Origin of the sequence: Streptomyces sp. NPDC090442 (genome assembly GCF_044769405.1) — a bacterium.
Lineage (GTDB): Bacteria > Actinomycetota > Actinomycetes > Streptomycetales > Streptomycetaceae > Streptomyces.
The window spans coordinates 1-57,078 of record NZ_JBIVXW010000061.1; the positions used below are offsets into that span (position 1 = coordinate 1).

The following is a 57,078-nucleotide window of genomic DNA, read 5'->3' on the forward strand; positions in this document are numbered from 1 at the left end:
TACGCCTCCGCCAAGGGGGCGGTGAACACGTTCAGCAAGGGCCTGGCCGAGGAGTACGGACCCCAGGGGGTGCGGGTCAACACGCTTTCTCCCGGTGCCGTTCTCACCGAGCAGTGGGCCGGACCTGACGGCTTCGGCACCAAGCTCGCCGCCACCCGCGGGATCCCCCTGGAGCAGTTGCTGCGTGAGGTCCCCGTCGAAATGGGGGCGACCACCGGCGAGTTCGTCGACCCCGGCCACGTCGGCGCGCTCGTGGCCTACCTGGCCTCACCCCTGGCGGCCGCCATCCACGGCGCCGACTACGCCATCAACGCCGGCGCCATCAAAACCGTGTGACCCACACAGCCGCCAGGCGGTTCACGCTGCGAGCCTCCCGGGCCGCTCCACGAGATGGCCGTGTTCGAAGTGGGCTCCTGCCCTGACGAGAGCAACGAGGTGAAGCGCGTTCACGGCCCGCCAGCGGGCCTGGGCGGATTCGACGAGCTTGAAGACCATCGCGAGTGCCGCCGCGCGGCTGCCTGCTCCCTTGGTGACCTTCGTCCGCAGGCGGACAGTCGCGAAGGTCGACTCGATGGGGTTGGTGGTCCGCAGATGGATCCAGTGCTCCGCCGGGAAGTCGTAGAAGGCCAGCAGTTCGTCTTGGTCGTCGGTGATCTTCTTGACGGCTTTGGGGAACTTCGCGCCGTAAAGCCTTTCGAACGCCTTGACCGCTTTCACAGCGTGGTCGCGGTCCTCGGCGTTGTAGATGTCCTGGATAGCCTTCTTTGCTGCGGGCTGGGCCGACTTCGAAAGTGGGTCGAGCACGTTGGCGGTTTTGTGAACCCAGCACCTCTGGGCGCGGGTTTCCGGAAAGACCTCCGCCAGCGCCTTCCAGAAGCCCAGGGCGCCACCACCGACGGCGAGTACGGGGGCACCGCATGCCCCGTCGGGCCAGGTCACGCAACAGGTCCGCCCACGACTCGCCGGACTCCCGGAAGCCGTCCGCCATCGCGACCAGTTCTTTGGAGCCGTCCGCCCACACGCCCATCAGGACCAGAACACAAGCCCGGGCCTCCTCAAGGCGGATCTTCAAGTGGATGCCGTCGGCCCACACGTAGACGTAGTCCGCCCCGGACAGGTCACGCCCGGCGAATGCGGCATGGTCGGCCTGCCACTGCTGAGTGAGGCGGGTGACCGTGGCCGGTGACAGGCCGGCGGCCGAGCCAAGGAACTGCTCCAGGGCGGGGATGAAGTCGCCGAAGGACAGGCCGTGCAGGTAGAGCAGGGGCAGGACCTCGCTGATCTTCGGGGACCTACGGCACCACGGCGGCAGGATCGCCGACGAGAACCTTCTGCGCGCACCGGTCTGCGGGTCGGTGCGCTTGTCGTTCACCCGCGGGGCCTTCACCTCCACCACACCCGCCGAGGTCGTGACCCTTCGCGGCTGGTGGTATCCGTTGCGCACCACCAGCCGGTGGCCGAGCTCGTCACGCTGACCAGCCAACTCGGCAATGTAGGCGTTGACTTCGGCTTCCAACGCGGCGGCGAGCATCCGCCTGGCGCCCTCGCGGACGACCTCGTCGATCAGGGAGCCGGTCGTGGTGGTGCCGTTGGCATTGACTACGCTGAGCGCGGGCGTACCTTCCCGACCCGCGCTGCAACGCGGGCCTACTCGATGACCATCACGGGATCACCTTGGGAAGGTACGCCTTCCGCACGCCTCCCCGAGGCTGATCCACAGGTCATGAGCATTGCTCGACGTACCGTGGCGGTGCGGCGACCCCGGAACGAGATCGCGGTGCTCATTGCGCCGCCTCGCGGATGGCGTGGGCGTAGTCAGCCACGAGTTGCGCGGCGCCGTTGAGACCGACGCGGGCCGCGGCGCGCATCAGGGGTGAGCCGATGATGACGGCGTCGACCTCGGCGCGACGAACGGCGGTGGCGGCCAGGGTCGGGGTGGACAATCCAACGCCGGTCGCGATGGGAAGGTCGGGGGCGGCCTTGCGGGCCTGTTCAACTTCAGTGGCCAGGCGCCCGAGTTGGATAGGTCCACGGTGCCCGGTGCTTGCGGCGGCAGGCACGTAAACGAATCCGCTGGCTGTCTGGGCGGTGCGTACGCGGGCGCTGGGTGAGCCGCCGTGGTTGGTCAGGAGCGGGGTGTGGAGTCCTGCATCGAGGCCGACCGCGGTCCATATGCTGACCAATTCCGGGGGCACGGAGACCAGGAGGGCGCCGCGGGCTCCCGCGGCGGCCAGGTCGCGGGCCAGTTGCCGCGGTCCCCATGTCCTGGCGGTGGCCCAGTACGCCATCGCCACGATCGGTACGTCGGTGGCGGCGCTGAGGCGCTCGACGGTGGAGAGCGCACCTTCGGTGCCCCCTCTGGCCTGGCGGTGGGCGGTGGCGATGTCGTGGCCGTCGAGCCGAGGATAGGCGTCAGATCCGATGGGGATCCCGACTTCGAGGACGTCGGCGCCGGCGGCGGCGTAGGCGAGGAGGGTTTCGACACCAGCGGCTGGGCTGGGGTATCCCGACATGCCATAGACACCCAGCGCCGGCCGGCGAGTTGGGATGAGGGGCGTGGGCAGGGCCGTGGTCACAGCTCGCCCCCGACCTGGTTGTAGAGGCCGCGGGCCTCCAGGCTGCGCACTGTCTGGTAGTCAGTCTCAACCGCAGCCGGGCCGCCAGTGAGGGTAAGGGTGCCTGGCGAGGTGAGGTGGTCGATGGTGCGCGGAACGAGGGCGCCAGGCCGCAGCTCGCCGGAGGATTCGCTGAGGGTGGGCAGGGAGTGAAGTGAGCGCAGCAACCGGCGGTTGAGAGTGCCATCAGCGGGGGCGATCAGTTCAACGCGGCGGGTGTGGAGTCGGCTGGCCGGCTGGGCAGGTGGTGGTGCGACGTCCAGGCGGGCGCTGAGGAGCACGGGCCCGTGCTCGGGGTGGGCGATGCGGATCCGCATCGCCCCGTGTTGGACGCCGAGCGCGGTCAGGGCCTGCTGTGCGAGGTGGGTCAGTGAGCGGTGCAGTAGTCCGTGGGTCGGCACCAGGTCGGCGAAATCACGCAGGCCGTTGGGGGTGTGGGTGAGAGCCCAGATTTCGGTGACGGTGTGCTGGCCCTCGTGGGTGGTGGTGCGGACCGTGTACTGGCGACCGGGGATCCGTTCCTGGAGGACGACGTGACGTGATCCGCTCTGGCGGTGCGCGATGGTACGCATGCGGGTCCAGGCTGCGGCGATGTCGGCGTGTGCAGCACATACGCGGGCTGGGCCGGAGACGGAGGTGTCCCCCGGCGCGACCACGAGTTCAGGGAGGGCAACGAATTTCGCCCAGCGCACTGCGGCCGGAAGGCCACTGCTGCGCTGGGTGCGCGCCGTGCTCAGGCCGGCCCGTGCCCAGGCGCTGGCTTGGGCCCCGCGGTCGCGCCTGAGCACGCTGTTGGACGGCTCATTGCCCGGGAGGCCGAGTTGCTCGGCCAGGCGCGCGGCCAGGTCAAGGCCGAGACTGCTGCCAGGCATCACCGCGCTCACGCCGCGGGCGCGCAGGTGCCGGACGGTGCTGCGCAGGCTCTGGTGCAGCACCGTATCGGTGTCGGCGACGGTGGGCGCGGAGGCGTTGAGCGGGAGTGTGTGCAGGGGTGGGGTGACCGTGACGTAGCTCTGGCCCTGGCGCCGGAATTCCTCCTGCAGCTCCGCGGCCTCAGGGCCGGGGACGATGAGGGCGACCGTGCCGGTGGTGACCGGGGCGGCGTCGGGGACGTGGGCGGTTGCGGGGGTCATCGGGCGGCTCCTGGCGGGAGGTTGGCGTAGGTCAGCGGGCGTCGGCGGCGGTGATGGTGGGCTGGGTGGGGGTGATGGAGACCGTGACCGTGGCCGCAATCAGATGGAGCCGGGTGGCGCACACCCAGGAGTTGCGGCCGGTGACCACCCACCACGCGAGGCGGTCCGTGTGCCTGGGGTGCGGCGGGGCCTGGACGTGGTCGCCGACATGCGCGTCGCCGTGGGCACGGCGCGCGAGCCACGGCCAGTCGGCCCCGCGCCGGGTGAGGCGGCTGAGGGTTCCGTCCTGCGCGGCGTAGAGGATCTGTGCGGCAGCGGCCCTGTCCCGAGAAGGTTCAGGGCTGGGGTTGCCGCCGGTGGCGAGCGTGGCGGCCGCGGCCGGCAGGCTCACGCCGAGGGCGTGGTGGACGAGCAGCGGGCCGAGGTCGTCCGCCAGGTGCCCCTGCACTTCGGTGACGCGGGGGCCACCCGGTGCCCGGCACATGGTGACGCGTGCGACGCCCGACCCGAACTCCAGCGCCTCCACAGCGCGTTGGACCACAGTCAGGATCGCCGGGTCGGACAGCAGGGAGTCCTCGGCGGCCACCACCATGTCCAGGGAGGTGACCTGCGCGGTGGGGTGTTTGGCGCTCAGGGAGGTGCGGGTGATGGCCACGGCACGCACGTCGGTCGGCGAGCGCACGACGCACTGCGCGCTGATCTGCGGCGCGGCGAGGCACTCCTCGATGAGCACGCCGGGTCCGTGGCCGTAGGACTCCACGGCCGCGGCGCGATAGGCACTACGCACCTCATCGGGTGTGGTGGCCCTCAAGGCGCCGACGAGGGCCGCGGTCGCGCCGCGCGGCGTGACGATCACGGGGTGACCGAGCAGGCCGGCGAAGTCCACGGCACTCGGCTCGGTCTCTGCGACGTAGGAGGCGAGCGTCGGAACGCCCGCGTGCTCCAGTAGTTGCCGGGTGACGGCAGTGTCGCGGAGGGCAGCCGCGGCGCTGGTCCCCATCCCGGGGAGACCGAACTGCTCGGCGAGTTGGGCCGTCATGGGGACGTGCTCGGCGAGATACGTCATCACCCCGGCCACGCCGCGGTCCGCCGACAGGTGCCTCACGGCGGCCAGCACGCTCTCCTCGTCGTCCATGCTCAAGGCCCACAGCCCTGCGACGTACTCCCAGGTCCACGCCGGCGGCTCGGCATCGAGCAGCACGACCGGGTGCACGGTCGCGATCTGCTGGAGCAGGTGGGCGTGATCGTCGTGGTTTCCCGCGCCGATGACGATCAGGACCGGTCGGCGATCGGTGGTGGCCATGTCAGGTGCGGTTGCGTGCGATGCGTCCTGCGGCTTGGGCGACATGTCTTCTCTCTGAATCGAGGTAAATGGCCAGGTGGCATGGGCGAGGTCACCGGCCGTTTTGCAGGGGAGACCAGGGGTGTCGCCGTCTTGCGCCCACCGACGGCGACACCCCTGTCAGACCGAGACCGCCTCTGCGGGGGAGGCAAGGGGCCTCGGCGCCTGTGCGGCACGTAACGGCGCGCTCATGGGCATCACCCGAGAGGGCGCCACTGAACGGGCATCACGTGCACGGGAGTTGCTGTGTTAGTCCGCGTAGAGGCGGGTGTACTGCCGGGAGACCCAGCCCCATCGGCCCGCGTTGGGGCCGGCGGTGACCTTGCCGTACAACCACCGGTCACCGGAGGACGTGCAGGTGATCCGCATCGCGGAGCTGGTGGCGTTGAGGTTCCCGAGCGAGGAGTAGCCGGTGCCGGGCCCGGTGCGGAGGTTGAGGCCGTTGACCGTGGGCATCCCGATCGCCGTGGGGTAGCGGTGGTTGTCGAGGTTGTCGTTGGGCACGGTGAAGTGGACGCAGGCACCGCTGCCGACGGCGGAGGCCGGGCCGGCCACGGCCACGGCGCCCCCGGTGAGCAGGCCCGTCGCCAGCGTTGCGGTAGCAGCGTTGCGAAGAAGACGTCGCGCATTCATTGAGGTGTCCTCACGAAGGGAAGGTGGTGGGTGTGACGGCGGTGCGTGCCGCATGGAGAGAGGTGCTGTGCACGTGCGTCAGGCGTTGAAGGAGCCCCGTGGCACGTGGAGTTGACGAGGTCGGCGTCAGGTGACCGTGGCCGTCCTGCGCAGGTTCCAGGACCGTGCCGGCAAGCCGTCGTCGGTGATGTCGACGTTGACGGTGGCGTCCGCGTACCAGTTGGCGGACTTCGTGGCGAACGAGACCGAGCCGTAGTCGGTCGAAGTGAACGGCTACGCTCCGTCGTTACGACTGTTGATCTCCGTGTGCAGGTCCTGGACGTCGCACACGTAGTTGCAGGTACCGATCGACTTCGACCCGTGGTGCGCCTTCACATAGAAGGAGAAGTCGCTGAACCTCTTGCCGCCAATCCACCAGGCGTCGCCGGTCCACTCCACCCGGCCGAGCCAGGCACGGTAGTGGCGGTAGCCACCCCACGAGCCGGTGTACCGGGCGCAGATGCTGGCGCTGACGGTGACGTCGGGCTTGCCGGGGAGGTTGAAGGACTTGGTGGTGACGCGACAGGTGGTGGGGCTGGCGGCCTGGGCCGGCGCCGCGGTGGCGAAGCCGGCCAGGGCCACGGAGGCGCCGAGGGCGGATGCCGCCGCGGCGCGGTGCAGTACCCGGCGTCGGCCGGCCGGCGGCTGGGAAGTGGGTGATGGTGAGCTGTGTCGTCGAGGTGACACGTCTGGGCTCCCTTCGAGCGAGGCTCGGGAGCAGGCCAGATCTCGCGCCTGAGGAGTCATGACAACTCCGTAGCGGAAGGTCTATCCTGTCCCCGGCGTGGTCGCACACGCTTTGAGCGCCTCGGGTCGGTTTTCTGGTTTCCGTCCTGGTAGTGCGTCTGTGTTTGCGGTGGCCGCCCTGTCGCAAGGGCGGCCAACCGCCGTCGCGGTATCGAGCTACGACTCGCCGTGGGCCACTTTCTGGTTGGCCACGTGCCCCCTTCAGCGCGCAGTGCCGTTTCGAGCAAACGCACGGAGCATTCAGCGATGAGTCGCACGGGCGGTTTTCCCGACCGCGGAGTGAAGCATTGCTGATCGGCTTCACTCATTAAAGGGGGATGAAATTGCAGGTAGTTCGAGCGCTCCCAATAGACGCCTCACCCGGCGTTATCCCGGGCGGAAGGCGGGCTCGGGGAGCAAACGATTCCGAGGCGTTGGGAAATCTCCTGCGCAAGGGGCGAGAAGCAATCAGCCCCGCCAGTCTGGGATTTGAGCGCGGTGACCCGCGCGGGCTGAAGGTCCCGGGCCTGTCTCAGGCCCACATGGACCTACTCCTGGGCGATGACCCCGTCACGCGCCGCAGCCCGGGCACCTACGGGCGCTTGGAACGCGGGCTGCTGGACAACCCTTCGGCTGACTACCTGCGGGGCGTAGCGCGCATCCTGCGGTTCAGCCCACAGGAATGGGGCAGTCTGTTCAGCTTCGCTCGCGGCGAGGAACCTCCATTCCCGTTGTACGCCGAAGCCGCAATTGCCGTATCCGGCCTTGGCATCCTCAGCGACGAGACATCCATCGCAATCGAGTACCTCGCAGATTTCGCCGGGAACATCCTCGACTACAACGCGAATTTCGTCGGCCTGTTCACCGACCAACGCGTCCCGGTGAACATCCACTACTACATGCTGTTCGACGAGCACGCGCGCAATGACCTGCTTCCCGACTGGGAGCAGACCTGGGGGCCGACAACGGTGACGGCCTTACGCTCCGCCCTCGCCCGCCACCCGCACAACCCGCCGCTCAGAAAATTGAGCAAGCTGGCGCGGGAAGATGCCCGGACCCGGACCCTGCTGGCGACCATCCGCACGGGCGCCGCGGGTGACGGTACGGATGAACGAGAGCTGTGCCACCCGGAGTTGGGCAAGGGCTGGGTCCAAGTGAGTGAGCCACTGCGGACCTCCGGCGCCGAGGTGTCTCGGCACACCTGGACGTTCCGCACACAGGAGCAGCCACCGAAGCCGACTCTCCTGCCCTTGGGAGTTAGGGACTTGGACCCGTCCGGGTTCTTCACGATCGCGGAGCGAAGGGCGTCGCGCTGTGCGCCTGTGATCAGCCTGCCGCTGAACGGCACTGCCAAGCCCGGCCCGCCCGAGCCCACCGGCCAGCGGTGACAACAATCCGCCACGGTCGCGGACCGGTGGCCCTGGCCCAACGCCCCATCGCAGGGAGGACAGGCACCATGGATCACGAAACGTTGACCTTCGTCCACGAACTGTGCGAGCGCTGCGGATTCCTGAGCATGCCGGCTCGCGAGTATACGGACTCGGAATTGGCCAGGCCCCGCCTGTGCCCTGCCGGATGCGGGCAACGACTCGGTGTGGTCGGCATACTCTCCCGGCAGGCGACGCCAGAGGACCGGACCTACATCGCCTTCTACAACGTCCTGGCCGCCACCGATTGGGGTCCGACCGCCGACGACTTAGACCTGCTGCTATGCGCGTCCGACTGGGAGTGGCTACCCACGGACCCCACCAATCCTCATTGTGATGACCCCAATGACACCTGACCAGGATCGGCCACGCCGACAAACACCAGCACGAGGCGAGCGCGATCACCTCGAAGACAGCTTCAGCGACGCCGCGCACGAGATGGTCATGCTCGATCTCAGGCCAGACTTCCACGGTTTCCGAGGCGAGATCGATGGCAAGGTCGTGTGCGTAGTAACACCTCGGGTGCTGCACGACGCGACAGAGCGGCACATCATGACTGAGCTGGTCAAGCGCCAAGGAGGAAACTGCTCAGCGTGCCGCAACTGCCGCATAGGCAGGCAGAGTTAGTGGTTCTCACGGGTGCACGGCAGAACGAGGCAGGCACGCCCCTGGCCACCAAGGAGTTTTCGGGAGAGAGCAGGGCCGTGTCCGACAGGTCGTGTAACCGGGATGCGCAATTCCACCACCGGTCGGTCAGCTTCCTGGGACTATGTCGGCTGAACGCTGATACCAACCCAGGAGGTTCGTGTCGTCTGACGGAGATTCCCACGAGAGACGGGGTGGAGCTGGCGGTCTCCGATCAGTCGCATCTGGCGGCACTGCGGGACTGGTTGAGCGGTCAGCCCGGGGTCGATGTGGCGGTGGTCTCCGGGACACCGGGGCCGGGCGAACTCGGTGAAGTGCAGACGAAGTGGGAATCGAACTGCTCGGATAGTGGTCGTAGTCCTTCCCTGCGGCCCACAGCGTCGGGGTCAGCGAGGGCAGGATGCCCCCGCTGCCGGGTGATTCGGCCGTGAGTTGCGGTGGGATGTTGGCGACGGAGAACTTGATAGCCGCACCCGGCACCCCTCGATCGGTGAAGCGAGCGGTGCCGACGTCATCCATAGTCCACACCAGCGTGTAGGAACCGGGCGCCATCGGGGCGATCGCGGCGTCGAGCGTCACGCTCTCACCCGGCCTGACGTCGCGGGGCCCTTGTTCTACGTCGGCTACGCCCTGCTGATCGGCATCTCCGCCACGGTCACGCTCGCAGCCAACGACCAGGTCCAGGGCCTGATCACCCAGGGCGTCCAGGCACTGGCGGGAGTCCTGCTCCCTTCGGCAACCGTCTTCCTCGTCCTGCTGTGCAACGACCGGTCGGTGCTGGGCCCATGGGTGAACACCACCAAGCAGAACATCGTCGCGGGCGTGATCGTCTGGACGCTGGTGCTTCTCTCACTGGCACTGACCGCGGCCACCTTCTTCCCGAACCTGACCACAACGCAGTTGGAGGCCGGTTTCGCGCTCGGCGCGGCCGTCGGCGGTCTCGGCGGGACCCTCGTTGCCCTGCGGTCGCGGCATGCGGCTAAAGTCGCCGCCGCGGAAGTAGCCGCCTGGCTGCACGCCATGGACGAGGACGATCCAGCCGTACCCGAACCCCTGAGCAAGGCAGAACGCAAGGCGTTGCTGGAGGCCGACCGCATGGCGTGGCGCACCCCCGCACTGTCCGCCCTGGAGAAACCGAAGTTCTCCCCCCTGCGCCGGGCCGGACTGCTCACGCTGCGCGGCTACCTGGTCATTGCAGTCGGTTTGGTCGTCGTCAAAATTGTTCAGCTGGCCGCAGGGCACTGACGGTCAGCCTGTCGCCGCCACTTCGTGGGGCGGTCCGGCACGAATCCCTGTTGTCCCGTCCCACGCCATCTTGTCGCTGTCCCAGGTGCCGCTGGTTACGGGGCGATGCCGAGGAGGTTGAGGGGGCGGGTGAACGGTTCGTAGGACATCTTGCGGAGGCCGGCTGCGATGTTGGTGTGGCCGTTCTTGCGGAGCTTGTTGATCGCGAGGTTGCGCAGGGTGGCCATGTTCTCCGGGCCGTAGCCGGTGCTGACTTGGGAGCGGTCCTCGTCGAAGGTGACATCTCGGATGAAGCGCAGCCGGTTCTCGATCACCCACTGTGATCCACGAGCGGGCGATCTTCTCTGGTGACGCCTGTCAGCTGGTGAGATCAGTGATCACGTAGACGGTTTCGCGAGTCCGCTTCCCGGTCTTCAGGCTGGTGCGATGCCGGGTGATCCTCGCGACCTGCGCTGCGTGCGGGAAGTCCAGGTCATCGACGGTGAGCACCTGAATTACCCGGGTTTCCTTGCGGCCGTGGCCCTGGCTGCGGTCGTAGAACTTCGCGGTCGCCCGCTCCCAGGGCAGGGTGCAAAGCCGCTCGTGCAACGCTGGCCGGTTCTTCTTCACCGTGAACGCGTAGTGCGCCTTCTTCACCTCGACGAGAAAGACAGCATGGTCACGCTGTGTGTGCAAGGCGTCGGCGGCCGCCACGGTCCCGACCAGGTCGAAGGGATCCAACAGGGCCGCGAAGCAGGTGATTTCATTCGTCTTGCCCGGCACCCGCAGTTGGGCGACGGTCTGCCCGTCGCTGGTCATCGCGGTGAGCAGATGCGCGGCCGGGCTCTGACCATGGCGGGAACCGCGGGCGCTCTTGCCGTCCGCGGCCACCGACTCCGCCCCGACCGGAACCTCGCCGCTCAGGTCCGCCAGGCCTCCCGAGCAGACGGTGCAGACGATCCGCCGGATCGTCGATCTACTCGGCGCGATCCGTACGTTCAGCGACATCAGCAGGCGTGCACCGAGCCGGGCCAACATCTACTGCGGGGCACTGCGGGCCCACTGCCCGATCGCCGCGTACGACCGCGCGCCCGCCACCACGGCGGACGCAGCGATCAGCAGCACCGCCGCGAACGGGTGACGTACGCCCCGGCGATGGCGCGGGGCCGGGAGCCTGACCAGCCGCTCCGCCAACGGCACCTCCGAACACCCCGCCAGCGATGGACTTCACGAGACAGACGCGCCGACGTCGCGAGCCAGGCGGTGTACGCAGCCGTGCTCGCGGAACCGGCGCAGGGCCGGCACCGCCTGCGGGAACGGCCCCGGTGCCCGAGATCGCTTCGGCGAACCGGTCCGGCGGCCGACGGCCGGGAGGCGCTCCCTCACGTGGCACGGACGTCGAGCGTGGCGCCACAGGCGGCCAACGCGAGCCCTGGTTCAGCGCACGATCTTGTGAGAGAGACCAGCCCTCTCAGAGACTTCGTCCTTTGTGGGCCCGGTAGGAGAACCGGGGAGCGCCCACGGCATCCAGCACGGCCGGCCCGACCTCGACGGTCGGCTCTTGGGACGAGCCGCTTCCCGAATCCACCGCGACGACCCCATGCTGACCTCACCGCCCACAGTTGCGAAGTCCGCGGCGCCATCGGAGCCGAACTCGACGACCGTCCACGCAAAACGCTTGGCCGGGAAACCCCTGCCAAGCGTCAAGCTAAGCTACCGGAACTGGCCGGCTGATCAGATATATGGCAACGACCCATGAATTCTCCTCTCTTGACCGATGGGCCTTGCGTGTCCGCGTCTCACGGCTCCGCTCAGGCGAGGAGATGGCCGAGGAACATGTAGGCGAAGCCGAAGTAGACGAACACACCGATCAGGTCCATGACCGAGGTGATCAGCGGTGCGCTGAGCGTCGCGGGGTCCGTGCCGATGCGACGTGCGACGAAAGGAAGAAGGCTGCCGATCAGGGCGCCCAGCACAGTGCACGTGAACATGCTCAGGCCGACGGTGGTGAGAACTCCGATGCTGAGGCCGCCCTTGGCGAAGTAGGCGAGGACGACCTCCAATACGGCGATGACCACTCCGAGCCCCAGGGCAACACCAATTTCTCTTCGCACGACGAGCCAGATGTCCCGCCACCGCACACGAAGTTGACCCAGCGCCATGGAACGGAGAACGAGAGTGGCGGTCTGGCTTCCGGTGTTGCCGCCCATATCAACGATGGGGGCGATGAAGGCGGCCAGGATGATGACCTCTTCGAGCATTTCCTCCTGAGCCGCGACGAAGGTGCTGGTGACCAGGCCGAACACGGTGAGGATGGCAAGCCAGAACACACGGACGCCGAAGATCCGGCGCAGTGGCGACGCGCACAGATCGAGGTCGGGCCCGCCCGGGGCGGAGGTGCCGCCGTAACGGGCGAGTTGGGCGGCGTCCTGCTCGTGGTCGATGTCCATGGCATCGTCCACGGTGACAATGCCGATCATGCGGTGGTCCCGGTTGATCACGGGAACAGCCAGCAGATCGTAGCGACGGACGGACTCGACGACCTTCTCGTCAGGGTCGTCGGCGCGCACGGTGACGGGGCCGCGGTGTATCAGCTCGTCGACCGAGGCGTTGTCGGCGGCCAGGACCAGGTCACGCAGGGAGACGGAGCCACGCAGACGGCCCGCGTCGTCGAGGACGTAGACCGCGTAGATCGTCTCCTTGTCCGGCGCGGTGGTACGGATCGTGCGCAGGGCCTCGGCCACGGTCATGCCCGCGGCGACGGTGGCGTACTGCGAGGTGGCGGCCGCGCCTGCGGTGCCCTCCGGGTAGCACGCGAGGCGCAGTATGTCATCGCGCTCGGCCTGGGCCAGGGACCGCAGCAACCGGCGCTGGCGTTCCGGGCTGAGTCGGTTATACAGGTCGGCCCGCTCGTCGGAGGGCAGCGCGGAAACCAGTGACACCACCGCGGTCTCGGGCATCGCGGCCAGGACGGCGTCCTGCTGCGCGTCCGGAAGCTCGACGAACAGACGAGCCTGGTCCTTGGCCGGAGCCGGCGTCAGGACGGCGGCCAGCCGCTGCGGTGAGCTGTCGCAGAGGACGTCGGCGATGTCGGCCGGCGGCGCACTGCGCATCAGCCTTGTGAACGCGTCGCCGTCCGGCCGGTCCAACAGGGCACGGGCGTAGAAGAATATGTCCTTACGATTCATGGGAAAACCTCTTCGGAGTTATCCGCAGGGCGCGCCGAGCGAAAATTGGGCATGCTCGGTGAACACCCGTAGGTGAGCGTCCTATTTGTGGCAGCGCAAGCGCCGGGAAGTATTCAGTCGGACCCCGGACAGCCCGGAAGGACCGCGGAGAACGGGTGTGACCGAGCAGTGATCAGCAGCCAGCGGAAGGTGACGACGTACTGACGCATGACGAATCACCGCTCCGAGAACCGGCGGAGTCTTTTCGCATCGTCGTCACCTCCTGCTGCTCAAGGCGCACGGGGGCGCCGTGGGAACACGCACAGAGGCAAGGAGAAGGCGCTCACAAAGAGCCCCGGCACCTCTCTCGACAGAGCTTTAGCACTGCACGGCGTGCCCGCCTCGCGGGAGCCACTTGGGCTCAACCCTTAGTCCGGGAAGAGCTGTCCTGAACCGGGGCGTCTTTCGACGTTTAGGGTCAGTGGCCTATGTCCGTGCAGACGCCTCACCTAACGAGGTGCATGCGTCAGAGACCCTACAAACCCTGCCGGGAAAAGGTCAACCCTGAGTCAAGATCTGCTGGGAATTCTCAAAATGATGATCTTCGAGGTGACGGGATTGCTCAGGGGTTGTTGATCCGAGGGCTCCGGGCCGGCTCCATCGAAGCCATGGGGTGCCGGTTCTCGACATCGGTAAGGAGCTTTCGGTGGCGATCGAACCGCTCTCCCGAAAGTGATGGCCGCCACGGCATCGCGGACGGAAACGGCATCCGAACCGGCCGGTGTTCCGGGGCATCCTGTCGTAGCGGTGAAGCCGACGCTGCGCACCATGTGGCGCACCCGAGGACGGATCACAAGGTACGGGTTGTACGGGGACGCGACCTTCTCTTGTCCAGAGGAGTAGCTTGTCGACGTAACGCCATGCAAGGATCTTCGGCGGTCGGCGGGATGTCGGGCTCGTGAGGGGCGATCTCATGGCGGAAGTCGCGAAGTCGGCGCCTTTATGGGGCGTTGGCCGCTCGTACTCCAAGGGGGACGTAGTGGTCTACCAAGGGAAGCAATACGTCTGCGTTGACGCGCACAGGTCAGTCGCTCATTGGATACCCGGGACCGTTCCCACGCTCTGGGCTGAGGGCGCTCGCCAATAGCCCATCGCCCCCCGGTGCAGTGGTCGACGTTGCGTGCAGCGGAGTACGTCCGGCTCAACTCCGGCACTAGGAGTTGTCTTCAAATGTCACGCCCACATCAGGAGTTGAGGCGAGGGTGACGGCTGCTTGGAAGGACTCGGCGGTTTTGTCGTAGCGGGTGGCGATGCCGCGCCATTGCTTCAAGCGGTTGAAGCAGCGTTCGACGATGTTGCGCTGTTTGTAGAGTTGCTTGTCGAAGGTGGGTGGGCGTCCGCCGTGGCTGCCCCGCCGAAGAAGCGCCCGGCCCGGTCCGCATACACGGACAAGACCACGGGACCGCCGCACCGCACCACCCCTGCCGCCGGATGCCACGCGCACTCGGCGGTGCGGCAGCCGCACCAGGCCGCACTGCGCGGCCCACCGTCCTTGCGCAGGTGGGCCAGGTGCATGTTGACGTGCGCGACCGCGGCCCTGCGCCCCTCAACAGCACTGGCACAGCGCACGTCCGCGCAGGCCGAGCGAGAACACGTGAGGCGCACCACGCCGGCGGAGGGACGGCCATCGGGATCCAACCGCACCATCCACACACGCGCCGCGACGCGCTCCTGCCGCGTGCCGGCCCCCACCGTCATGTCCGCTCCCAGCGTTACGTGATCCGTCGTCCCAGGCAGCTCTCATCATCGGGGATACCCACCCAATCGCCGACGACCGCCATGCAGCGACGGGCCAGTTGGGCTCAAGCGTTCCAGTCGGCTCGACCAGACGGGAAACTGGGAAACGATTGGGAAAACGATCACGCAAACCTCTGCGACGTACTACATGAAGACGCAGTGAACTACCCGAACATGCATGCTGCGACGCAGGTCAGATGATGGTCACCGCTCCAACCTGCTATACGGCGTTGATCCGCAGTATCCGGACCCTCCGCCCGCCCGTTACGCCGGAAGCCAGCGACGAGGACATCCGCGCCGCGGCCTTGCAGTACGTCCGCAAGGTCTCCGGATTCCGCGCACCGGCGGCCCACAACCGTGAGGTGTTCGACCACGCCGTCGACGCCGTCGCGGCAGCCACCCAGGAGCTCCTCAACGGCCTCCAGGTCCGCGGCACCTCCTCGTCGACCCGTCGGCCCTAGGGTCGGCCCGGCACGTCATGCGGGCCGGCGCGTCGCCTTCGCCGCGTGCCCCGCTCGCCTCAACAGCGCGCCGCAGGCCGGGGCATGGCGCGAGGACGCGTCAGGAGCCGCGGCCGGCCCACCCCACCGGGTAGCCGTCCCCTGGCCTCGACTCCTCTTGCCCGAAGTCCGTCCCCGCCGCTGCCGCAATTGATATGGTCAATTGGTCAATTGCGTTGGCGGGAGGGCGAGTTATGCCATCCGGCACGGCGGACAGCAAGGCCCAGACGCAGTCGCCGCCAGGCGGCCTCTCCGAGCGTCTGGCCGCCGGCTTGCTCGACCTGATCGCGGAGCGGGGGCTCGTGCCTGGTGACAGCCTGCCGACCGTGCGGGCCCTGGCCGACCAGTTCGGCGTGACCCCACCGACCCTCCGAGAAGCCCTCCGCAGGCTCCAGGCGACCGACGCCGTCCAACTCCGGCACGGCTCCGGCACCTTCGTCGGCCCCGGCGTGCGCCGGACACTGATGCTCAATCCGAACTCCATGCCCCTCCACGACGAGCAGATCCTCCACCTGGTCGAGGCACGGCTCTCGATCGAACCAGGCATCGCCGCGCTCGCCGCCCAGCACCGCACCGACGACCAGTTGGCGCGACTGGAGATCGCCGTGGAGATCGCCACACGGTCACGCGTGCCCCGGACCGGCCCGCGCAACTTCCATCGCGAACTGGCCGGTTGCTCCGGCAATCCCATGCTGTTCGAAGTCGTCGACTCGCTGCTCGCGGCACGAAACCGAGAACAGCGGTCCCTGCGGCGGCTCATCCAGGACCGGCCCCGCGACCGCGACCAACACCGGGCGATCTTCGAGGCGGTGCGGGACCGGAATCCCACCACCGCCGAAGAACTCACCAGACAGCACCTGCGCGAACTGCGCGACAACACCGCGGCGCTCCCGCGTTGAGCGCGACGCGACAAGAGCCATCCCATCGAGCGCGATCCGAGAGAGACGAGCACTCATGCGACATCGCTTGCGACAGGGCACGCGTCGGCACCCGCACCGTCGATCGGCGAACTGTCTGGCCGTCGGGCTCGCCGCCGCGCTGGCGACAGGTCCACTGACGGCGTGTTCAACCGCTCACACCACAGTCGCTGCGACCACCACAACCATGGCCACGACCGCGGGCCGCTCCGCCTCGGCCGGGCCGACCAACGGCGGGTCGGCATGTACGAGCGCCCCGAACTCCTCCACCACGCGCACCATGAACGTCGGCGGGCAGACCCGTACGTTCATCGAGCACGTGCCGGCCAACTCCTCGCCCCGGACGAAGAAGCCCGCGATCATCGCCTTCCACGGGCGCGGCGAGACCGACAGCCGCTTCGCGGCGTATTCGCAGCTCGACGACGCCGACGCCATCGTGCTCTACGCCCAGGGCCTCAACGGCAAGGGGGGAAAGCCGTCTTGGGAGGCCAGTCCCTACATCGGTGCCTGGGCGCACGACTACGAGTTCGCCACTGCCTTGGTGCGTTGGCTGGCGAAGTCACCGTGCGTCGACACCACCCGTATCGGCATGACGGGCAAGTCGGACGGTGCCGGGTTCGCCGCGTCGGCGGCATGCCGCATCAGTGGAGTCGCGGCGGTCGCGACCATCTCCGCGGCGTTCTACCAGGACTACAACCACTGCACCGCCGGCGGGCGCCCCCTCCCGTCCCTCAACATGCACGGCACCGCGGACCCGGTCATCCCCTACGACGGAAAACCGGCCCGCAGACTGTTCTCCACCGATGACTGGATCCAACTGTGGCGCGAGCGCGACCACTGCACGGGACCGGCCACCGATCGGAAGCTCGCGCCCGATGTCGTCCAGACCACGTGGTCGAGCTGCGCCAGCGGGAACACCGTCGTCAACTACCGCATCATCGACGGCGGACACACCTGGCCGGGCGCCACCAAGCCCAGCGGTCCCGGCGGCACGACCCACTCGATCAACGCCGCGCGGACCATGATGGCCTTCTTCACCGCTCACCCCCTCCCGCGTACCCGTCCATGACCAGGCAGGCGTGCCCGCGACGAGGCGGCGGCCCGGCATCCTTGCCGGTCACCGGCCGCGCCGGCGGGAGCCGTCGCACTGGCAGCACCTCGGCGCTATATTAGGTAGACCTGTCTACCTAATATAGAAGGTGAGGCTCGATGAGCGAAGCGGGCACCGCGGCCACACAACCGTCCGGCAGGCGGCGCGGAGCCGCGCGCGAGCGGCTGCTCGCCGCCGCGGCACGCCGCTTCTACGCCGACGGTGTGGCCGCCACAGGCATCGACACCATCACCGCCGAGGCCGGCGTGGCGAAGATGAGCCTCTACAACAACTTCTCCTCCAAGGCCGACCTGGTGCGGGCCTACCTCGACGAGCGGCACGAGGAATGGTTGGGCCTCTACCGTCGGCGCCTGGAAGAGGCCAAGGACCCCCGCGGTGGTGTCCTGGCCGTCTTCGACGCGTACGCCGACCACGCCGCCTTCGCCTACGAGCACGGCTTCCGCGGGTGCGGCCTGCTCAACGCGGCGGCCGAACTGCCGGCCGGCGACGAGGGACGAACCCTCGTCCGCCGGCACAAGGAGGATGTCGAGTCCCTGCTCGCCAGTCACGTCGAAGAGCTGCTGCCTGGCCGGCGGGCGGAGGCCCGCAAGGTGGCGGAGCACCTGGCGTTCCTGTTGGAAGGCGCGATGGCCCGGGCCGGACTGGAAGGCGCGGGCACCCGCCTGGAACATGCCCGGACCATGGCGGCCGACCTGCTGGACCGACTGTGAGACGGCCCGCCGGAGACTCCACCGGCTCGGTGGGCACGGGATCGGTGTGCGTACTCCTGGCGTCCGTGTTGTGGGGCACCACAGGCACCGCCGCAACCTTGGCCCCGGGCGTGGGACCGCTCGCGATCGGGGCCGTCGCCATGGGGCTGGGCGGCCTGCTCCAAGCCCTCGTGGCCGCCCCGCGCATCGCCCGGGAAGCGCCCGGGCTCCGGGCCCAACGCGGTGTGGTGCTGCTCGGCGCACTGGCGGTCGGCGCCTACCCCCTCGCGTTCTACACCTCCATGCACCTGGCCGGGGTCGCCGCCGGGACCGTGGTGTCGATCGGCTCGGCCCCGCTCGCCTCCGCCGTGATCGAACGCGTCGTGGACGGGCGCCGCCTGACGCGCCGTTGGATGACGGGCGCCGCCCTGGGGCTGACCGGGACGGTGCTGCTGTGCGCGGCCGAAGCCGCCGACCCGCACTCCGTACCCGGCGCCCACTCCACAGCGGCGACCGCACTCGGCATCGGACTCGGCCTGATCGCCGGCTCCACCTACGCCCTCTACTCCTGGGCCGCCCACCGCCTGATCAGCCGCGGCGTCACCTCCGGCGCGTCCATGGGTGCCGTCTTCGGACTGGGCGGAGTCCTGCTCCTGCCCGTACTCCTGGCCACCGGCGCCCCGCTCCTCGGCTCCTGGGCGAACACCGCCGTCGGCGCGTACCTGGCCCTGGTGCCGATGTTCATCGGCTACGTCCTGTTCGGCTGGGGCCTGGCACACATCCCGGCCAGCACCGCAACCACCCTCTCCCTGCTCGAACCCGCCGTCGCGGCCGTCCTCGCCGTCCTGGTCGTCGGCGAACACCTGCCCCCGTTGGGCTGGGCCGGCATCGCCCTGGTCGTCGGCTGCCTCGCCGTACTCACCACACCGACGCCGGCGCCGAGACCGAGACTGAGCCCGAGACCGATGCCGGCCCGCGCCAGTTCGGCAGCCAGGCAAGGGGCGGCGCCGGACTCCGGTGCCGCCTCCGATGCCGGAGCGCAACTCGACCGCACTCCGAGCTGACCGTTCACGCCCCATGTTCGGTGAGACACGCGCCTGTTGCAGCGCTTCCGGCCCTCGTACCGGATTGCCAGCCGGCCAACCCACCAGGCAGTTCTGCAGCCGGGGCACACTCGCTGCCGCCGCGGTCACGGGATGTCGAGCAAGAACTCCCGCGCCTGGCCGCACCGGTGCGCCTCACCACTCGACCACCGCCTGGACCGGCAGGTGATCGCTGGGGAACTGCCCTCTCATGGCATACGTGTTGATCGCCGCGCGCCGCGTGCGCACTGCCGGCGAGGTGAGGATCCAGTCGACCCGATCTCCGCCCGGCACCAGCGGGTGGTATCCGTGGAAGGTTCCGTACTGGGCGCTCCGTTCGCCTGCCGCGTCCCAGCTGTCGACGAGTCGCCCGCCCCCGAGCATGGCCTCGTACACGGGATTCTTGTGCGCCGCGACATTGAAGTCTCCGGTCACGATCCGCGGCAGCGCGGGATTCAGCTTGCCCATGCGGTCATTGATCAGCGCTGCCGAGCGCTCCCGCGAATACTGCACGGCGTGATCGAGGTGGGTGTTCAGTGCGTAGAACTCTCCGGAGCCCCACGCGCTCCCTCCGCCTTCCCCTCCCCCACTCCGCACGGATTCGGCACTCGCCCCGCCCCGGACTTCGCGTCTCCCCAGATCCCGGAACCGCACCCAAGTCGCCATCCGGATCACGGTGTTGCCCCAGGTCTTCGACCCGATCAGGTACGGCGTGTCGGAAAGCCAGAAATGGTCGTACTCGACGGGGGCGAGGCGTCGGACGTCGTAGAAGATCGCCGCGAATTCGTCCCGACTTCCGCCGGCCCGCCCGGTTCCGATCCAGGCGTAGTGCGGCCCGAGGTCGGTCGCGATGTCCTGCAACTGCCCGTAGAGCCCTTCCTGCGTGCCGAGCAGGTGCGGCGCCTCCTGACGGAGCAGTTGTCGCATCGCGGGCCTGCGCTCGCCCCAGGAATTCGGGCGAGTGTCCGATGCGTACCGCAGGTTGAACGTCATCACCCGGAGCGGGCGCCGGCCGTCGTCGGGCTCGGCGGTGGCGTATTCGTCCGCGGCGGCCGCGGGGGCCGTCGCCGCGGCGGCCACCGCTCCGACGACCGCGGTGGTGGCCACCCCGCGCAGTACGCGGCGTCGACTCAATGCCTTTCCGAAAGGCTGCCCGAATTCCCGTTCGCCGTCTTCCCCGGAGCCTGTCGAGCGCTCCGCGGAATCGGAATCCGCGCGGGCGAGGGAGACCGCGTCGCCCCGAAGTGCATCATTCGTCGGTGACGGGAGAAGACCGGGAGACGTTCCCCGGCCGCATACCGTCATTCCAGCACCGAAACCGTCCACACGTCACTCCCGACACCGACTGCGAGCTCTCGACATTCGACACCCGTCAACTGTCGATCAACCGCCGTCGTTTTTCTCCGCGTTGGGAAACCGTCACGGACCAGGCTCCCGTAACTTGTCGAGCTCCGGAAGCCCCCTCAAATGAACTGGCGCCAAACCCTCACTCGCTCGCCCGCGCTCAGCACCGGCTAACGGTCGGCCGCAGGGCCCCGCCAGTCCTCATGCCGAATGCGGGCGAGGTCGCGCACGCCGCTGACCGTCCCCCATTCGTTCTTGCCCAGTCGCGACAGCGGGCGCAGCCTGCTGATTTCCGGGTGTCCGTCGACCAGGACGTCGTCCGAGACGACGGCGTGCAGGACGCGCCCGAACACCACGGTTCCGTCGCCGATCCGGAGAGTGCTGTGCAGTTCGCATTCCAGTGCCACCGGCGAGGCCGCGACCCGCGGCGGCTTCACCCGCAGGCTCGGCTCGGCAGCGATCGCCGCCGCCTCGAACTCGCTCACGCCATGCGGGAAGTCGGTAGCCGTGTCATTGATCTGCGTGAACAGTTCCTCCGGCGTGAAGTTGACCACGAACTCGCCGGTGGCCTCGATGTTGCGCAGGGTGTCCTTGCGTCCGACGGAGCTGAACTGCACCACGGGCGGCGCCACGCTGGCGATGCTGAAGAAGGAGTGCGGTGCCAGATTGGCCGTCCCGTCCTCGGAGACGGTGGACACCCAGGCGATCGGCCGCGGCACGACCGTGGCGGTCAGCAGCTTGTAGAAGTCGTTGCGGGGCATGTGTGCAGGATCGAAGTCAACGCGCATGGTGATCAGTATCCACCCGCGGAGCGGCCTCCTCCGCGAAGGATCCGAGTACGTCAACCGCCCGACGGGTCCGGGGGCATGGCCGTCGCAGTCGCGCCGGATCGGTGCGGGTCAGGGCCGCTGGTGGGTCCAGTTGCCAGCCGGTCTCGTATGCCTCGGTGAAGCGGGTGTCGCCGAGTGTGAGCCGGCTGCGGGCGCTCAGCGTGCGGACCTGCGGGTCGGTGCGGTCATGGGCGCCCCGCAGGCGGGCCGCCGCGCCGAGCAGGGCGGCAACGTCCCGGTACCACCCGTAGAACGCGGCGAGTTCCGCCACGGTGACCACCACGGTCGCGGCGAACGGCAGGTCCCCGCTGTCGACCGCCGCCGCGTACGCCCGGTCCAGCGCCTCCTCGGCGCCCGGCCCGTCGCCGAGTGCGAGACAGAGCGCACCGCGGGCCGTGGCGACCAGCGCCTGCCCGTGGGGGCGGACGGTCAGGAGTTGCTCGGAGAGCCCGGTTTCGGCGGATTCGACCAGCTCGCGTGCCCGGCCGAGGTCACCGATCCGCACCCGCAGACCGGCTTCCCGAGCGTCGAGCACGATCGCCAGCTCGGGTGACGCCGAGCGCAGCACGCGTTCGCGGGCCGCGGCGAACATCGTGCTCGCCCGTGCGGTCTGGTCGAGCCGCTCGTAGACATCGATGCGGCGCCAGTCGATGAAGATCTCGTCGTCGAGTCCGAGTGACCCGAACTCGCGGGCCAACCGCTTGGCCTCGGTCAAGTCGGCCAGCGCGCCGTCGAGATCGCCGTCGTACTGCCGCAGCAGGGCGCGCAGCGGCAGTGCCTTGGCCAGGGCCCAGCGGTCGCCGGCTTGGTGGAAGGAGTCCAGGGCGGCGAGCACGTCGCTCCGTACCTGGTCGAGCTGGCCCTCGTTCTCGGCGTGGTAGGCCCGGAACATGCGGGCCAGCCCGGCCAGCCAGACGTCCGGCCCGTCGACCAGCCGCCGGAAGGTCGTTGGGGACGCGTGGTCGTTGTCCAGGGAGGCCAGCCTGATCGTGAGCAGTGCGCCGTCGAAGCCCGGCAACTCCGGTTGGTTCCGCAGGCGGTCGGTGAGCACCCGCAGTTCCTCGCGCCGCTCCCTGGCCGCGTCGATGACCAGTGCGCCCGGGGTGGCGAGGAAGTTGAGCAGCAGCAACCCCTCGGCGATGTCGCGCCGCACGCCTGGCCGCGCGGCCGGCAGGGCGATCGCCCTGCCGAGCCAGTAGGCCGCGTCGACGTTCCGGCCGAGCATGTGCCAGCACCAGATCAGGTTCACCGCGAGGCCGAGCGCGCCGTCGGCGTCGCCGGTGTCGTTGAGGTGGCGCAGCGCGGCGAGCACGTTGTCGTACTCGGCGCGCAGTGCGCGGAGGGCGTCGAGCTGTTCCGGGCCGCGGAGCAACGGGTCGTACTGGCCGACCAGTTCAGTGAGGTGACGGGCGGCCAGGTCCCGCGCGACGGTCAGGGTGTCCTGCTCGGCCAGGCGCTCCAGGCCGTACTCGCGGATGGTCTCCAACATCCGGTACCGGCCGGTGTCCGGCGCGAGGTGCAGCAACGACCGGTCGACCAGGGCCGCGAGCAGCTCCCGGATCTCGTCGGCCGGCACCGCGGTGCCGGCGCAGACCGCCGTGGCCAAGGCCGGTGTGATGCCACCGGGCAGCACCGCGATCCGCTCCGCGAGCGTACGCGCGTCCGCGTCGAGCAGGTCCCAGCTCCACGCGATGACCGCGCGCAGGGTGCGGTGCCGTGGGACGGCGGTCCGGCTGCCAGTGGTCAGCAGGCGGAACCGGTCGGCCAGTCCGGCGGCCAGGTCGGGCAGCGAGAGGGTGCGCAGGCGGGCCGCGGCCAACTCCAGGGCGAGCGGCAGGCCGTCGAGGCCCCGCACGATGCGCAGCACCTCGCCGAGGTGGTGTTCGTCGACGTCGAACCCGGGCCGTACGGCCGCCGCCCGCTCGCGGAACAGCAGCACCGACGCCGTCCGGCGGGCGCCTTCGACGTCCGCGTGCGGTTCGGGCAGGGGCAGCGGGCCGAGCGGGACGAGCGCCTCGCCGTCGATCGCCAGTGGCTCCCGGCTGGTGGCCAGCACCCGCAGTCCGGCGCAGCGGGCCAGCAGCGCCGAGACCAGGTGCGCCACGGCGTCGACGAGGTGCTCGCAGTTGTCCACCAGGAGCAGGCTCTCCCGGCCGCTCAACTGGTCGGTCAGTACGTCCAGTTCGCCGACCGGATCACCGTGCAGCTCGGCCGACGCCTCGAACAGCGCCGAGCCGCGCAGTCCGATCGCGGCCAGCAGCGCCGTGCCGACCTTGGTGGGCTCGGTGACCGCGGCGAGGTCGATCATCCAGGCACCGTCGCGGTACTCCGGCCGGTGGCGGCGGGCGGCCTCGACGGCGAGCCGCGTCTTGCCGGCGCCGCCGGGGCCGACCACGGTGACCAGGCGACCGGCCGTGAACAGCGCCTCGATCCGAGCGAGGTCGTCGTCGCGACCGATGAAACGGGTCAGCGGCGCGGGCAGGTTGCTCCGTCTGGCCTGGGCGGCTTCGGGGGCGGGCGGGTCGGCGCGCAGCAGGCGCAGGTGGCGTGCGCGCAGGCCGGCACCCGGGTCGGTGCCGAGGTCGTCAGCCAGGCTCGCGCGGACCTGCTCGTACCGGGCGAGGGCCTCGGCCTGGCGCCCCTGGGCGGCGAGCGCGTCCATGAGCAGCGCGGCGGCGCGTTCGTGGACGGGGTGGTCGGCGAGCAGGGCGGCCAGGCGGGTGGCGGCCACGTCGGCGTGCCCCAGGGAGAGTTCGGCGTCGGCCAGGTCGGCGACGGCCTCGACCGAGGCGTGGGCCAGCCGGGTCGCGACAGCGGGCGCCAACCCGGCGACGACCGCGGGCTCGGTGCCGGGATGCTCGCCCCACAGCGCCACGGCCTCTCCGAGCAGGGCCGCCGCCTGGGGGTCGCCGGCACGCAGGCGGTCCCGGCCGTCGCGGGCGAGCCGCTCGAACCGCAGCGCGTCCACGTCGGCGGCGTGCACGGCCAGTTGGTAGCCGCCCGCGCGCTGCTCGACCTGGCTGGCGGAGCCGAGGGTTCGGCGCAGGCGTGAGACGAGGGCCTGGAGGGCGTGGGCGGGGTCGGTCGGCGGGTCCTCGGCCCAGATCGCGTCGACCAGGGCGTTCCGCTCGACCGGACGTCCGCCGGCGAGCGCCAGTCGCCCGAGCAGGGCCTGCAGGCGGGCGCCTGGGACGGGCAGGACGGCGTCACCGCGAGACGCCTCAAAGGCGCCGAGCAGCGTGATGCGAAGCCGCGCGCCCCCGTCCACTCCCCCATCTTCGCGCACGCACCGGCATGTCCTCACATCAGGGCGGCGCCGGTGCGCGGCCGTGTCAGCGCCGTGTGAGCCCGCTGTGAGTGCTCCCCAACAGCCTGGATGCGTCGCAGGTTTCCGTCTTCGGAAGGGTTTTCTCATGTCTGACGTGGTGATCGTGGGCGCCGGCCCGGTCGGCCTCTTCCTCGCCTGCGAGCTGGGGCTCGCCGGCTGCTCCGTCGTGGTGCTGGAACGGGATCCGGAGCCCGGGTCCCCGTGGCGGACGGAACCACTGGGTACGCGGGGGATGTTCGCCACGTCGCTCCAGGGGTTCCACCGCCGCGGAATGCTGGATCCGCTGGTGAAAGCCTCGGGTGTGCATGACGAACTCGCCGCGGATTTCGGTGCGGACGGGTCGTCCCCCATCCGCGGCGGCGTGGGGCATTTCGCCGGCATGGTGCTCGACCCGGCCAGGGTCGACCTCGCCGCGCTGCCGTTCCGACTGCCCAGCCCGGCCCCGGACTTCGCGTTGACCAGCCTCGATGCGGTCGAAGCCGTGCTGTCCGAGCGGGCGGCCGAGCTCGGCGTGGAGATCAGGCGTGGCGTCACCGTCTCCGACGTCGCGCAGGACGGCGAGGGCGTGGTCGTGCGGGCCGGCGAGCGCGCGTACCCGGCGCGCTGGGTCGTCGGCTGCGACGGTGGGCGCAGCGTGGTGCGTCGGCTCGCCGGCTTCGCATTCGTCGGCACCGAGCCGAGGTTCACCGGCTACACCATGGTCGCCACCCTCGCCGATCCCGAGAAGCTCCGCCCGGGGATCACCCTGACGCCGACCGGCATGTACCTCCGGATGGACACGACGGGGCACGTCGGCATGGTGGACTTCGACGGCGGCGCGTTCGACCGTACCCACCAGCCGACCCGCGACCACCTCCAGACGGTGCTGCGCCGGGTGTCCGGAACCGATGTGACGCTGGACGAGGTGCACCTCGCGTCGAGCTTCACCGATCGGGCGATGCAGACGACGAGCTACCGGCGGGGGCGGGTCCTGCTGGCGGGCGACGCCGCGCACATCCACTCCCCCCTGGGCGGCCAGGGGCTCAACACCGGGCTCGGCGATGCCGCGAACCTGGGGTGGAAGCTGGCGGCGACCGTGCGCGGGCACGCGCCGGACGGCCTTCTCGACACCTACACCCGTGAACGACACCCGGTCGGCGCGCGCGTGCTCGACTGGTCCCGCGCCCAGGTGTCTGCCATGGCGCCGGGCCCGCACGGCCGGGCCCTCCAGGGGGTGATCCGCGACCTGCTCGGGACCCGGGACGGGACGACGTATGTGTACGGGAGGCTCTCGGGCTGGGCGACCCGTCACGACCTCGGCAGCGACCACCCGCTGGTCGGTCGCAACACCCCGGACTTCCGTCTTGCGGACGGCACTTGCCTCGCCGACCTGATGCACGACGGACGGGGCGTCGTGCTCGACTTCAGCGCGGAACTCCACCTGCGGGACGCGGCGACGGGCTGGCAGCGTCGGTTGCGTTACGTGGCCGGGGCGGCCGAGGACGACCTGGGGCTGGGCGCCGTGCTGGTCCGGCCGGACGGCATCGTGGCCTGGGCGGACGGTCGCGACATCGACCGGCAGGCGTTCGAGCGGGCCGCCGGCGAGTGGTTCGGCCCTGCGGAATCCTGATGCGCCGCGCCGTTCCCGGCGATTCTCCCTCCCGTCCTTTCCCAACCCCCAGGCCAAGGAGCACAGATGACGATCACCCTGCGTCCGGGAGCCACCGTGATGTTCACCGGGGATTCGATCACCGACAGCCAGCGGCTGGAGAGCGAGGACGGCCTCGGGTTCGGCTACCCGCTGCGCGTCGCGGGCGAGTTCGGACTCCGGCACCCGGACCGGCCCGTGACCTGGCTCAACACCGGGATCGGGGGCCACAAGGTGAGCGATCTGGAAGCCCGGTGGCAGGCGGACGTGCTCGACGCGGGCCCGGACGTGGTGTCGATCCTCGTCGGCGTCAACGACATGGGGTGGCACACGATCGACCCGGACGGCCGGCTGATTCCCCCGGAGGACTTCGCGGCGGGTTACGAACGTCTGCTCGCGCCGCTGGCCGAGGCGGGCACGGAGCTGGTTCTCATCGAGCCGTTCCTGCTGCTGATCCGTGGCACCGTCGTGGCCGGTGCCGGTCACGCGCGCATCGACGCGGCGGTCCGCAAGGAGTGGCGGGCCGATCTGGACCCGAAGATCCAGGTCGTGCGCGAGCTCGCCCGCGCATACGGCGCGCAGTTGCTCGCCGCGGACAGCATGTTCGCCCAACTCGCCGCGGCGAGCGGGCCGGAGCACTGGGCCGCGGACGGCGTGCATCCGACGCCGGCCGGCCACGCCGCACTCGCGGATGCCTGGCTACGCCTGGTCACGTGACGGTGCCTGGCGGTCGCCCGCCCCCTCGGTGAGCTGGGGCGACCGCCCCACCGACGACCCTGCCCCCACTCCTGTCCTGACGAGCCCCTAATATCATTTCGCGTTCTCCGACGGACGCTGACGCCCGCTTGGGTCGTGCCCGCCGCCCAACGCCCGATACGGCACGACACGACACGACGGCTCCACCGCACGGCGAGGGGGTCGAGCATCGAGGAGAGGAACGTTCATGCGCGCCCGGAGCATCGCCACGGCCACCGCAACCGCACTGGCACTCGTGGCCGCTCGTGACCTTGTGCAGAAGAAGCACGCCCTGCTCCGGAACTTCCCGGTGATCGGTCACGCCCGGTACCTGTTGGAGACGATCGGCCCGGAGCTGCGGCAGTACATCGTCACCTCCAACGACGAGGAGCGCCCGTTCAGTCGGGACCAGCGCACCTGGATCTACGCGTCGGCGAAGGGCGAGAACAACTACTTCGGGTTCGGCACCGACAACGACATCGAGCACATGCAGGGGCACGCGTACCTGAAGCAGCGCACGTTCGCCCCCGCACCGCTGCCCGACGCGCACGACCCGCAGGCCCCACTGCCGTCGGCCAAGGTGCTGGGCGGGCCGCGCGGGCGCGCCAAGGCGTTCCGACCGGCGAGCGTGGTGAACATCTCGGCGATGAGCTTCGGATCGCTCTCCGGCGCGGCGATCACCGCACTCAACAAGGGGGCGGCGCTGGCGGGCACGATGCAGAACACGGGCGAGGGCGGCCTCTCGCCGTACCACCGCAACGGCGGCGACCTCATCCTCCAGATAGGTACGGCCTACTTCGGCTGCCGCAACAAGGACGGCAGCTTCAACATCGACAAGCTCAAGGACGTGATCGCCGGCGCCCCGGTCAAGGCGATCGAGATCAAGCTCTCCCAGGGCGCCAAGCCGGGGTTGGGCGGGATGCTGCCGGGGGCGAAGGTGACCCCGGAGATCGCCGAGATCCGCGGCATCCCGCTCGGCAAGGACTGCGCCTCCCCGTCGCGGCACACCGCGTTCAGCGACGTCGACTCGATGCTCGACTTCGTCGAACTGCTCGCCACCGAGACCGGTCTGCCGGTCGGGATCAAGAGCGCGGTGGGCGAGATGGAGTTCTGGCAGGAGCTGGCCACGCTGATGGCGCGTGGTGACCGTGGTGTCGACTTCGTGACCGTCGACGGCGGCGAGGGCGGTACCGGGGCGGCACCGCTGATCTTCTCCGACTCGGTGTCGCTGCCCTTCCGGATGGGCTTCTCCCGGGTCTACGGCACCTTCGCCGAGCTGGGGCTGACCGACGACCTCACCTTCATCGCCTCCGGCAAGCTCGGCCTGCCCGAGAACGCCGCGGTCGCCTTCGCGCTGGGTGCCGACATGATCAATGTGGCGCGTGAGGCGATGCTGTCGATCGGCTGCATCCAGTCGCAGAAGTGCCACACCGACAAGTGCCCCACCGGCGTCGCGACCCAGAACCCGCGGCTGGCCCGCGGTCTCGACCCGACCTCCAAGGCCACCCGGGCCGCCGTTTACCTGCGCACCCTCCGCAAGGAACTCCTGAAGGTCTCGGCGGCCGTCGGCGTTCCCCACCCGGCGCTCATCACCGCCGCCGACATCGAGATCATGAACGGCGACTACGAGGCCCGCACCCTGGCCAGCGTCTACGGCTACAAGGACGGTTGGGGCGAGCTCGGCCCGCAGCTCGCCGAGGAGATCACCACACTGCTCGCCACCCAGCCGACCTCCGAGGAGCGACCGACCGCCTGACGCGCCACCACCGCGCCGAGCGCCGCGCCCGCTACGCTCCTCGTTACCGTCCCTCGCTCCCGTGCACACGAACAACCCCTGCCTAGGTGATCGCAACATGACCGAAAAAGTGAGATTCCGGAGCGTCGTCGGCCCCGAACTGGCCGGAGCGATCGACCTGCCGGACGGCGAGATCCGCGGCTGGGGGATCGTCGTGCACGGATTCACGCTCGGCAAGGACTCGCCGGCCGCCTCGCGCGTCAGCAAGCAGCTCGCGCGCGAGGGGATCGGCATGCTGCGCTTCGACAACCTCGGGATCGGGGACTCGGACGGCGACTGGGGTGACGGTTCCTTCACCGTCAAGGTCCAGGACACGCTCCGCGCGGCGGCCCTGATGGCGGAACGGGGGACTCCGGCGGACCTGTTGGTGGGGCACTCGTGGGGTGGCGCCGCCGCCCTCGCCGCGGCGGCCGAGATGACGGGCGTCCGCGCGCTCGCCACGATCGGGGCGCCCGTCGAGCCCAGCCACGTCGAGCGGCAGTACGACGCGGTCATGGATCGCGTGCTCAGTGAGGGGTCGCACGAGTGGTTCGTCGGCGGGCGGACCCTGGTCCTCAAGCGCGCCTTCGTCGAAGACGTCCGCCGCGCTCAACTCCGCGACCGGATCCGTGAGTTGAGCCTGCCGCTACTCGTCCTGCACTCGCCCACCGACCAGACCGTCAGCATCGACAACGCCGGGGAGATCTTCCGCGAGGCACGGCACCCGCGCAGCTTCGTCTCGCTCGAAGGCGCGGACCATCTCCTGACCGCACGAGGACAGGCACAGCGGGCCGCCCACATCATCAGCGCCTGGGCCGACCAGTACATCCCGAGGCCGCGGCCCGGAGGCAAGGCGTCGCCGGCGTCGAGGAGCTCGCTCGGGTAGGTGTGGGGCGGCCCCTTGGCCGGCCTTCCGGTTTCACGCGTGCGGGTCCGCCGGGGTGCGGCGGCTTCCCGCTCCCCCGACCGTGCTCCGGTGGTACGTGCGCGGGTTCCTGGTGTGAGTGCGCGGGTTTCGCGCCCTGTTTTTCCGGCCCGGCGGGCGTGATAGTGCGGTCAAGGTTCCGTTCCGGTTACCGGAGCGCGGTCTGCGGGCGGCCCCTCCCGCGGTGCCTTCCCGACGGTGAAGACGGGCGCCGTCGCCGGCAGCGCCATGAACCGTGACGGGTGTCCGGCGGACAGGCCACCGTCCCGCCGGCCCCTCCCACCGCATGTTCGTCAGGGCGACGCCCGCGGCGCTCACCGCCTCGCGTCGGCGGGCGCTCGTCCCGCATCAAGCTCCGATGCGCTGCCGTCCACGGCATACAGGGTGCCGGGGACGCCCCGCGGGCAGCGCATCGGCCTCTTTGCCCCACCTCCTGCCGGTCGCCGGCCGCCGTAACGCTCGTGGAACCCCGGCCGCTTGGCCGCGGGCCCATCCCGACGCCGACGGGGCCTTCACCTACCCGCGATGTCCCCGGTGTTCGGTGTGCAGATGGCGCGCGCAGCACTCATGCGGGTGGTGGTGGCGGGCTTCGGGACCGGGCGGGCTCGCCTGCGCGAGCGCGGTGAGGCATTGCGCTCGCTGCGCTTCGTCGAGCATGTGGTCGCTGTCGGAGGCGGCGTTGGCGAGGCCGACGCAGCACAGGGACAGCAGAAGGGCTCCGCCGGCGATGGGGAGGGTGCGGCGCGGCGGGGGTGGGGCGAGCAGCGCGCGGACGCGTTGGGGCACGGCGCCGCCGGTGGCGGCGAGGGCCGGGGTGCGCGCGGCGTGCGCCGAGGCCGCGAGGGCGGCCCGTCCGACGGCCCGGGCGACGGTCCGGCGGCAGCCGATCCGGGCGGCGGCCTCCTCGTCGGCCCAGCGTTCCAGGGCGAAGGTGCCCGCGTCGGCCAGCGGCCTCAGCAGCGGGTTGACGGCCGTGGTGAGCCGCCACAGGGTCTGGAAGAGGTGGTGCCGGCCGCGGAGGTGGGCCCTCTCGTGTGCCAGCAGGGCCGCGCGCTCCTCGTCGTCGAGGCAGCGCAGCATGCCGCGGGACACCACGATCCGGCCGGGCGCGCCGGGCAGGGCGAACGCCTGCGGAGCGCCGTCGTCGACGACGGTCAACTCGTCGTCGCCGGGCAGCCGGGCGCATTCGCGCCTGGCCCAGAGGAGGTGGCGGACCTGCCGTACGGCGGCGCGGGTCAGGGAGAGGACGCCCGCCAGCAGGACGAGGGCGCTGACGACGGCGACGGTGAGTTGGACGGGGTCCTCGGCCTGTAGGGCGGCCACCGACCAGCGGCCCTCCGCCGCCACCTCGGGAATCTGGGCGACCGCGGTGAAGGCCAGTAGGGCCAGTGACCCCGTCCAGCCGACCGTGGTGACCAGCGCGGTGCAGGCCAGGGCCCAGACGGCGGGGCGGGGAGCGAGCCGGCGGGCCAGCGGCGGCGCGAGGACGGTCAGCACGGCCGTCACGGCGAGCGGGATGTAGACGCTGATCAGCACCGGATCACTTCCCGTCGGTGGACTGCCCGGGGTCGTCGCCGCCGTCGTTGCCGGAGAGCAGTTGGTGCAGCAACTGCTCGTCCTGTTCGGAGAGTTCGGAGACGAAGCGGGCCAGCACCGCCTCGCGGTCGGAGCCGCCCTCCAGCAGCGACCGCATGCGGTGGGCGGTGTGGGACGCCTCGTCGCGGGCCGGCTCGTAGGCGTATCCGCGGCCCGCGCGGTGCCGGACGAGCATGCCCTTGCCGTACAGCCGGGACACGATCGTCAGGACCGTGGTGTAGGCCAGGTCGCGCGGCAGGCACTGCAGGACCTGGCGCGGCGTCAGTGGGCCGTCCGCGGCCCAGAGGGCGGCGAGCACCTTGCTCTCCAGTTCGCCGCGCGCCCGTCTGCCGGGGGCGCCGCCCCTGAAGTCGTTCACCGTTCGCCCTTCCGTCATCTGGTCGTGGAACAGGCTACCCCGTGACCTCCTACTAGTTGTAGGAGGTATGCTCCGGCTTCGAACCGCGAGCTACTACAACTTGTAGTCACGCGTCCTCCCATTCTGCGCAGAGGAAAGCCCATGGCTCATCCCGGACGTACGCTCCCGAGGCCCGCTCCCGCGGGTACCCTGCCGCCACCCCGTGGCGGCGCGGTGCCCGCGCGCCGGGTGGCGATCGTCTCGGCGAGCGTCGGCGCCGGCCACGACGGTGCCGCCACCGAGTTGGAGCGCCGCCTCGCCGAGGGCGGCTTCGCCGTCGACCGGTACGACCTGCTGGACCTGCTGCCCGCCGGACTCGGCCGAGCGGTCCGGGACGGCTACCACCGGATGCTCGTCCGGGCGCCGTGGGCCTACCAGCGGATCTACGCCAGCACCGAGCGCGCCGGTGGGGGCGGCCCGGTGGCACGGGCCCTGCTCCGCGCCTCCGAGGAACGGGTGTTGACGGCCCTGCGCCCCGGGACCGGGGCCGTCGTCTCCACCTACCCCGGAGCCAGTCGCGTACTGGGCGGCCTGCGCCTCGCCGGCCGTCTGACCGTCCCCGTCCTCACCTACCTGACCGACTTCTCGGTGCATCCGCTGTGGGTGGCCCAGGGCGTGGACGTCCACCTCGCGGCGCACGCCGTGCCCGCAGCCCAGGCGCGGGCGGCCGGGGCCCGGGACGTCCGGGTGTGCGGGCCGGTCGTCGCCCCCCGGTTCCACCCCAGCGACGTAGCGGAACGCCAGCGCGCCCGGGCCAGGTTCGGGCTGCCGCCCGACGCCCGGCTCGCGCTGCTGGTCGCGGGTTCCTGGGGCGTCGGCCCCGTACGCCAGGTCGCCCGGGAGCTGTGCGACGGCGGCGCCGCCGTCCCGGTCGTCGTCTGCGGCCGCAATCAGCCCCTCGCCGAGCAGTTGCGCGCGGACGGGATCGCGCACGTCCACGGCTGGGTCGACGACATGCCCGACCTGATGCGGGCGGCCGACGTCCTGGTCCAGAACGCGGGTGGGCTCACGTCCCTGGAGGCGTTCGCCGCGGGGCTGCCGGTGGCCAGCTACCGCTGCATACCGGGCCACGGCCTGGCCAACGCCGCGGCGCTGGACGAGGCCGGGGTCGCCGCGTGGATCCGCGACCCGGCCGACCTCAGGAGCGTGCTGGGCGACCTGGCCGACGGCCCGCTCGGACTGCGCCAACGGGCGGCGGCGCTCGCGCTGTTCGCGGACTCCTCGACCGCCGGCCCGGCCGCCGAGATAGCCCGCGTCCACCGTCCGGGGCCGCCCCTCCCGGCCCTTCGGCCCCTCGCGCGGCGGCGGGTGCGCTCGCGGCGGCTCGCCGTCACCGCCGCCGCGGCCTGCACGGTATGGGCCTGCGCCGTCGGCACCGGAGTCGCCACGGCGTACGACGGACCCGCCCTGTTGCGCGCCGTCGGCCACGGCCTCGACCCGGACCGCCCCGCGCCCGGCCACGGCCACGCTCCGGAGGGGCGCCACTCGTGACCACGCCTCCTCCTTCGCTCCGGGCGACCGCCTGGGCCGCCGCCGTCACGGCGCTGCACTGCGCTCCCGTCGTCTCCACCTTCGGCCCGCTCCGTAACCGCGCCATGCCCCGCCTCGCCGGTCGGGGCCGCGCGGACCACGTCGCGCTCACCTTCGACGACGGGCCCGACCCCCGCTCCACACCCCACTTCCTGCGAGTGCTCGACAGCCAGGGAGTGCGTGCCACCTTCTTCCTGCTCGGCAGCGAAGCCCGCCGCTCCCCGGGCCTGGTCCGGGAGATCGCCGCCGCCGGCCACGAAATCGGCGTCCACGGCTGGCTGCACCGCCCGCTGCTCCTGCGCGGCCCGCGCGCCACCCACGACGACCTCGCCCGCGCCCGCGACGCGATCGCCGCGATCACCGGCAGCCGGCCCACGCTCTTCCGCCCCCCGTACGGCGTCATGTCGACCGCCGCGCACGTGGCCGCCCGCCGCCTGGGACTCACCCCGGTGCTGTGGACCTGCTGGGGCCGGGACTGGACGGCCCGGGCCACTCCGGAATCGGTCCACCGCACGGTCGTCTCCGACCTGCGCGGCGGCGGCACCGTCCTGCTCCACGACTCGGACTGCACCTCCGCGCCCGGCTCCTGGCGGTCAACTCTCGGCGCACTCCCCCGCATTCTGGACACCTGTCGGCAACGTGGCTACACGGTAGGCCCGTTGCGCGACCACGGGTGGCCCGGCAGCGGCGGGAGCGTCGGTCTTCGCCCTGCCAGGGGCAATACTGCCGGGCACTGACGGTCGTTAGACCGACGAGTCGCGACCGGGGGCCTGCGTCGCCCTCGTTGCCGCACACGCCCCCATCCGTCGACGGCACGCTCACGGCGGGTGGCCGAGGAGCCGCTGGAGAACAATGCGCCACAAGATCCTGGTCGTTGAGGACGACCACGCCCTGCGCGACGTGTTGCGTCGTGGCCTGGCCGAGGAGGGCCTCGCCCCGGTGCTCGCCCCCGACGGCGCCACGGCCCTGCGGCTGGCCACCGCCGACATCGCGGCGGCCGTCCTGGACATCGGGCTGTCCGACGCGGACGGACGGGACGTGTGCCAGGCGATGCGCGCCAACGGCTTCCTCGCCCCCGTGCTCTTCCTGACCGCCCGGCACCAACTCACCGACCGCCTGGCCGGCTTCTCCGCCGGCGGCGACGACTACCTCGCCAAGCCCTTCCACCTCGCCGAGCTGACCGCCCGACTCCGCGTCGCCCTCAAACGGACCGCGCCGGCCCCGAAGGCCACGACCGGGGACCTCCTCCTGGACGCGGTCGGCCACAGCGCCACCGTGCGCGGTGACCGGATCGCCCTGACCCCCACGGAGTTCCGGCTGCTCGCCACGCTCGTCGCCGCGGACGGATCCACCGTCCGCCGCCGGGAGTTGGTCAGGGCGGGCTGGCCCGAAGGCGCACACGTGAGTGACAACACCCTGGACCAGTACCTGACGCGGTTGCGCCGCAAGCTGCGCGGGGCCGGCAGCACGCTGACGCTCGGTACGGCGCGCGGGATCGGTCACCACCTGTCGTGACCCTCGACCGCCTCCTCCGGCGCCTGACGCCCCGCACCCTGCGCGGTCGGCTCTCCCTGGTGGCACTGACCACCGCCGGCCTGCTGATGACCGTCCTGACCGTGGTGTTCAACGCGGCGACGGACCGACACCTACAGCATCAGGCGGACGGCGAACTGCGCAGCCGGGCCGCCGCCGTGGCCACGACCGTTGACACCAGTGGCCCCCGGGTGCGCGTCCTGGAGACCGCCAACGACCGCCTCCTCGACGCCAATGCGTGGATCTACGACGGCACCCGGCTGCTCGAAAAGCCCCCGTCGACGACGGCCGACAGCCCACCGACCCGGGCCGCCGATCGACTCGCCGCGCAGCACGCCCCGGCATGCACCGTCCTCCACACCCACGACGACCTCCCCCTCCGCCTGTGCTCCCGCCCCCTGAGCGGCCGGCACACCGACGCAACGGTCGTCACCGCCCTGGACCTCAGCCCCTACCGCAGTTCGGCCGACACCCTGCTGTGGGGATCGCTGATCCTGGACGCGGTCATGCTCGCCTGCACCTACGCCCTCACCCGCCTCGCCGTCGGCCGGGCGCTGCGTCCGGTGCGGACGATGACCGACCAGGCCACGCAGTGGAGCGCCGTGAGCTCCGACGCGCGCTTCGGCACCGCCGCGCAGCCGGTCGAACTGGCCCGCCTGGGCGCCTCGTTGGACGCACTGCTGGACCGCATCCGCACCGTGCTGCGCCACGAACAGCGGCTGACCGGCGAGCTCTCCCACGAGCTGCGCACACCACTCACCCGGATCGTGATCGAGCTGGACTGGTGGCGGGCCCGCCCCCGCACGGATGCGGAGACCCGCGCCACCCACGAGGTGCTCGCCGAGGCCGCCCGTTCGATGCGCACGATCTGCGACACACTGCTGGACGACGCCCGCGAGAGCACGCTCGACCCACCAGCCACGGCCCCCGGGACCACCGACGTCGTTCCCGTCCTCGACCGCCTGCTCCAACGCGTCGACGCGGAGGGTCGGTTGACGGCGACGGTCGAGAGCGAAGCCACCACGCTGGAGGTCGGGGTCGCGCCCGCGCTCCTCGAACGCATCATCAGCCCCCTCCTGGCCAACGCCGTCCGCTACGCCCGCTCCCACGTGACCGCCTCCGCACGGCACGCCCCCGGCGCCGTGCGGATCGACATCGTCGACGACGGTCCCGGCGTCCCGAGCGCGTTCGTCGACGAACTGTTCCAGCCGGGCCGGCGCGCGGACACCGGCGACGGACACGAGGGCGCGGGGCTCGGGTTGTCGCTCGCGCGACGGCTCGCCCTCGCCGTCGACGGCGAGGTGTCCTACGACCCCGCGTACGCCCCCGGTGCACGGTTCACGGTCAGGCTGCCGGCCGGCTGAGCGGACCGGCGGCTCAGGCCGGACGTCCCGTTGCGCGCTCCGGAGCGGTGGCGTCCTTGCGGGTGACGGAGAGGTAGCCGACCAGGCCGAGGATGACCGCCAGGAACACGACGCTGGTCACCACGGTGCCCAGGCCGAGGCCGCCGTCACCGGTGGGTTGGGAGAGATAGTCGCCCAGGGAGGCGCCGAGGGGGCGGGTGAGGACGTAGGCGATCCAGAAGCTCCACACCGCGTCCAGGCCCAGCGCGGAGTGCGCGAGGGCCACCGCGGCGATGGCCACCGCGAACAGGACCGCGGACAGCCAGTACCCGAGGTTCATCCGCTCGGACAGCAGATCGCCGGCGGCGGTTCCCAGCGCGAAGGTGAACAGGACCGCCAACCAGTAGAAGGATTCCCGGCCGTTGGTGTCGACGTGGTGGATGGACAGGGTCCGCTCGCGCCGGTACCAGACCACGAACACCACCGCGAGGACGACCGCGAAGACCGCCGTACTGGCCGCCAGCGGCACGCCCACCGTGTCGGTGAGGTTGTCGCTGATCAGCGTGCCGACGACGCTGATCAGCGCCACGCCGAGCCAGTACACGCCCGCCCGGTAGACACGCATCCGGAACTGGACCACCAGGACCGCGGCCAACAGGACACTCATCAGCACCGACACGCCGGTCAGCCCCAGACCGGCCTTGCCGTTCAACAGATCGGCCGCGGTCTCACCGACGGTCGTGCACAGCACCTTGATGATCCAGAAGTAGAGGGTGACTTCGGGCACCTTGTTCCCGCGCGGCCGGGGACGGGAAGGGGTCGCCCGGCCGGTCTGCGGAACCGCCGGACTCGCAGAGGTTTCATACGTCATGGTGCCCGACCGTCCCACCGGGTACCTGAACGCATCCTGACTGCCGCCGCGTATCGCTCCCCCCACACGCGGCGCACGAGCAGCATGGCGCCATGCAGACGCACACCCCTCGCCCCCGCATAGCGGCCCTCCGTCCCGCCCCTGCCCCCGCGACGGAAGAAGACCGCCTTGCCCGCTCCGACCACCGCCGACACGCCCGTTGACCGCGCGACCGCCTGGCTGCGACGCCGCCTGGGCCGAGCCGTCCTGCTGGCCTACGCCGGCGCCCTGATCCTGCCGGGCCCCGGCCTCTGGCTGCGCCGCACGCACGCCCTGCCACTCGGTCCGCTGCCCCAACTGCCACTGTCCACCGCCCCGTTCCTGCTGTCGCTGGTGCTGTTCTCGGCGGGACTCCAGGTCCCCGTCCGCGAGCTGGGCCGGGTGCTGCGACGTCCGGGGGCGCTGCTCGCGGGGCTCGCGTTGCACCTGGCGATCCCGTTGGCCGTCATCCCCCTCGTCGCGTTCCTGCTGCACCGGTCGCCCGATACCGACGGCGGCAGCGGGCTGGTCACCGCGATGATCCTGATCGTCACGATGCCCGTCGCTGCCGGCGCCACGGTGTGGACCGGCAAGGGCGACGGTGACCAGCCCACGATGGTGGGTCTGGTACTCGCCTCCACCCTCCTCAGCCCGCTCACCACGCCCGTGTTGATCCGGCTGCTGTCCCCGCTGCTCAGCGGCGGCTACGCCAACTCCCTCGCCGCGAGCGGCCACCCGGCCGGCGGCGGCTTCGCCCTGGCCGGCGTGGTGCTGCCCTGCGCCGCGGGCATCCTGCTCCGACTCGCCCTGCCCGCGGCCTGGCAGGAGAGGGGGCTGCGGGTCGTCGTGCCCGCGGCCCTGGCCGGCTCACTGCTCCTGACGTACGTCAACGCCAGCGGCGCCCTGGGCTCGTTCCTCGCCCGGCCGCGTCCCCTACTGCTCGGGGCGGCGCTCGTCGTGGCGGCGCTGGTCTGTCTGCTGTCGTTCGTGCTCGGCCGGTGCGCGGCCCGGCTGTTGCGGCTGGACCCGCCCGCCGCCTCGTCGCTCACGCTCGCCTGCGGCATGAACAACAGCAGCGCGAGCGCCGTGCTGATCAGCACGGCGCTCCCGGACAAACCACATCTGCTGCTGCCGGTCCTCGCCTACGGCCTGCTGCAGAAGACCGCCGCCAACCGCGTCGTGCCACGGCGCCCGGCCTGCGCGCCGCGCGGCTGACCGACTGCGCGACAAAACCGAGACGCGGCGCGGGCCCGGCCCGCGCCGCGTCACAGGGCCCCGCGGCGCCACTCGCGAAAGAGCAGATAGCCCAGGTACGCGCCGCCCAGCGCCATCGTCCAGATGCCGACGGGCAGTTTGCCGAAGACCGGGGCGTTCTGGGCCGCCAGGTCGGCGAGAACGAGCAGCAGAGCGCCGGAGAGCGCGGAGAGCGCCAGGTGCGGGCCGGTGCCGCGGGTGATCCGCTTGACGATCTGGGGTGCGGTGAGCGCGATGAACGAGATCGGGCCGGCTGCCGTGACGGCGCCGGCGGACAACGCGATCGTCAGCAGCACGGCACCGGTGAAGGCCCGGTCCGGGCGCGCGCCCAGCGCCGCCGCCGTGGTCCGGCCCATCTCGCTGATGCCCAGGGGGCGGGACAGCAGCGCGGCGCACGGCACGCAGAGCAGCAGCACCACGCCGATGGTCGCCGCGTCGTCCCAAGAGCGGGCGGTGAGGCTGCCGTTGAGGTACGAGCTGAGCATGGTGGCCTGGTCGCGTTCGATGGCGTAGACGATGTACTGGATGAAGGCGGTCGCCATCGCCGAGACCCCGATGCCCGCGATGACCAGTCGGGTGGGGTTGCGGAAGCCGCTCCCGGTCGAGACGTACACCACCGCCATGGCCGCCAGCGCCCCGCCGAGCGCCCCCAACGCGACCGGCGCGCCCGGGAAGAGCAGGGCGACCAGTGCGGCGCCCGCGCCGGCCCCGGGGCCGAGGCCGATGACGTCCGGGCTGCCCAGCGGATTGCGGGTCACCGACTGGAAGAGGGCGCCGGACAGCCCGAAGGCGGCGCCGGCGGCGACCGCCACCGTCAGCCGCGGTCCGCGCAACCGGTCCAGGACGAAGGCGTTCACGCCGGTGGCATGGCCGGTCAACGCCGAGGGCAGGTCCGGCAGGGCGATGCCGAGGCGGCCCACGGTGAGGGTTGCGGTGCAGGCCGCCAGGATGGCCACGCACAGGGCGACGCCGACCCAGAACATCCGGACCGGGACCCGCAGGGCGACCTTCGACCCGAGCTTGACGAGGAACTTTCGGCTGCCGGGCCGCGGCCGCCGAACGGTGGCGGTGGACGCCGGAGTTATGGAGTGGGTCACGAGGCGGCTCGCATCCTGCGGACGGCGATCAGAAGGGCGGGGGCTCCGGCGAACGCGGTGACGACACCGACCATCAGCTCCTGCGGACGCACCAGGAGTCTCCCGATGACGTCGGCGGCCAGCAGCAGGGTCGGCCCGAGCAGGGCGCTGAGCGCGAGCTGGCGTCGCAGGTCGGCCCCGAGGAGGGTGCGGGCCAGGTGCGGAACGGCCAGGCCGACGAAGGCGATCGGTCCCGCGGCCGCGGTGGCGGCGGCGCTCAGCAGGGTGGCGGTCAGCAGCGCGGCGGCCTTGACGCGCTCCGGGCGGGCCCCGAGAGCCGTGGCGGAATCCTCGCCCAGGGCAACGACGTTCAGGCTGCGGCCCAGGAACAGGGCCACCGCGAGTCCGGCGACGGTCAGCGGCAGCACGCTCCGCACGGCGTCCCAGTCGTGGCCGCCGAGGGCCCCGACGACCCAGTAGCGGTAGCTGTCGAAGACCCGCGGTCGGCTGAGCGTGACGGCCTGGACGAAGGCGCTCAGCACCGCGGTGAGCACCGCGCCGCCCAGCACCAGCCGCACCGGGTTCAGTCCCCGCCCGAGGGTGCCGATGACGTAGACGAACACGCCGGTCAGCAGGGCGCCGGGCAGCGCCCACAGCAGTGTCTGGGTCTGCCCGGAGGCGCCGGCGAACGCGGTGCCGGCCACCACGCTCGCGGCGGCCCCGGTGTTGACGCCCAACAGGCCCGGCTCGGCCAGCGGATTGCGGGTCACCGCCTGCATCAGGACGCCCGCCACGGCGAGGCCGAGACCCACCACGATCCCCAACGCGGTGCGCGGATAGCGGCTTTCGACCACGGTCGTGGTGTAGGCGTCGCCGTGGCCCGTCACGGCGTCCCAGACCTGGCCCGCGGTCAGGGGCTTGCTGCCGAACATGATGCTGGCCAGGCAGACGAGGGCCAGGGCCAGAAGGGCCAGGAGAAGCAGGGCGGCGGTGCGCCGGCCGGGCCGGCGCACCGGTGTCCGCTGCTGCGCGGTGTCGATGGTCGCGGTCATGTCCTCACCCCGTCCCGTGACGCTACTTGCCGGCCTTCTTCACCGCGCCGTCGATCAGCGGCAGGTAGCGCTCGATGCTGTAGGGCACGGTCAGCGGGTTGATCATGGAGGAGGCGGTGACGAAGGAGTTGTCCGAACTCGCCACCACGGCGCCCTTCTTGACGGCCGGCATGGCCGCGTACAGCGACTGCTTCTCGATCTCCTGCCGGGTCTTGTCGTCGGAGTAGAAGGTGAACAGCACGTCGCTCTTGTTCAGCTTGTCCGCGTTCTCCAGGCCGATGAGCGACGAGGCGGTGCCGTCGGTCTCCTTGAAGGTGTCGACCACCGGGTCGACCTTGAGCCCCAGGGACTTGACCATCTCCACCCGCTGCTCGTCGGGCTTGAACACGCCCAACGTGCCCGGCCCGGAGGTGTAGATGTAGGAGAAGGTCACGTTCTTGTAGTTCGGGTGGGCGGCGGCGGCATCGGACAGTTGCTTCTTGATGCCCTTGATCAGCTCGGTGCCCTTCGCCGGCTGGCCGACCGCCTTGGCGATGGTGTTGATCTGCTGGTCCCAGCGGGTGCTCCACGCCTTGTCCGGATACGCCACGGTCGGAGCGATGTCCTTGAGGAGGTCGTACTGCTTGGCCGTGATGCCCGACCACGGCGCCAGGATCAGATCGGGGGCCAGTTCGGTGATCGCATCGGTGTCGAGCTGGTCGCCTCCCTTGAACTGCTTGGGCAGCGGGTCGCCGGACTTCTTCACCGCGTCCCGGATCCAGGGGAGGTAACCGGACTTGTCGCTGCCCCAGGCGTACTCCTCCACGCCAACCGGCGTGTGCCCCAGGGCAATTGCCGTCTCGGCCGAGCCCTGACCGAGCGTGACGATCCGCTTGGGTTCCTTCTTGATCGTGGCCGTGCCCAGCGCGCTCTTGATGGACACCGGGAAGGCGCCGTTACCGCCGCTCGCGGCGGCGCTGTCGTCGTCTCCCCCACCACCACAGGCGCTGGTGACCAACAGCAGTGAGGTCACCGCCGAGGCGGTGAACAGACGACGCGATATCCGGCGCGAAGCGATGGCCATGCCAGGTCCTTTTCTCCCGGGCCGCGGTGCGCACGGCCCACTTGACTGCGGTCGACAGTCCGTCCGGACGGCGCGAGAAAGGCCCCGACCCCCGGTTCGGCTTAGGCAAGCCTAACCTCTTATTGATCTACTCGATACAACACCATGTGAGCGCTCGGCCCCTGAGGGTTCCTGGCCGGTGGGGGATCGGGACGCGAGCGAGCCCCGGCAGGACGGGCGTTCCCGTCCTGCCGGGGACTCCTCGGGTGAGGGCGGCCCGAGCCCCGCTTACCGGCCGCCGCGGGCCGCCGGGTGGAACGACCTGCTCAGCGACCACACGATGAGGAGGTCGAATACCATCACGATGATCGACCACACGGGGTAGTACGGCACGAACATGAACTGGGTGATCAGACTGAGCACCGCCACCGCGATGCCGGCTCCGCGCGCCCACGCCTTGTCGAGCAGGATCCCGACGCCGACGACGAAGAGTGCCACACCGATGACAAGGTGAATCCAGCCCCACGCGGTGAGGTCGAATCGGTAGGCGTATCCGAACGAGGAGAAGACCCTGTCCCTGGTGATCGCGGTGATGCCCTGAAGGATGCTGAGGGGGCCGCTTACCGTGAGCGCCACGCCGGCGAACAATGCGTCGCCGACGACGACTTTGCCGTTGTAGACGCTCCGCTGCCGCCCGTTGTCCGGCGTTGCTGCCATGACCGCTGCCTTCCTGTTCGACGCGGTCGCCGACGCACCCGCACGGGGAAGGCGAGCCGCGCTCTCCTGCCAGCGTCGCGCCGAACCTCCGACGCCGCGACCGCAACCCCCCGGGGCCGCGGCCACGGCGTCCCCACCCGGTCACGGTGCGTATCCCGCACCGACCTCAAGAAGGTCGCCCGCCGCGCCGAGACGCCGCGTTACAGGCCGAACAGGTGCGCCGCGTTGTCGTGGCAGACGGCCCGCAGCCAGTCACGCCCGAGGCCCAGCCGTTCCAGCGCGTGGAGCTGATGGTGGTAGCGGTAGGGGATGTTGGGGAAGTCGGAGCCGAGCAGGACGCGGTCGCCGAGCGCGGCGAGCCGCGACAGGGCCCGGCGGGGGAACGGCATGAACCCCTCGGTGAAGTCCGTGAAGGCCATCGTCGTGTCCAGCCGTACCTGGTCGTACCGTTCGGCGAGGTCCAGGAACTCCTCGTACTCGGGCATCCCCATGTGCGCGACGATCAGCGGCAGTTGCGGATGGCGGGCCAACACCCGCGCGATGGGCTCGGGTCCGGTGTGCTTGCCGGGCGCCGGTCCGGAGCCACAGTGCACCACCACCGGGATCCGCGCCTCGGCCAACAGCCCCCATGCCCGATGCAGACGTTCGTCGGCCGGGTCGTAGTCCCCCACCTGCACATGGGCCTTGAACACCCGCGCGCCCGCTTCGACGGCCTCGCGGACGTACGTCTCGACGTCCGGTTCGGGATAGAGGGTGGCGGTGTGCAGGCAGTCGGGGGTGCGTGCGGCGAAGTCGGCCGCCCATCCGTTCAGCCACCTGGCCATGCCGGGCTTGTGCGGATAGAGCATCGCGGTGAAGGCGCGGACCCCGAACTCCCGCAGCAGGGCCGCCCGCTCCGCCTCCTGCCTCCGGTAGGTGATCGGCCACGGTAGCCCGCCGATCAGCGGCCCGCTGGTGTCGAAGTAGTCCCAGACCTTGTGCAGGACGCGCTCGGGCATGAAGTGGGTGTGGACGTCGATCAGCCCGGGCAGACCGAGCCCGCCCCAGAACCGACGGACCTCACCGGCCTCCTCGCCCGACGCCGCGCGGGTGGAACTCACGTGGTACCGCCTCTCATCCCATGGCCGGGAAGCCCCGATCGTGCACCATCATGATCAGTTGGCCACGCGGCTTCCACCCCTGCGCCCCGGGGAGAATGCGCGCCCGCACGTACCCTGGCAAACATGAAGTTTTCGGTCGACGCCCTCCTCTTCGACAGCGACGAGACGCTGGTTTCCTCTTTGGCCTCCGTGTCGCGATGCTGGCTGCGTTGGGCGAGCGAGCACGGCCTGACCACAGCGGAAATCCTGGCCGTCCAGCCGCACGGCCGCCCGGCAGCCGCGATCGTGGCCGATCTGCTGCCGGCCGAGCGGGTCCCCTCGGCACTGGCCGCTCTGCAACAGGCCGAGGTCGACGACGCCACCGACGGAGGAGCCGTCCCGGTCCCCGGTGCACGGGAGTTGCTCGCGGCGCTTCCCCCGGACCGTTGGGCGGTGGTCACCTCCGGCACCCGCCGCGTCGCCGATGCGCGCCTGGCCGCGGCGGGCATCGAGGCCAGGCACCTCGTGACGGTCGACGACATCACCCACCACAAGCCGCACCCGGAGCCGTTCCTGACCGCCGCCCAGCGCCTCGACGTTGACCCCGCGCGCTGCGTCGCCTTCGAGGACGCCCCCGCCGGTCTCCAAGCCGCACGGGCTGCGGGCATGCTCACCGTGGCCCTCACCACGACGCATGACGCGCACGCCCTGACCTCCGCGGCCGACGTGGTGATCCCCGACCTCTCCCCCGTGGCCGCACAGCTCACAGGCGGCGGCGTGGACGTCACGATCGCTCCCAGCGTCGGCCGGCCTCGCTCACCTGACGACCGGCCGGCGTCATGACGTCGTCAGGGTCTCCCCCACCCGCGTAAGAGAAGCGCCAACGAGGCGGAACCGCTGCGCCGGCGGCGCTTCGATGAACTCGACAGACACGCGGGGCCCGGTCGCACACGTCATCGCGGCCCGGGTCACGCGAGGGCAGCACATCCAAGGAGCGTGGCCCATGGCCGAACCCCTGGGCCAGCGCGTCGTGGCCGGCGTGAGCGGTTCGTTGGGCAGCGTGACGGCTCTGCACCGGGCCGCCGCGGAAGCGCGCGTCCGGGGTGCGGAACTGTGGGCCGTACTGGCCTGGGAGCCGCCCGGTGGCGACCTCCCCTCCCGCGGCGCGTCACTGGTCACCACGTGGCACCGCATGGCGAGCGAACAGCTCATGGATGCCTTGGACACCGCCTTCGGCAGCGAAGGGCCGGGGGTTCCGCTCCACGCCCTGGTCGCGCGCGGCACGCCGGGAAGGGCGCTGGTGGCGACCGCCGACCGGAGCGACGACCTCCTCGTGATCGGCGCCGGGGCCCGCGGCAGACTGCGTCGCGGAATGTGGCCCTCGGTCTCCCGGTACTGCGTGGCACGCGCCTGCTGCACGGTGCTGGCCGTCCCGCCCTCTCCCCTGCACCACAGCCTCACCGCCATGCACCGTCGCAACGTGTGGAAACTCCCGCTCACCACACGGAGCTTGACCGGCTGACGGTCCCGCACCGCGCCCCATCAAGGTCAACGGGCATCCGCTCCCCCATTCACCGCCTCTCCAGCGTGACCACGCTCACATCGCGCGCGCGGGAACTTCTCGTGCCGGCGATCCGACTCCTCCTGCGGACCGTAGACATCGGTCGACGATCGAGACATCCGCAGGAAGAAGAGTCCGCCATGGCCGCAAGTCGCAGCACGTCAGTCGCGCCAGAGGGGACGGCTGCGCCACCGGGCGGGGCGTCAGGCGACGGGACCGAGGCTGTCCCGGCCAACGCGGCGGCCGAGCCGGGCACTTGGGGAAGCCTGCGCCCCTTGCTGCTGCGGTTGCACTTCTACGCCGGCGTTCTCGTCGGTCCGTTCCTCCTCGTCGCGGCGCTGACCGGGCTGGCGTACACCGCCGCGCCGCAGCTCGAATCGGTGCTCTACAAACACGAGTTGAAGGTCAGCCCGCGGGGCGAGGCCGCCTCGCTGGCCAGTCAGGTCGCGGCCGCCCGGCGGGCGGTGCCGGACGGCACGCTGGTGTCGGTCAGCCCCGCACCCGGCCGTACGGACAGCACCCGGGTCGTCTTCGACAGGCCCGGACTGCCCACCGGCACCACGCTCACCGCGTTCGTCGACCCCTACGACCACAAGGTGCTCGGCACGCTGCGCACCAACGGTCAGTGGCTGCCGGTCCGCGCCTGGCTCGACGATCTCCACCGCACGCTGCATCTAGGCGACCTCGGCCGCAACTACAGTGAGTTGGCCGCCAGTTGGCTGTGGGTCGAGGTCCTCGGCGGGCTCGCCCTGTGGATCGGGGCGCCCCGCACCCGGCGGCGGTTGCGCGCTGTCGTCCTGCCGCGCCGCGGCGCCAGGGGCCGGCGCCGCACCATGTCCTGGCACGGCGCGGTGGGTGTGTGGGCGTCCGTCGGCCTGTTGGGGCTGTCCGCCACGGGCCTGACCTGGTCCGCGCATGCCGGTGCGAGCATCGGCGAGCTCAAGGGCGCGCTGGGCGGCAACACCCCGACGGTCTCCGCGGCCCTCGCCACGGGTGGCGGGGGCACGTCCGGGGACGGTTCCGGTGCCGCCCGCACGAAGGACGTCGGCATCGACGCCGTCGCGGCCGCCGCGCACGGTGCCGGCCTGCGCGGACTGGTCGTCATCTCCCCACCCGTCAAGGCGGGTTCGGCCTACGTCGTGAAGGAGAACACCCGCTCCTGGCCGGAGCAGCAGGACTCGGTGGCCGTCGATCCGGCCACCGGGAAGGTGACCGCCACCCTGAAATTCGACGACTATCCGGTGCTGGCCAAGCTGACCCGTTGGGGCGTCGACGCCCATATGGGCCTGCTGTTCGGCCTGGCCAACCAGATCGTGTTGGCGCTCCTCGCGGTCGGCCTGATCATGATGATCCTCTGGGGTTACCGGATGTGGTGGTTGCGCCGGCCCACCAGGTCCGGCGGCGCCCTCGGACGGGCGCCGGCGCGCGGTGCCTGGCGCCGGCTGCCGGGGCGGGTACTCGCCCCGGCCGTGGTCGCGATCGCCGTCGTGGGCTACCACGTCCCGCTGTTCGGCCTGCCGCTGCTGGCGTTCCTCCTCGTCGACCTGGCCGTGGGCGCCGTAGGACGCCGTCGCGGAGAGCGAGGCGCCAGGTGATCGCCGCGAGCGGGCTGCGCTGGGTCCTCACGGCGCTCAACGCCCTTCCGGTGCTCTACGGGTTGCGGTCGGTCGTGGCTCGCGACGGGGCGCTGGTCGACCGGATCGACCACGGACTCCACGTCCTCATGGGGGTGTTGATGATCGCCATGGTGTGGCCCTGGGGCATGGGCCTGCCCGCCGGGCCACAGGTCGGGGTGTTCGTCGCGGGCGCGCTGTGGTTCGGCTGCGCCGGGCCGCTCCGCGCCCAATCCGCCGACCGGGGCCGGGCGTTGCTCGCCGCCCTGCCGCACGTCCTGATGATGGGGGCCATGGCGTGGATGGTCGCCGTGATGGGTTCCTCGCCCGTGTCCGCCGGTCGGGGCGGAGGGCAGGCCATGGACGACATGCCCGGCATGCAGATGACGGGGTCTGCCGGCGCCACGACGATGGGCCTCACCGGCACCGGTCAGCGGCTGACGGCCGCGGTACTTGCCGTCCTCCTGGTCGTGGTCGCGCTGCGGTGGCTGGCGCGCGCCTTCGACCTGGCGCGCTCCGCCCGTGAGGCGGCGTCGGGGTCGGCCACGCGGAGCGGTGCGAAGGCGTTCGGCCCGGCCTGTCACGCGGCCATGGGCTTGGGCATGGCCGCGATGTTCGCCCTGCTCATATGACGCGTCGGCACCACTGGAGCGGAGGGGCAGGGTCGGACGGCCCTGCCCCAACTGCGTTGTGGGGGCCGCCCGGCCCGGCCATCTGTTCCGTTTGTTTCCGTTCGGCCATTGCGTGGAGATTTCGAAAATATCGCTGATAGATTTGTGTAAGTGGTGAAGGCCGCGGTGTGGCCGGGGGGACGGGGGCGGCGACTGCGTCACCCCCGTGCGAGCCACACGCACCGTGCGGAGGGAAGACGGAGTGACAGGGACTGGGCGGGGGCCGGACACTCCGGACGAGGACCGCGCGCCATCGGGTCGCCGACGGGCCACGCCCCGGGAGCCCGTCGCCGGCGCGGACAGCGACGCCCGCGCACCTCAACCCGGGGACCCCGAGCGGACGTTACAGCTGAGGGTCGAGCCTCCCACGCTCACCGACGAGACCTTACTGATACGCCGGCCGGAGCGTCCCGGCGGACGGGCCGACCGGCGCAGGGCCGCACAGTCATCGCCCGGCTCCCTCCGCAGAGGTGCGCTGCCGGCCGCCCTCGTCGCCCGGCTGGCGCCGTACGCCAGCCGGCTCAGACCCCGCTATCCGCGCCCGGGCCGCACCGGTTGGCGCCGCTGGGCCCCCTCCGGCCGACAGTGGCTGGGCATCGCGTCGACGGTCATCGGCCTGTCCGGACTGTTCCTGGGGATCGCCTACGCCGCCACCGACATCCCCAAGGACCTCAACGCCTACGCCACCCAGCAGGACAACGTGTTCTTCTGGTCCGACGGCACGCCCATGGCCCGCAGCGGCTGGGTGCAGCGACAGGCGATGCCGCTCAAGGGCATACCGGAGGACGTCCGTTGGGCCGTGTTGGCGGCCGAGAACGAGAGCTTCTACAGCGACGCCGGCGTCTCGTTCACCGGGATCACCCGCGCCCTGTGGCGCACGGTCGGCCGGGGCGACACCCAGGGCGGCTCGACCATCACCCAGCAGTACGTCAAGAACGTCTACCTGAACCAGGACCAGACCGTCAGCCGCAAGTTCACCGAGGCGATGATCGCCCTCAAGCTGGACAACCGGATGAGCAAGGACGCGATCCTGGAGGGGTACCTCAACACCAGTTGGTTCGGCCGCGGCACCTACGGCATCCAGCGCGCCGCGCAGGCGTACTACGGCAAGGACGTCGGCGAACTCAACGTGAGCGAGGCCGCGTTCCTGTCCTCGCTGCTCAAGGGCGCCGGCCTGTACGACCCCACGCTGAGCGCGGCCAACCACGAGCGGGCGGTGGAGCGTTGGAACTGGGTCCTCAACCGGATGGTCAAGATCGGCAAGCTGTCGCCGGCCGCGCGGGCCGAGTACCGGACCTTCCCCGAGCCGCTCAAGCGGAACCCGCTCTACGACACCGGTGAGCAGAGCGACTACTTGGTGGAACTCGCCTCCCAGTACGCCAAGGACGCCGGGCACCTGTCGGCCAGGGAGTTCGACCTGGGCGGCTATCAGATCTACACCACCTTCGACCGCAAGCGGGAGGCGGCCCTCGACGCCGTGGTGGCCAAGGCACGCCAGAAGGCCCAACGGGCCCACCCGAACACGGCGGCCGCCGCCCACTACGGCGCCGCGTCGGTGGCCGCCGACGGCCGGATCCTCGCGGTCTACGGTGGCCCGGACCACCGCAAGCAGGGGTTCAACGAGTCCAACGCCGCTACGGTGCCGTCCGGTTCGGCCTTCCTGCCGTTCGTCTACGCGGCCGGCCTGGAGCACGGCGCCGTCAAGCGGCGGGACGCGCCCCGGGAGCAGGTCACCCCGCAGTCCCTCTACGACGGCGACGACGACGTGCCCGTCAGCACGCCGGAGGGCCCCTACTGGAACCGCAGCGGCAAGAAGGCCTCGGCCCACAACGACGGCCGGAAGTCGTGGGGCCGGATCACCTTGCGCACGGCGCTCGCCAAGTCGGTGAACACCCCGTTCATGCAACTGGGCATGGACACCGGCCTGGACAAGGTGAAGCAGACGGCCCAGGCGTCGGGGCTGCTGTCGTCCAGCATGGGACCCCAGGTGCCCGCGCTGTCCCTGGGCAGTTCCACGCCGAGCGCGATCCGCATGGCCAGCGGCTACACCACCTTCGCCGCCGCGGGGCGGCACACCGAGCCGTACTCGGTGCGCCACATCACCCGGAACGGCTCGGCGGTGCGGCTGGACGTCCCGGACGCGCGCCGCGCGGTCGGCGCCCAGGTGGCCGGGGAGGTGACGCGGGCGCTCACGGACTCCTTCCGCTCCGCCCACCCGGGCGCCGCTCCCGCCACGGCCGCGGTGTCCGGCAAGGCCGGCACCACCGCCGACGACACCGCCGCCTGGTACGTCGGCACGGCCCGCGCCGTGTCGACGGCCGTGGTGGTCTACCGCATGGATCTGGCCAAGAGCCTCGAACCGCTGCCGTTGAAGGGACTCGCGGGTTCCGCCACCGACGGCGTCCCGTACGACATTTGGGCGGGCGCCATGAGTCCCCTGCGCTGACCGACGGACCGTCCGCGCCCACCCGCACCGCACCGGAATCTCCCTCGCAGATGAGAGCCCCCGCATGAAGTCGACCCCAGGCCGTCGCCGCAAGGCCCGCGCATCCCGCCGCACCGTCCGTACCCGGTTCGCCGTCCTCTCGGCCGCCGGCCTCGTCGTCGGCTCGGCCGTCGCGGGGTACCTGGTGTTCGCCCAGACCGACAGCGACGCCCTGGCCCCCTCCGGCAGCAAGGCGGCCGCACCAACCGACCGGAGGTCGCCGCAGGCCCGCAAGGAGCCGCCGTGGGACGGCAGGACAAAGGTCCTCGGGGACGGTTCGACCTCCTACACCGGCCCCCAGAAAGGGCAGTTGAAGGCGGAGCCGCTCAAGCCCGGTGAGAAGCCACCCCAGTTCGTCGTCTTCTCGTGGGACGGCGCGCTGGAGGGCGACGAACGGCTCTTCTCGCACTACCGCGAATTGGCCAGGGCCCACGACGCCCACATGACCTTCTTCCTCACCGGCATCTACCTGCTGCCCAAGAGCAAGCAGGACCTCTACCACCCGCCCCAGCACCCGGTGGGCTCCGCCGCGATCAGCTACCCCACCGACGAGCACATCCGCACCACCCTGACCCAACTCGCCTCGGCCTACGAAGAGGGCAACGAGATCGGCACCCACTTCAACGGCCACTTCTGCGGCGCCAAGGGGGGCGGTGACTGGAGCGTCGCCGAGTGGAAGAGCGAGATCGACCAGTTCTACGACTTCGTGGAGAAGTGGAAGACCAACACCGGCGACCAGGACACTCCCGCCCTGCCGTTCGACTTCCGCAAGGAGGTGACCGGTGGTCGCGCCCCCTGCCTGGAGGGCCAGCCGAACCTGCTCAAGGCGATGAAGAGCTACGGCTGGCGCTACGACGCCAGTTCCCCGGGCGACTTCCAGATATGGCCGACCAAGAAGGAAGGCGTCTGGGACTTCCCGCTGCAGATGCTCCCGTACCCCGGCGGCAACTACCAGGGCCTGTCGATGGACTTCAACTTCCTCTACAACCAGTCCCACGGCGAGACCAAGGGCGATCCGGCCAAGTACGCCGAATGGCAACGGCAGACCGTCGCCTCCTACATGGCGGGCTTCAACCGCGTCTACTACGGCAGCCGGGCGCCGCTGTTCGTCGGCAACCATTTCGAGGACTGGAACGGCGGCATCTACATGAAGGCCATCGACCAGGTGGTCAAGAACACCTGCTCCAGGCAGGGCGTGAAGTGCGTGTCCTTCAAGGAACTCGCCGACTGGCTCGACGTGCAGAAGCCCGACACGCTGCAACGCCTGCGCGGCCTGGACCCGGCGCAGGCCCCGGACTGGTCCACGGTCGTCAAGTAGCCCTGGAACGAACTGTCTTCAATCGTGCACACCCCTTCACATTCTCCACACATTTCATGCCAAAATGCGAACGCCCGGTCCCTGTACCGGAGTAGAGGGGAACATCGTTGAAATCAAGAAGAATAGGCCGCAAGCGGCGCCGCGCCACCATGGTTTCGGTGGCGGCAGCCTCAGTGGCCGCCGGCATCGTGCTGCCCAACTGGTCCGCTGGTGCGGCGGTCGTCGACGACCCGACGGTGGACTCGGCGACCAAGGCCACCTTCCAACGCCTGGCCGACGCGGTCTTCACCGATCGCACCCAGTCCCTGGTCGACGACGCCCCGACCGGGCGTCAGAAGTCGCACCCGCAGCGGACGTCCGGCTTCACCGGAAAGGTCCGGCTGTCCGAGACCCAGTCGCGCGAGGAGGGTTCGACGCTGGACGCACTGCGCGCCCGCAAGTCCCGCCTCGCCCAACTCGGCGAGAAGTACAGCGGCGCCGACACCAGGGTCACGCTGGACGCCACCCGGGTGCGGGGCCGGCACGCCACGGTCGACGTCACCGAGACCACGACGCTGTCGTACGCGAAGACCAGGGGCAACGAACCCAGGACCACCGGGTTCCAGGCCCACCACGAACTCGCCTTCCAGGCCGACCGCAAGGGTGACTGGCAGCTGACCGGCGTCCGCGACACCGACGCCGGCTACCTCGCGGTGAACCAGGTCGCCAAGCCCTCCGTCGCCGCGCCGGCCACCAGCGACGACCCGCCCGCGGCGACCCGTTCGGCCACCACGCGCCCCGCGCCGGCCGACCCGAAGGACTTCAAGTCCACCGGCTACGACTACAACGCCATGGCGGCCTACGCGACGAAGTACTGGAGCCGGTACAACCCGGACTACCCCGACTTCAGCGACGCCGGCGCCGGCGGGGACTGCACCAACTTCGTCAGCCAGGCCCTCAAGGCGGGCGGCTGGAAGCACGTCCCCGGCTACACGACCGACTTCCACAAGTGGTTCGGCAACTCCGAGATCCAGTCGCACTCCTTCGTCGGCGTCAACGAGTTCTCCTGGTTCGCGCTGTCCTCCAAGCGGGCCAGGAGCCTCGCCAACGTCTACCAAATGGACATCGGCGACGTGCTGCAACTGGACTTCGACCGGGACGGGTCCAAGGACCACTCCATGATCGTCACCAAGCGCAGCCAGCAGGGCATGCCGTACCTCACATACCACACCACCAACACCTACAACAGGTCGGTGGCCAGTCTCATCGCGGCGTACCCGCGCGCCGCGTACTACGCGTACCGCACCTGAGCGGCGGCCGCCCCGGGCGGCCCGCTTCGTGACCCGCGGCCACCGCACGATCCTCGTGACTCCGTCCAGTCCCGATGGTCCGCGGTGGCCGCAGGCGTTCCCGTACGGGTCCACCACAGGACCGCCACGAACCCGGACAGCAGCCGACGTCACCGTTCTCACCGCCAACGCCCCAGCGCCGCTTGTGGTGTGGTGGTAGCTGATCGGCGTAGGTCTTGTGGTGGTCACCGCAGGTGAGTGGGCGCCTTATACACTCCCGGCGTGCCGATGATGCGTGAGCCGTCCGCGGATGCGAATCAGCAACTTCGGTTCGCTCTGCTCGGATCGCTCCAGGCATGGCGCGGTGACACGGGTCTGGAGCTCGGTCCGGTTCGCGAACAGGCCCTCCTGGCAGCCCTGTTGCTCCGACCAGGCAGGACGGTCAGTCGGCAGCAGTTGCTCCAAGGGGTGTGGGGTACGGAGCCACCCGGCACGGGCGACAAGGTGATCCCGGTCTACGTGCACCGGTTGCGCCGGCGCCTGGACGCACGGGGAAGGACTCCGGCGGGTGCCGTGATCGACACCGTTCGCGGTGGCTATCGCTTCGCCGCGCAAAGCGCTCGTGTGGACGTGGCCCGTTTGGCGGAGATCGCCGTTGAAGGGCGGGCGGCGAGGGATGCCGGGGACCTGGGCGCCGCGGTGGACGCCTGGTCGACGGCGCTGGGGTTGTTCCGCGGCGAGCCGTTGGCCGGGATCCCCGGGCCCTTCGCGGAGGGCGAACGGCTGCGACTGGTCGAGCAACGGCTCGTGTTGGTGCAGGACAAGGCCGGCTGCCTGCTCCGGTCGGGGCGGCACGCCGAGGCCATCGGCGAACTGTTCTCCCTGACGACGACCCACCCCTACAACCAGGCCCTGGCCGCCCTCCTCATGCGTGCCCTGCACGCCGGCGACCGGCAGGCCGACGCGCTGGAGGTCTACGCCGCGACGCGCCGCCGCCTCGTGGACGAGCAGGGCGTGGAGCCCGGCGCCGAACTGCGCCGGGTGCACGAGGCGGTCCTGCGGGGCGACGACACGTGCCTGCTCGGCACCGACGTGCGACACCGGGCGCCGGCCGGGCCCCGGCAGACAGCTCCCGCCCGGCAGCAGCGCCGTGCGCGCCGTGAACTCCCCGCCGACGTCGGCAACTTCACGGGCCGGGACCGGGAACTCGGCCGGCTCGTCGCGCCCGCCGAGCCGCACGTGGTCACCGTACGGGCCGTGGACGGCATGGCCGGGGTCGGGAAGACCGCGCTGGTGGTGCGCGCTGCGCGGGCGCTGCGGGAGCACTACCCCGACGGCTGCCTGTTCGTGGAGCTGCACGGGCACCGCGAGGACCGGGCGGCGGCCGAACAGCACCGCCTGCTCCGGCGGTTGCTGCGTGCCGTGGGCGCAGGTGAGGGGGAGGACTGCGAGGACCTGGACGAACTGGCCGCGTCGTGGCGGGCAGCGACCGCTTCCCGTCGGCTGCTCCTCGTCCTTGACGACGCCTCCCGCGCCGAGCAGGCACGACCACTGCTGCCCGCCGGTCCCGGCAGCATGGTGCTGGTGACCAGCCGCCGACGGCTGACCGGACTGGACGCGGACCGCCGGGTCTCGCTCACCCCGCTCGACCTCGACGAGGCGGCGGGGCTGCTGACCCGCATCGTCGGCGTCGAGGGATCCGACCGCGAGCGTGCGGCCCTGCGCGAACTGGCCGCGCTGTGCGACCGGCTGCCGCTGGCGTTGCGCATCGTCGGGGCGCGGATCCAGGACCGCCCGTGGTGGGCGGTGGAGGCCCTGGTGGCGCGCCTGACCGACGGCGAGCACCGGCTCGACGAACTCGCGGTGGAGGACCGTAGCGTCGAGGTCGCCTTCCGGGTCTCCTACGACCAGCTTCCGGCCGCCGAGCAGCGCGCCTTCCGCGCCCTGGGCCTGTCGCCCACCACACGGCTGGACCGGCTGACGCTGGCCGCGCTGCTCGACTGGGCGCCGCCCGACGCCGCACGCGCCCTGGAGAGCCTGGCCGACGCGAGTCTGGTGCAGCGGGTGACCGCCGACCACTACCGGTTGCACGATCTGGTGGCGGCCTACGCCCGACGCGTCGCCGCGGCCTCGCCCGGCGAGGCCGCGGCGGCCCGCAGGGGTGTGTTCCGGCTGTACGTGCGGGTCGCCCGCCGCTCCAGCGACTGGGGCGCCTCGTCCTTCCCGACCGGCCCGCAGGGCCCCGGGCCGTTCGCGGACTGGGAGGGGGCCGCGGCCTGGCTGGACGCGGCCGGCGGCGAACTGCTCGACGTGATCCGCCAGGCGGCGGCCGCGGGCCATGTGGACGAGGCGTGTTGGATCGCCGAGGGCCTGGTCGACCACCTCACCCGGCAGGGCCGCTTCCACGAGTGCCGCACCGCGCTGGAGACGCTGCTGCCGATCGCCGCATCCGCCGGCGACCGGCGGATGGACTCCGCACTGCACACGGGCCTGGGCATCATGTACGGGCTACAGGGCCGTTACCGCCAGGCCCGCACCCATTTCACGGCGGCGCTGGAGATCAGCCGCCGGGCCGGCGACCCGCACGAGCAGGCCAGGGCCGCGGCCGGCCTCGGGACGTTCGCCAACCTGGAGGGCCGGATAGCCGAGTCCATGACCCACTTCGCCGAAGTCGCCCGCCTGGCCGGGGCGTTGGAGCACGACGACTGGCTCATGGGCTCGGTCATGACCCGCGCCGGCGACATGCACCACCGGCTCGGCGAGCACGACAAGGCTCACGACCGGTACCTGGAGGCGATCGCCCGGGCCGAGAAGTCGGGCAGTCCCAGGCTGCACGGCAAGGCCCTGCTCCGCCTCGGCGGTCTCCAACTCGACCTCGGCCGGCCCGCGGAGGCCGTGGGCACCTTCGGGAAGGCCGAGGACCTGGCCAGACGTCTCGGGGACGTCCCGTTGTACTCCGCCGTCCTCGGCGGGCTGGCCGCGGCCGAGGCGAAGCTGGGCAACGCGCGGGCGGCCGCCGAACTCCGGCGTCGGTCCCGCGCGGCCCTGGACGAGGAGACCGGCACCGCGTCGGAGATCGCGACGCGTCACCGGCTGCTCTGGCACGGCGCCGTGGCCGAGGACCTGGCCGGGGGCCGCGACTTCTTCGAACGGGGCACCGCCCTGCCCGACACCGACGCCAGCCGGGCGCGGATCTCCCGCGCGCTGGACGACCTGGGCCGCCGATGACAGCGACGACGGCCGGTCGCCGGCGAGTACCCGTCATGGCGTCTCGGGCAGGGCAGGGCCCACGGTTCCGTCAGGGCCCTACACGGGGTCCCCGTTCTCGTTCAGCCACTGGACGCCGTCCTGGCCGCTCTGGTTGAGGTTCTTGGGGATGACGGAGTCCGGGTACTTCCAGTGCAGGCTGAAGTAACCGGGGGCGTTGGTGATGGCCCTCAGGTCGCACACCGGGTCGCCGATGATGCAGTACCGCTTGACCGGAATGCCGTTGAACTTCGCCGGGCCGGGGGCGCCGACGGTGGCCACCCCGGGGATGCCCAGCCCCTTGGGGAGGTGCGCGAACAAGCCGGTGTCGGGCTGCATCGGGTCGGCGTAGAGCATGCCGTCGACCTGGTTGCGCGGAATGCCGGTGCTGCCGCTGGCGATCTTCTGGAGCACCTCGTCCGCGGCCTGGGCACCCTGGGAGTAGCCGGTGATCGTGAGGCGCGCGCCCGGGTGCGCGCGGTGGGTGTCCTCCGCCGCCTGCAACCCCTTCTCGTAGCCCAGTCGGATGCTGGCGTCGTAGGTCGGTGCGGTGAGAGCGTCGGGGTTGAGCTTCAAGGGGGGCTCGATGAGCCCGCCGTGGACGCCGATGAGCGGGCCGGCGGTGGCCGGGTAGCACACCTCGACCGCGGACGAACCGAGGTGGAGACGGTCGTTCGCGGTGTTGTAGGACCTGGAGATCGTGGAGCAACCGGGTCCGGAATCCGTCGGGCCGGTACCACCGATCTCGATGTAGTAGTGCTCTGCGCCCGCCGCGTGGGCGGCGGACGGGAACGCGACGGCGGTGCCGGCGGTCAGCGCCGCCGCCATGGCCGCGGTGCGTACCGCCCGTGCCGTCCGGCTCGTTTTCGACATTGCCTGAACTCCCCCTGAGGTCGTGGACGAACGTGTCCGACAACGAAGGCTCCAGACGCTAGGCACGGTCGTTGACATCGCGATGACATGCTGATGACTGCGCTGATGGCGCGGCTCTCGCACACCTTCACGGGAAGCGGCACCGGGGCGGCCGGATCACCTCGCCAAGCCGTGGAAGCGGATCGGTGAGTTCGGCCGGAAGCCGATGCGCGGGTACACCGACGCGCCGGCGGCGGTCGCGTGCAGCGTGGCGCGGGTCAGTCCGGTGGCCCGGGCGCCCTCGTGCAGGGCCTTCCGGGTCACCGCCTCGCCGTAGCCCTTGCGCTGCCACTCCGGCGCGGTGGCGACGAGCGCGACGAAGCGGCGGCCGTCCGCCTCCACCGTCGCGGCGCACGACACCGGCAGGCCGTCCCGCATGCCCAGGTAGGCGTACGTCCGTTCCCTCCACAGTCGGGAGCCGACGAGTCCGTCGCGACCGTCCGCCAACGGAAGCCCGTACGCACGCGAGTTGAGGTCCGCATAGACCTGTAGCTGCTCCTCGGTCGCCGCGCGCGCGAACGTCAGGTCGGGGTGGGCGGGTTCGGGGAGCGGCAGCAGGTCGCCGGCCATGCCGGTGCCGGGGAAGGCGTAGCCGAGTCCCGCCTCCTCGGCCGCTTGCCCGAGCCCCGCGCGTGCCTCGTCGTCGAGGAGGTCCTCGAAGAGCCACAGGAAGCCGGGGCGTTACTTCGCGCGCATGATGTCCGCCGCCTGGGCCAGGCGTCGGGCGAGGAGCTCCGTGCCGGCGCCGGCGTCGGTCAGGGTGACGCAGTTCCAGAGCGCGAAGCGGCAGTCGGCCTAGGGCGCTTCTGACGGATCTCCGTGGAGGAAGGAGCGGCGTCTGGTGCGTGCGATCGCAAGGCGCCGGGATGTCTTCATAGCGGAGCTA

Annotated in this window: 49 protein-coding genes, 3 pseudogenes and 1 riboswitch; of the genes and pseudogenes, 28 read left to right on the top strand and 24 right to left on the bottom strand. The window is 70.9% G+C overall.

The features are described 5' to 3' along the window. The coding region (locus tag ACIQU6_RS32785; protein WP_403485365.1) for an SDR family oxidoreductase at nucleotides 1-336 on the top strand (336 nt) is incomplete at its 5' end. 21 nt (nucleotides 337-357) lie between these two features. On the opposite strand, the pseudogene ACIQU6_RS32790 reads toward ACIQU6_RS32785, so the two are convergent. From ACIQU6_RS32790 to ACIQU6_RS32810, 5 genes and pseudogenes are all read right to left on the bottom strand, one after another. Further along, nucleotides 358-1,567: pseudogene (locus ACIQU6_RS32790) on the bottom strand (IS256 family transposase). Between the two features lie 214 nt (nucleotides 1,568-1,781). Then, nucleotides 1,782-2,576 (bottom strand): tryptophan synthase subunit alpha, encoded by a 795-nt coding sequence (locus ACIQU6_RS32795; protein ID WP_403485366.1) that lies wholly within the window; start codon nucleotides 2,574-2,576, stop codon nucleotides 1,782-1,784. Continuing rightward, nucleotides 2,573-3,748, bottom strand: a complete 1,176-nt coding sequence (locus tag ACIQU6_RS32800) for a hypothetical protein (protein WP_403485367.1) — start codon at nucleotides 3,746-3,748, stop codon at nucleotides 2,573-2,575. The genes ACIQU6_RS32795 and ACIQU6_RS32800 overlap by 4 nt, the downstream gene beginning before the upstream one ends. Nucleotides 3,749-3,779: 31 nt before the next feature. Further along, nucleotides 3,780-5,051: an acetyl-CoA carboxylase biotin carboxylase subunit family protein gene (locus ACIQU6_RS32805; RefSeq protein ID WP_403485368.1), complete on the bottom strand. Its 1,272-nt coding sequence runs from the start codon at nucleotides 5,049-5,051 to the stop codon at nucleotides 3,780-3,782. Nucleotides 5,052-5,339: 288 nt separating this feature from the next. Next, complete coding sequence (locus ACIQU6_RS32810) at nucleotides 5,340-5,723, bottom strand: hypothetical protein (RefSeq protein ID WP_403485369.1); 384 nt, start codon at nucleotides 5,721-5,723, stop codon at nucleotides 5,340-5,342. Between the two features lie 130 nt (nucleotides 5,724-5,853). On the opposite strand from ACIQU6_RS32810, the gene ACIQU6_RS32815 reads away from it, so the two are divergent. Beyond that, on the top strand, nucleotides 5,854-5,979 hold the full coding sequence (locus tag ACIQU6_RS32815) for a hypothetical protein (protein WP_403485370.1): 126 nt from the start codon (nucleotides 5,854-5,856) through the stop codon (nucleotides 5,977-5,979). A gap of 17 nt (nucleotides 5,980-5,996) precedes the next feature. Here the strand turns inward: ACIQU6_RS32815 and ACIQU6_RS32820 are convergent, their stop codons facing one another. Beyond that, a complete protein-coding gene (locus ACIQU6_RS32820) occupies nucleotides 5,997-6,449 on the bottom strand; it encodes a hypothetical protein (RefSeq protein ID WP_403485371.1) in 453 nt (150 codons plus the stop codon). A gap of 581 nt (nucleotides 6,450-7,030) precedes the next feature. Between ACIQU6_RS32820 and ACIQU6_RS32825 the strand changes: the two genes are divergently transcribed. The 3 genes from ACIQU6_RS32825 to ACIQU6_RS32835 all read left to right on the top strand — a co-directional run bounded on the left by ACIQU6_RS32825 (nucleotide 7,031) and on the right by ACIQU6_RS32835 (nucleotide 9,805). After that, nucleotides 7,031-7,876, top strand: a complete 846-nt coding sequence (locus ACIQU6_RS32825) for a hypothetical protein (RefSeq protein ID WP_403485372.1) — start codon at nucleotides 7,031-7,033, stop codon at nucleotides 7,874-7,876. Between the two features lie 68 nt (nucleotides 7,877-7,944). Then, entirely contained in the window at nucleotides 7,945-8,271 is a 327-nt protein-coding gene (locus ACIQU6_RS32830) for a hypothetical protein (RefSeq protein WP_403485373.1), read from the top strand. 898 nt (nucleotides 8,272-9,169) lie between these two features. Beyond that, nucleotides 9,170-9,805 carry a hypothetical protein gene (locus tag ACIQU6_RS32835; protein WP_403485374.1) on the top strand — a complete coding sequence of 212 codons (636 nt, stop codon included), beginning with the start codon at nucleotides 9,170-9,172 and terminating at the stop codon, nucleotides 9,803-9,805. Between the two features lie 95 nt (nucleotides 9,806-9,900). Here the strand turns inward: ACIQU6_RS32835 and ACIQU6_RS32840 are convergent, their stop codons facing one another. From ACIQU6_RS32840 to mgtE, 4 genes are all read right to left on the bottom strand, one after another. After that, nucleotides 9,901-10,119, bottom strand: coding sequence for a hypothetical protein (locus ACIQU6_RS32840; RefSeq protein ID WP_403485375.1), 219 nt, complete (start codon nucleotides 10,117-10,119; stop codon nucleotides 9,901-9,903). Between the two features lie 43 nt (nucleotides 10,120-10,162). Next, nucleotides 10,163-10,822, bottom strand: coding sequence for an ISAs1 family transposase (locus ACIQU6_RS32845; RefSeq protein ID WP_403485376.1), 660 nt, complete (start codon nucleotides 10,820-10,822; stop codon nucleotides 10,163-10,165). Next, on the bottom strand, nucleotides 10,823-10,984 hold the full coding sequence (locus ACIQU6_RS32850) for a transposase family protein (RefSeq protein WP_403485377.1): 162 nt from the start codon (nucleotides 10,982-10,984) through the stop codon (nucleotides 10,823-10,825). Between the two features lie 611 nt (nucleotides 10,985-11,595). Continuing rightward, the gene (gene mgtE, locus ACIQU6_RS32855) at nucleotides 11,596-12,972 is read right to left on the bottom strand and encodes a magnesium transporter (RefSeq protein WP_403485378.1); all 1,377 of its coding nucleotides are present in this window, start codon (nucleotides 12,970-12,972) and stop codon (nucleotides 11,596-11,598) included. 334 nt (nucleotides 12,973-13,306) lie between these two features. Then, a riboswitch (M-box (ykoK) riboswitch) is annotated at nucleotides 13,307-13,475 on the bottom strand. 449 nt (nucleotides 13,476-13,924) lie between these two features. Here mgtE and ACIQU6_RS32860 point away from each other — a divergent pair. Continuing rightward, nucleotides 13,925-14,098 (top strand): carbohydrate-binding protein, encoded by a 174-nt coding sequence (locus tag ACIQU6_RS32860; RefSeq protein WP_403485379.1) that lies wholly within the window; start codon nucleotides 13,925-13,927, stop codon nucleotides 14,096-14,098. A gap of 66 nt (nucleotides 14,099-14,164) precedes the next feature. Here ACIQU6_RS32860 and ACIQU6_RS32865 read toward each other — a convergent pair. Then, a pseudogene (locus tag ACIQU6_RS32865) lies at nucleotides 14,165-14,365 on the bottom strand (transposase); the annotation flags it as partial. A gap of 613 nt (nucleotides 14,366-14,978) precedes the next feature. On the opposite strand from ACIQU6_RS32865, the gene ACIQU6_RS32870 reads away from it, so the two are divergent. The 5 genes from ACIQU6_RS32870 to ACIQU6_RS32890 all read left to right on the top strand — a co-directional run bounded on the left by ACIQU6_RS32870 (nucleotide 14,979) and on the right by ACIQU6_RS32890 (nucleotide 19,029). Beyond that, a complete protein-coding gene (locus tag ACIQU6_RS32870) occupies nucleotides 14,979-15,209 on the top strand; it encodes a DUF2277 family protein (RefSeq protein ID WP_403485380.1) in 231 nt (76 codons plus the stop codon). Between the two features lie 233 nt (nucleotides 15,210-15,442). Next, entirely contained in the window at nucleotides 15,443-16,147 is a 705-nt protein-coding gene (locus ACIQU6_RS32875; RefSeq protein WP_403485381.1) for a FadR/GntR family transcriptional regulator, read from the top strand. Nucleotides 16,148-16,352: 205 nt separating this feature from the next. Next, on the top strand, nucleotides 16,353-17,234 hold the full coding sequence (locus ACIQU6_RS32880; RefSeq protein ID WP_403485382.1) for an alpha/beta hydrolase family esterase: 882 nt from the start codon (nucleotides 16,353-16,355) through the stop codon (nucleotides 17,232-17,234). 140 nt (nucleotides 17,235-17,374) lie between these two features. After that, on the top strand, nucleotides 17,375-17,986 hold the full coding sequence (locus ACIQU6_RS32885; protein ID WP_403485383.1) for a TetR/AcrR family transcriptional regulator: 612 nt from the start codon (nucleotides 17,375-17,377) through the stop codon (nucleotides 17,984-17,986). Next, a complete protein-coding gene (locus tag ACIQU6_RS32890; RefSeq protein ID WP_403485384.1) occupies nucleotides 17,983-19,029 on the top strand; it encodes a DMT family transporter in 1,047 nt (348 codons plus the stop codon). The genes ACIQU6_RS32885 and ACIQU6_RS32890 overlap by 4 nt, the downstream gene beginning before the upstream one ends. Nucleotides 19,030-19,203: 174 nt before the next feature. On the opposite strand, the gene ACIQU6_RS32895 is transcribed toward ACIQU6_RS32890, so the two are convergent. The 3 genes from ACIQU6_RS32895 to ACIQU6_RS32905 all read right to left on the bottom strand — a co-directional run bounded on the left by ACIQU6_RS32895 (nucleotide 19,204) and on the right by ACIQU6_RS32905 (nucleotide 24,507). Then, on the bottom strand, nucleotides 19,204-20,154 hold the full coding sequence (locus ACIQU6_RS32895; protein WP_403485385.1) for an endonuclease/exonuclease/phosphatase family protein: 951 nt from the start codon (nucleotides 20,152-20,154) through the stop codon (nucleotides 19,204-19,206). Between the two features lie 407 nt (nucleotides 20,155-20,561). Then, on the bottom strand, nucleotides 20,562-21,179 hold the full coding sequence (locus tag ACIQU6_RS32900; protein ID WP_403485386.1) for a flavin reductase family protein: 618 nt from the start codon (nucleotides 21,177-21,179) through the stop codon (nucleotides 20,562-20,564). After that, complete coding sequence (locus ACIQU6_RS32905) at nucleotides 21,169-24,507, bottom strand: BTAD domain-containing putative transcriptional regulator (RefSeq protein WP_403485387.1); 3,339 nt, start codon at nucleotides 24,505-24,507, stop codon at nucleotides 21,169-21,171. The genes ACIQU6_RS32900 and ACIQU6_RS32905 overlap by 11 nt, the downstream gene beginning before the upstream one ends. 127 nt (nucleotides 24,508-24,634) lie before the next feature. On the opposite strand from ACIQU6_RS32905, the gene ACIQU6_RS32910 reads away from it, so the two are divergent. The 4 genes from ACIQU6_RS32910 to ACIQU6_RS32925 all read left to right on the top strand — a co-directional run bounded on the left by ACIQU6_RS32910 (nucleotide 24,635) and on the right by ACIQU6_RS32925 (nucleotide 29,571). Continuing rightward, complete coding sequence (locus tag ACIQU6_RS32910; RefSeq protein WP_403485388.1) at nucleotides 24,635-26,158, top strand: FAD-dependent oxidoreductase; 1,524 nt, start codon at nucleotides 24,635-24,637, stop codon at nucleotides 26,156-26,158. A 66-nt stretch (nucleotides 26,159-26,224) separates the two neighbouring features. Next, nucleotides 26,225-26,893, top strand: a complete 669-nt coding sequence (locus tag ACIQU6_RS32915; protein WP_403485389.1) for an SGNH/GDSL hydrolase family protein — start codon at nucleotides 26,225-26,227, stop codon at nucleotides 26,891-26,893. 226 nt (nucleotides 26,894-27,119) lie between these two features. Further along, nucleotides 27,120-28,667 carry an FMN-binding glutamate synthase family protein gene (locus tag ACIQU6_RS32920; protein ID WP_403485390.1) on the top strand — a complete coding sequence of 516 codons (1,548 nt, stop codon included), beginning with the start codon at nucleotides 27,120-27,122 and terminating at the stop codon, nucleotides 28,665-28,667. Nucleotides 28,668-28,764: 97 nt separating this feature from the next. After that, the gene (locus tag ACIQU6_RS32925; RefSeq protein ID WP_403485391.1) at nucleotides 28,765-29,571 is read left to right on the top strand and encodes an alpha/beta hydrolase family protein; all 807 of its coding nucleotides are present in this window, start codon (nucleotides 28,765-28,767) and stop codon (nucleotides 29,569-29,571) included. Nucleotides 29,572-30,126: 555 nt separating this feature from the next. Here the strand turns inward: ACIQU6_RS32925 and ACIQU6_RS32930 are convergent. Further along, the gene (locus ACIQU6_RS32930) at nucleotides 30,127-31,146 is read right to left on the bottom strand and encodes a M56 family metallopeptidase (protein ID WP_403485392.1); all 1,020 of its coding nucleotides are present in this window, start codon (nucleotides 31,144-31,146) and stop codon (nucleotides 30,127-30,129) included. A gap of 4 nt (nucleotides 31,147-31,150) precedes the next feature. Continuing rightward, entirely contained in the window at nucleotides 31,151-31,564 is a 414-nt protein-coding gene (locus ACIQU6_RS32935; protein ID WP_403485393.1) for a BlaI/MecI/CopY family transcriptional regulator, read from the bottom strand. Nucleotides 31,565-31,777: 213 nt separating this feature from the next. Between ACIQU6_RS32935 and ACIQU6_RS32940 the strand changes: the two genes are divergently transcribed. From ACIQU6_RS32940 to ACIQU6_RS32955, 4 genes are all read left to right on the top strand, one after another. Next, nucleotides 31,778-33,094: a glycosyltransferase gene (locus tag ACIQU6_RS32940; RefSeq protein ID WP_403485394.1), complete on the top strand. Its 1,317-nt coding sequence runs from the start codon at nucleotides 31,778-31,780 to the stop codon at nucleotides 33,092-33,094. After that, nucleotides 33,091-33,870, top strand: coding sequence for a polysaccharide deacetylase family protein (locus ACIQU6_RS32945; protein WP_403485395.1), 780 nt, complete (start codon nucleotides 33,091-33,093; stop codon nucleotides 33,868-33,870). Before ACIQU6_RS32940 ends, ACIQU6_RS32945 begins: the two co-directional genes overlap by 4 nt. Before the next feature lie 115 nt (nucleotides 33,871-33,985). After that, nucleotides 33,986-34,648, top strand: coding sequence for a response regulator transcription factor (locus ACIQU6_RS32950; protein WP_403485396.1), 663 nt, complete (start codon nucleotides 33,986-33,988; stop codon nucleotides 34,646-34,648). Next, on the top strand, nucleotides 34,645-36,030 hold the full coding sequence (locus tag ACIQU6_RS32955) for a sensor histidine kinase (protein WP_403485397.1): 1,386 nt from the start codon (nucleotides 34,645-34,647) through the stop codon (nucleotides 36,028-36,030). Before ACIQU6_RS32950 ends, ACIQU6_RS32955 begins: the two co-directional genes overlap by 4 nt. Nucleotides 36,031-36,043: 13 nt before the next feature. On the opposite strand, the gene ACIQU6_RS32960 is transcribed toward ACIQU6_RS32955, so the two are convergent. After that, nucleotides 36,044-36,880: a hypothetical protein gene (locus ACIQU6_RS32960; protein WP_403485398.1), complete on the bottom strand. Its 837-nt coding sequence runs from the start codon at nucleotides 36,878-36,880 to the stop codon at nucleotides 36,044-36,046. Nucleotides 36,881-37,048: 168 nt separating this feature from the next. Between ACIQU6_RS32960 and ACIQU6_RS32965 the strand changes: the two genes are divergently transcribed. Next, the gene (locus ACIQU6_RS32965) at nucleotides 37,049-38,113 is read left to right on the top strand and encodes a sodium-dependent transporter (protein ID WP_403485399.1); all 1,065 of its coding nucleotides are present in this window, start codon (nucleotides 37,049-37,051) and stop codon (nucleotides 38,111-38,113) included. A gap of 50 nt (nucleotides 38,114-38,163) precedes the next feature. On the opposite strand, the gene ACIQU6_RS32970 is transcribed toward ACIQU6_RS32965, so the two are convergent. The 5 genes from ACIQU6_RS32970 to ACIQU6_RS32990 form a co-directional block, all read right to left on the bottom strand. Beyond that, nucleotides 38,164-39,135 carry a FecCD family ABC transporter permease gene (locus ACIQU6_RS32970; RefSeq protein ID WP_403485411.1) on the bottom strand — a complete coding sequence of 324 codons (972 nt, stop codon included), beginning with the start codon at nucleotides 39,133-39,135 and terminating at the stop codon, nucleotides 38,164-38,166. A gap of 110 nt (nucleotides 39,136-39,245) precedes the next feature. Then, entirely contained in the window at nucleotides 39,246-40,280 is a 1,035-nt protein-coding gene (locus tag ACIQU6_RS32975; protein ID WP_403485400.1) for a FecCD family ABC transporter permease, read from the bottom strand. 22 nt (nucleotides 40,281-40,302) lie between these two features. Next, nucleotides 40,303-41,343, bottom strand: coding sequence for an iron-siderophore ABC transporter substrate-binding protein (locus tag ACIQU6_RS32980; RefSeq protein WP_403485401.1), 1,041 nt, complete (start codon nucleotides 41,341-41,343; stop codon nucleotides 40,303-40,305). Nucleotides 41,344-41,610: 267 nt separating this feature from the next. Next, a complete protein-coding gene (locus ACIQU6_RS32985; RefSeq protein ID WP_403485402.1) occupies nucleotides 41,611-42,039 on the bottom strand; it encodes a hypothetical protein in 429 nt (142 codons plus the stop codon). A gap of 200 nt (nucleotides 42,040-42,239) precedes the next feature. After that, a complete protein-coding gene (locus tag ACIQU6_RS32990; protein ID WP_403485403.1) occupies nucleotides 42,240-43,139 on the bottom strand; it encodes an amidohydrolase family protein in 900 nt (299 codons plus the stop codon). Between the two features lie 123 nt (nucleotides 43,140-43,262). Here ACIQU6_RS32990 and ACIQU6_RS32995 point away from each other — a divergent pair, with 123 nt between their 5' ends. The 8 genes from ACIQU6_RS32995 to ACIQU6_RS33030 all read left to right on the top strand — a co-directional run bounded on the left by ACIQU6_RS32995 (nucleotide 43,263) and on the right by ACIQU6_RS33030 (nucleotide 55,262). Beyond that, a complete protein-coding gene (locus ACIQU6_RS32995) occupies nucleotides 43,263-43,961 on the top strand; it encodes an HAD-IA family hydrolase (RefSeq protein WP_403485404.1) in 699 nt (232 codons plus the stop codon). A 160-nt stretch (nucleotides 43,962-44,121) separates the two neighbouring features. Further along, on the top strand, nucleotides 44,122-44,640 hold the full coding sequence (locus ACIQU6_RS33000) for a universal stress protein (RefSeq protein WP_403485405.1): 519 nt from the start codon (nucleotides 44,122-44,124) through the stop codon (nucleotides 44,638-44,640). Between the two features lie 179 nt (nucleotides 44,641-44,819). Continuing rightward, entirely contained in the window at nucleotides 44,820-46,274 is a 1,455-nt protein-coding gene (locus ACIQU6_RS33005) for a PepSY-associated TM helix domain-containing protein (protein ID WP_403485406.1), read from the top strand. Next, on the top strand, nucleotides 46,271-46,924 hold the full coding sequence (locus ACIQU6_RS33010; RefSeq protein ID WP_403485407.1) for a DUF5134 domain-containing protein: 654 nt from the start codon (nucleotides 46,271-46,273) through the stop codon (nucleotides 46,922-46,924). The genes ACIQU6_RS33005 and ACIQU6_RS33010 overlap by 4 nt, the downstream gene beginning before the upstream one ends. Nucleotides 46,925-47,165: 241 nt before the next feature. After that, a complete protein-coding gene (locus tag ACIQU6_RS33015) occupies nucleotides 47,166-49,409 on the top strand; it encodes a transglycosylase domain-containing protein (protein WP_403485408.1) in 2,244 nt (747 codons plus the stop codon). A gap of 64 nt (nucleotides 49,410-49,473) precedes the next feature. After that, entirely contained in the window at nucleotides 49,474-50,766 is a 1,293-nt protein-coding gene (locus ACIQU6_RS33020) for a hypothetical protein (RefSeq protein ID WP_403485409.1), read from the top strand. A 149-nt stretch (nucleotides 50,767-50,915) separates the two neighbouring features. Then, the gene (locus ACIQU6_RS33025; RefSeq protein ID WP_403485412.1) at nucleotides 50,916-52,055 is read left to right on the top strand and encodes an amidase domain-containing protein; all 1,140 of its coding nucleotides are present in this window, start codon (nucleotides 50,916-50,918) and stop codon (nucleotides 52,053-52,055) included. A 267-nt stretch (nucleotides 52,056-52,322) separates the two neighbouring features. Next, complete coding sequence (locus ACIQU6_RS33030; protein ID WP_403485413.1) at nucleotides 52,323-55,262, top strand: AfsR/SARP family transcriptional regulator; 2,940 nt, start codon at nucleotides 52,323-52,325, stop codon at nucleotides 55,260-55,262. Nucleotides 55,263-55,340: 78 nt separating this feature from the next. On the opposite strand, the gene ACIQU6_RS33035 is transcribed toward ACIQU6_RS33030, so the two are convergent. Together ACIQU6_RS33035 and ACIQU6_RS33040 are read right to left on the bottom strand one after the other, a co-directional pair. Then, nucleotides 55,341-56,153 carry a PE-PPE domain-containing protein gene (locus ACIQU6_RS33035; protein WP_403485410.1) on the bottom strand — a complete coding sequence of 271 codons (813 nt, stop codon included), beginning with the start codon at nucleotides 56,151-56,153 and terminating at the stop codon, nucleotides 55,341-55,343. Nucleotides 56,154-56,309: 156 nt separating this feature from the next. Beyond that, nucleotides 56,310-56,987 (bottom strand): annotated as a pseudogene (locus tag ACIQU6_RS33040) (GNAT family N-acetyltransferase); the annotation flags it as partial. Between the last annotated feature and the right edge of the window lie 91 nt (nucleotides 56,988-57,078).

Coding starts and splice junctions, on each gene's coding strand:
- ACIQU6_RS32800 (WP_403485367.1), bottom strand. CDS start 3,748: ATGACCCCCGCAACCGCCCACGTCCCCGACGCCGCCCCGGTCACCACC.
- ACIQU6_RS32805 (WP_403485368.1), bottom strand. CDS start 5,051: ATGGCCACCACCGATCGCCGACCGGTCCTGATCGTCATCGGCGCGGGA.
- ACIQU6_RS32810 (WP_403485369.1), bottom strand. CDS start 5,723: ATGAATGCGCGACGTCTTCTTCGCAACGCTGCTACCGCAACGCTGGCG.
- ACIQU6_RS32825 (WP_403485372.1), top strand. CDS start 7,031: ATGGACCTACTCCTGGGCGATGACCCCGTCACGCGCCGCAGCCCGGGC.
- ACIQU6_RS32830 (WP_403485373.1), top strand. CDS start 7,945: ATGGATCACGAAACGTTGACCTTCGTCCACGAACTGTGCGAGCGCTGC.
- ACIQU6_RS32845 (WP_403485376.1), bottom strand. CDS start 10,822: ATGTTGGCCCGGCTCGGTGCACGCCTGCTGATGTCGCTGAACGTACGG.
- mgtE (WP_403485378.1), bottom strand. CDS start 12,972: ATGAATCGTAAGGACATATTCTTCTACGCCCGTGCCCTGTTGGACCGG.
- ACIQU6_RS32860 (WP_403485379.1), top strand. CDS start 13,925: ATGGCGGAAGTCGCGAAGTCGGCGCCTTTATGGGGCGTTGGCCGCTCG.
- ACIQU6_RS32875 (WP_403485381.1), top strand. CDS start 15,443: ATGCCATCCGGCACGGCGGACAGCAAGGCCCAGACGCAGTCGCCGCCA.
- ACIQU6_RS32880 (WP_403485382.1), top strand. CDS start 16,353: ATGGCCACGACCGCGGGCCGCTCCGCCTCGGCCGGGCCGACCAACGGC.
- ACIQU6_RS32885 (WP_403485383.1), top strand. CDS start 17,375: ATGAGCGAAGCGGGCACCGCGGCCACACAACCGTCCGGCAGGCGGCGC.
- ACIQU6_RS32900 (WP_403485386.1), bottom strand. CDS start 21,179: ATGCGCGTTGACTTCGATCCTGCACACATGCCCCGCAACGACTTCTAC.
- ACIQU6_RS32910 (WP_403485388.1), top strand. CDS start 24,635: ATGTCTGACGTGGTGATCGTGGGCGCCGGCCCGGTCGGCCTCTTCCTC.
- ACIQU6_RS32915 (WP_403485389.1), top strand. CDS start 26,225: ATGACGATCACCCTGCGTCCGGGAGCCACCGTGATGTTCACCGGGGAT.
- ACIQU6_RS32920 (WP_403485390.1), top strand. CDS start 27,120: ATGCGCGCCCGGAGCATCGCCACGGCCACCGCAACCGCACTGGCACTC.
- ACIQU6_RS32925 (WP_403485391.1), top strand. CDS start 28,765: ATGACCGAAAAAGTGAGATTCCGGAGCGTCGTCGGCCCCGAACTGGCC.
- ACIQU6_RS32950 (WP_403485396.1), top strand. CDS start 33,986: ATGCGCCACAAGATCCTGGTCGTTGAGGACGACCACGCCCTGCGCGAC.
- ACIQU6_RS32960 (WP_403485398.1), bottom strand. CDS start 36,880: ATGACGTATGAAACCTCTGCGAGTCCGGCGGTTCCGCAGACCGGCCGG.
- ACIQU6_RS32970 (WP_403485411.1), bottom strand. CDS start 39,135: ATGTTCTGGGTCGGCGTCGCCCTGTGCGTGGCCATCCTGGCGGCCTGC.
- ACIQU6_RS32975 (WP_403485400.1), bottom strand. CDS start 40,280: ATGACCGCGACCATCGACACCGCGCAGCAGCGGACACCGGTGCGCCGG.
- ACIQU6_RS32980 (WP_403485401.1), bottom strand. CDS start 41,343: ATGGCCATCGCTTCGCGCCGGATATCGCGTCGTCTGTTCACCGCCTCG.
- ACIQU6_RS32985 (WP_403485402.1), bottom strand. CDS start 42,039: ATGGCAGCAACGCCGGACAACGGGCGGCAGCGGAGCGTCTACAACGGC.
- ACIQU6_RS32995 (WP_403485404.1), top strand. CDS start 43,263: ATGAAGTTTTCGGTCGACGCCCTCCTCTTCGACAGCGACGAGACGCTG.
- ACIQU6_RS33000 (WP_403485405.1), top strand. CDS start 44,122: ATGGCCGAACCCCTGGGCCAGCGCGTCGTGGCCGGCGTGAGCGGTTCG.
- ACIQU6_RS33005 (WP_403485406.1), top strand. CDS start 44,820: ATGGCCGCAAGTCGCAGCACGTCAGTCGCGCCAGAGGGGACGGCTGCG.
- ACIQU6_RS33020 (WP_403485409.1), top strand. CDS start 49,474: ATGAAGTCGACCCCAGGCCGTCGCCGCAAGGCCCGCGCATCCCGCCGC.
- ACIQU6_RS33025 (WP_403485412.1), top strand. CDS start 50,916: ATGGTTTCGGTGGCGGCAGCCTCAGTGGCCGCCGGCATCGTGCTGCCC.
- ACIQU6_RS33030 (WP_403485413.1), top strand. CDS start 52,323: ATGATGCGTGAGCCGTCCGCGGATGCGAATCAGCAACTTCGGTTCGCT.
- ACIQU6_RS33035 (WP_403485410.1), bottom strand. CDS start 56,153: ATGTCGAAAACGAGCCGGACGGCACGGGCGGTACGCACCGCGGCCATG.